This is a genomic window from Methanoregula sp., from assembly GCF_050010295.1.
Classification (GTDB): domain Archaea; phylum Halobacteriota; class Methanomicrobia; order Methanomicrobiales; family Methanospirillaceae; genus Methanoregula.
The window spans coordinates 57672-114948 of sequence record NZ_JBEKLH010000007.1; the positions used below are offsets into that span (position 1 = coordinate 57672).

A 57277-nucleotide genomic window follows, 5' to 3' on the forward strand; every position below is an offset into this window, starting at 1 on the left:
TCATTCTGAACATTCGCTCTTCCTCAAATCTGTAGTAAATTTTTTTACTACAATTTGTTTTACTAGGGTATTACCCAAGACTTAAAAAATGTATTCATCAAAGTAGTTAAATTTTTAACAACTCGGTGATTATTATTGATTATATGGAGAGCGTTCCCGCAGCCCTCATAAAATCGCTCAACGATCTCGGGTTGTCCAACTATGAAGCAAGCGTGTACGCCGCATTGGTCCTGTACGACAACGCAGAAGCAAAAGATCTTGTCGAATATCTCTCCATCTCAAAGCCAAGCGTGTACGAGGCGCTGAATCACCTGGCGGAAATGGGACTGGCCGTAAAAAAAGTCTCAAAACCGGCACGGTACAGCGCGGTTTCACCTCAGATGGCCATTGACCTGCTCATGGGCAACCATAAGAAGGCAGCCGATCTGGCACTGGCGGCACTGGAAAAACTGGAAAAGGAGAAGGTGCAAACCGAAAAAGAGGAGGCCCTCTGGACCATTTATGGCGATAAGAGCATCGAATATAAGATCCGTGACCTTTTCGGGAAGGCAAAAAGCCATATCCGATGCATGATCGGAGAGCGGTACCTTCCGTTCATTGAAAACATACGGATAAAGGATATTTCCCTGCAGCTTATCGTGATATCTGATGCACCGGGTCTTGAGAAAAAACTGCGAGTGCAGTTCCCGGGAAAGAACGTGGATATCCATGTGCTCTCCTCGGAAAAATTTGCTGTCCCTCCACCCTTTGCCCCCCCGGAATTTGAGGAGATCCATAAACTGATGAGAGTCGAAAATACACTCGAATTGATCGTTGATGACGAGGAACTCCTTATGATCCCGCCGTTTTTCTCCAGCACGGTTTCGGTCCTCAATACCCGGAACAAGGGAGCGATTCTCCAGATGAAACTCTTCACCCAGTTCAACTGGAAGCGACTCATTGAAGGGGAGGATTTTCCCTTTTCTCCACATCCTCACAGGAAAAAGCGAGCGTGATCAATTGGTAAGACAGAGTGCAGCGGGGCGCCGGGCTCCGCAGAGGAGCGGGAAAAAATGACCGTGTACATTCGAGTCAGCTGTTCTTGTGCATCTTCGGGGCTTTCATATTTTCTTTCAAAAATAGTTCCTGACTACTCAGTCTGTTTTATGAGACCTCAAAGCAGCGAATTCTCTTTGTTCCATAGTGAAACCACGACAATGCATCAGAACCAAGCGACCCGGAAAAGTCTCGTGATGCCATGAGACGGGAAAGCGTCCAATATTTTACCGAGAAGGAAGAAGAGTTCGTTAATCTCTTAATCGAGATTGGGGTGCAGAAAAAAGTTGCAAAAGTGCTGGTGTTTCTTGCGGGTGCCCCAGAAGTTACATCACGGGAAATTGAGCGCGGAACCGACATGCGTCAGTCCGAAGCAAGCATGGCCGTGAAGTACCTGATAAACCAGGGTTGGATCCCACGTCGTAAGAGTCTCTTCGAAAACAAGGGGTGGCCAATGATAATCTACAAGCTGGCAAAGTCCATAACCCTAATCGTGGACTGCATCGAGAAAGAAAAGAAAAACGAGCCAATAATCAGCTCGTCATTGTCAGGAAACTACGGGAACACCTTCAATAATACTCTCTAACAATCTATGTTTTCCGGTTTAATTTTCACCCCTTTCCTTTATCATCGTCGCTCTTGTAGGCTTCGAGAGCATCATCAATGAGTCCAAGGATTGAAACCTGGATTACCACGAATGGTTCTGATAAGTTGATGGTTGGTAAGGTATTTTTAATAAGGTGAAAAATCGGTCATCAACGCTAACAATCAGAACCCACTATAATAAAGCCTTAATAGAGGTCAAGGATTTCATAATATTTATTCATTATTTGGAGATGGTGATATTGAACAAGGATTCAAATTTATCAACCAATTCTTCAGCCGAGGAGTTCGTAATATTTATTTGATTATTTAGAGATAGTAATGTTGAACAAGGATTCCACGTATTCTTTGGCCAATTATTGCAGAAGGCATTTATTGTTTGATTAAATGCCGAACCCACAGAACTATCGCATCCAGCAACAAGAACGAATATTATAATCAAAATAATGATAATAATTTTTTTCATGAACTGGTTTTTCTTTTATTACGATATATATATACATATTCTAAAAAGAGTTCTGGTGCATCTTCGAGACTCTTAAATATTGGTCGGAATCGACTACGAGAGAATAATTTTTACTGAGTCCCGTTAACGCACCAGAACCACAATTACAAATATTTAATAAATTTAGTCTAATATTTCGATGCGGACAAAAGATCGGCGTAACCAAAAAGCGTCCACAGCAGACAGGTGAACCAGTTGGCAGATTACGACAGGATGGTGCACGACGCATTTGAGTATGCAAAAGAAGGTGTATATGAACGAACGGACCGGTGGATCAGACTAATCCTCGGAACGATTCTCCTTGGAATACCTCTCTCCGGCTACATCATCCGGATCTACCGGGGGCGACGGCCGGCATCATCATTGTTACACGGGAAAAAACGCACCAGATTAGCCGTTCAACCAAACTCAAATTCAAAAAAAGAAAAAAGATCCGTTGCTTACGAAATATTTTCGATACTGTACCCCTTGAGGGACAGGAGTTCCTTCACCCGGTCCCGGTGGTTTCCCTGCAGTTCGATGGAGTTCCCCTTGACGGTACCCCCGCAGGCGAGTTTTCCTTTCATGTATTTGGAAAGGTCTTCAAGATCGATATCAGTCGGATCGAGTCCCTCGATAACCGTAACCTCTTTCCCGTAACGGCGTTTGTTCACTTTGACATTGATCCGCTGCTGTTCTTTTGCAACCTCCTCACAGATGCATAACTCTTTTGGAAGTCCACACGTCGGGCAAATCCCACCAATCATTACCTGTATTTTACGTTTCTCTTTATTTATTACTTGGCATTGCCGAAGGAAATCCGGCGTGTCATGACATGGTAGCCGGGAGCTTCAACGTTTTGTTCTATGTCCCGGTATCTCTCCAGACCCCTTATGGGCATCTGTTTTTATGATCCATGCATACACTATACGGACGGTATGTCGCTGTTTGTGGTGGGCACAGCATCCCATGTCGGCAAGAGTGTCACAGTCGCTGCCATCTGCCGCTGCCTGATCCGGCGCGGTATTACCGTGGCCCCGTTCAAGTCCCAGAACATGAGCCTTAACTCCTATGTCACTCCGGAGGGGGGTGAGATCGGCATGGCCCAGGCGATGCAGGCGTTCGCAGCGAAGCTTGCCCCACATACCGACATGAACCCGGTCCTCCTCAAACCCAAGGGGGACTGCGTCTCGCAGGTCGTCCTGAACGGGCGGCCCTACAAGGACGTTCCTATTACAGAGTATTACCGGGAGACCCCGGAACTTCTCGCACAGGCACTGGAATCGTATCAACGGCTGGAGTCGGCGTACGGCTACGTGGTCGTGGAAGGAGCCGGGGGGGCAGCGGAACTGAACCTGTACGACCGGGACATCGCCAATACCCTGCTCGCACGGGAACTCCGGATCCCCATGGTCCTCGTCGCCGATATCGAGCGGGGGGGGGTGTTCGCACAGGTGTGGGGCACGCTGATGCTCCTTCCCGACGAGATCCGCCCGCTGGTGAGGGGGATCATCATCAACAAGTTCCGGGGGGACCCGGACATTTTTGCCCCCGGTGTCCGGATGATCGAGGAACTCTGCGGAATCCCGGTACTGGGAGTCGTGCCCTATGTCCCGCTCCCGCTGCCGAGCGAGGACTCCCTATCGATCGGCGACAAGAGAGCCGGAAGCAGCGGTGTGCGGATAGGGGTCATCCGACTCCCCCGGATCTCCAATTTCACGGACTTCGAGCTCCTCGAGCAGCATGCCTCCGTAGACTACGTGCCGCCCGGCGCCCCTCTCGATGGTTTTGACTGCGTCATCATTCCCGGTACCAAAAATACCATCGAGGACCTGCAGGTCCTGATCGATACGGGCACTGACCGCGAACTGCTGGAGGCCCGAGGACGCGGTGTGCCCATCATCGGAATCTGCGGGGGATACCAGATGCTGGGAACTTCCCTCATTGATGCCGGGTTCGAATCCGCTGCCGGGACCTATGCCGGGCTGGGGCTGCTGGACTGTGTCACGCACTTCGCGTCGTACGAGAAGAATACGACCCAGGTGACACGGAAAGCGTCGGACGTGCCCCCCATCCTTTCCGGTATGGGGACTGTGACCGGGTACGAGATCCACATGGGAGTGACCGCGCCGGGGAGCTGCGGCGAGGCGCTGTGCGGCGACGGCCGGGTGAGCAGCGACGGTCTCGTCTTCGGGACCTACATGCACGGGCTCTTCCTCAACCCCTCAGCGGCAAATGCCCTGCTCTCCTATCTGCATGACAAGAAGGGGCTCCTGTTCGAGCCGATCCCCCCGACGGTTGCCGACCCGTATGACATGCTCGCCGACGTCTTTGAGGAGCACGTGGATATGGATGCGATTGTTGCGCTGGTGAAAAACCAGGACACGGCCCCGGGGTGACAATCAGCTGATAATACTCGTAATACTGTGGAACCCCTCGCCCTGCCGGTCGGCGCATTTCACGGCCCGGGCCTTTGCCAGGTCGACTCTTTCGGTGACCCGGCATTTCGTACAATAAGCGAGCGATGGCGACTTCACAAATCTTCCCCCGATCTCAAACTCCCTGCAGTGGATGCAGAAACTGCAGTTCCCGACCGGCTCTCTCTTGTCCGGAAGGCACTGGACCCGCCCGTCGGTTACCGGCAGGATACGGTTCTCTTCGTCGCCCATGATCGCATCGGTCCTGATGGAATGGTATTTCTCTCGTGATCATATAAAACCAAGGAATGGGCAAAAAACATTAGTCTTAAAACAATTCAGCACGAACCCAGTACGTACCATGAAGGTGTGTATCATGTGCGGGGGGGAAGGGACGCGTCTCCGTCCCCTCACGTTCGAACGGCCGAAACCGTGTATCCCCATCGTCAACCGCCCCTCGATCCAACACCTTGTCGTACACCTGACGAATATGGGCTTCCGCGAGGTCGTGCTCACGCTCGGGTACATGGGGGAAGCCATCGAGGAGGCGCTCGGCGACGGCTCCCTCTTCGGCGCCGAGATCACGTACGTCCATGAGGAGAGCAAACTGGGTACCGCCGGCAGCGTCAAGAACGCCCAGAAATATCTCGACGGGCAGGATTTCCTCGTCGTCGGCGGTGACCACGTGACCGACCTGAATATGCTGGAATTCTATCGCGCCCACCAGAAGCTGAAGCCCACCGCCACCATCGGCCTGATCTCCATCGAGGACCCGGGCGAATACGGTATTGCCGAGATCGATGTCGGGTACGAGATAAAGCGGTTCAAGGAAAAACCTTCTCCCGGGGAGATCTTCTCGAACCTTGCCAGTACCGGGATGTACGTCTGCAGCCCGGAAATTTTCGACCATATTCCGGTCGGCACGAAATACGACTTTGCCCGCGACCTCTTCCCCAATCTGATGGAGGGGGGGCATTCCCTGAAAGGCTGGCTTGCCCGCGGCAACTGGACGGATGTCGGGAGCCCCTCCTCCCTCCGGCAGGCCGAGCGGTGGAAGCTGCAGGATATCGAGTTCACTGACATCATCGGGAATCTTTCCATGCATGGGGCTCAGATCCAGGGGCCGGTCCAGCTCGGGGACTCCATCACGCTGGGCAAGAACACCAAGGTCATCGGCCCGGTTGCAATCGGCCCGGGAACGACCATCGGGGACAACGTGCTGATCGGCCCGTACACGAGCATCGGGGAGAAGTGCATCATACGCAACAACGTGAAGATCTTCTCGTCATCGCTGTACAACCGGGTGATCATCGGGGGGAACAGCACAATCTCGGGGAGCATCATGGACAACGACACCCACATCGGCGAGCGGTGCAGCATAGAGAACGATACGGTCATCGGACCCCGTGTCGTCCTCCGAGACCGCGTGGTCGTCCACTCCAAGACCCGGCTCTGGCCAGAGGTTGTGATCACGGACGGGACCATCGTGAAAGAACATGTCCTGAACGAGAAGTTCGATGTGCGGTACGAAGGGTCGTGAGTTTTTTCTCTTGATGATGTGGATAGTTGCCCTTTTGCATCCGGGTCTGTTCTTCATCTCTTTAAACGTGACAGCCCTTCGCATACAACGAGTCGAAGCCTGATGGCTTCTCTGCTTCGTGGTTGGAGAGGTTTGTCAAAACTTCGACGAGGAGAATCGGAGAGGTTTCCGGTAAACCTCGACGAAGAGAAATGAGGCTTAAGGCCGAACTTCGAAGGAAGGCATCATCCGGCCTTCGACTTACTGACAAACCACTCAGCTCTCGAAGGTCAACATTCCCGAATCAGTCTCCCCAGACGCGACGACTGGTGCCGGTCGGGTTTACATCCGCCAGGGGGAGAATCCTCATGGGAAGTGCCAGATTGTTATGTAAAAAACCGGTGAGAAATTGGAAAAAGTGATACGATCAATAGACATCCTCAACGAAGATCCTGTATTCCCAGTTCTGCGGGATGTTGTTATATTTATGGATAATTACCTCGTACGGAGACTGCCCGTACGGGGCTATACTGACCTGGCTGTCCCCGTTTGCCAGTTGCACTCTGCCCGACTCGTCATAAATTTCGGCAGCTATATCGGCGGTCACCGGGGTCCCGGTATTGGACTTCACCGTCCCGTAAAATTCCGGAGCTCCATAGGATGTCAAGCCCGCTGTCGTATCGATAATCTCCACGACCGGGTGCGCTGCTGCTGGAGCAGTATAGGTATTTGATGATGCTGGAACAGTGGAGCCGGGCACTACGAAATAAATGACCACAAAAGCAATCACGATGACCGAGATCAGCAGAATGATTTCTGTAGTTTTCTTCATGAATCCATGATTATATCATTGTATTTTAATAGTTTGCATCTCGCACTTCAGTCTCTTATTAAAATACATTCATTAAAAATATTTTCTCTCTTTATTCACATCGTATTATTGCGTATCATCAGAAATCCCGGACTGCGAACCGGTTGTGTAACGACCTTTGAGTGGAGAAGATTCTCGTCAGGAAATCATGGACTACGAACAGGTTGTATTGTGATGAGTGGTGAACTGGATCTTTAGACCAGTTTCACCAACGAACAGGACGTCAGTCCTCCGAGTGTGGAACGGTTTCTCAAACCTGTTACACGCACGAACAGGACATCAGTCCTGTGAGCAAGAAAAGGGCTTTATGCCCGTTTGAGCAACGAGGAGAATCCGTGTCCTCCGAGTGGAAAAAGAGTCATCAGACTCTTTTCACCAACGAACAGGACATCAGTCCTGTGAGTGGGAAAACGGGCGTTAAGCCCGTTTGACCAGGCGGTGGGTGATCGCTACGAGCGGGTGGCGGGCGTAATCGAGCACCTGGATGTCGTCCAGCGTCTTCAGGTTCATGGCAGTTGCTGTCCGCTCCATACCAAGCTCAATGTCCTCTTTTATCTCGATGATATACGCGTCGAGAGCCGTGATCCCGAGCCTTTTTGCGGCAACGGCCCGGTGGTGGCCGTCGACAAGAATAATTCTTCCCGGCCGCTTTACGACGATGATTGGTTCGGCGAGCCCTTTCTTGATCTCGTAGATCCTCCCTTCGAGTTCGTCTTCGTAGATCTTCGACTGGGTCGGGAGGAGGTCCTTGACCGGCACCGTCCCCCGATCAAGTGTGGGATCGACCCCGTACAGCTTCTTGAGGGTGGTGATGAAATTGAACACCTTTTCCGGGGATACGTGCTCGATCTGGGAGCGGATGACATCGGAGTTGGAGATGATACCAATCAGGCGGTTCTTCTCGTCGACAACCGGCAGTTTCTGGATGCCGCTCCGGAATATGACCCGTGCCGCATCATTGATGTCCATCTCCGGGTCGGCAACGATGAGGTTGGCGGACATAACCTGGCCGACCGGAGTTTCCGGCTGGACGAACAAAAGGTCACGGGCCGATACGTAGCCGACCACGACATCCCCGTCCATTACCGGGAAGCCGTCGTGATGGGTCTTCTGGATCTTTTCGATGACGTCTTTTACGGAACCGTGAAAACCGATACTGACGACATCGTAGGTCATATAATCCCTGACCTTTTTCTTGTCCATCCGTATAGTCTTTGGCGCAGGATACTAAAAAACATCGGTAGAACCCGGAAACATGCGGAATAGTTTATGACCGTGCGGTTCCGATGTAGTAAGGAGGAATATTTCGTATGGGAGAAAAGAAGAAGAAAGAGGCATCAGCCAAGATGTGGACCAAGGTAATCGCTGTCATTGCAGGAGTTCTCTTTGTCGTCCTTATGGTGGTATCTGCCATGGGGACCAGCTGGATCTCCAGTTTCGCGACGGTTAAACCCGGGGATTCCGTGGTTGTCGATTATACCATCTATGATGCGAACGGGAACCCGTTGATCACCACGGACCTTTCGCAGTACCAGCAGGCAATGACAAGCGGCACGGGGTTGATCTTTGCAAAGCAGATAACCCTTGCTGCCAACCAGTCGTGGCCTGGATATGTCTACCCCGTCCAGATATATACAAAACAGAGCGGGTGGAACGAAAAGTTTGCCATATTCTCATCCGAGTACAATGCGATCAGTTCGGGGGTCGTCGGCATGAAAGCCAATGAAAAGAAGCGGATCTCTTTCCCGGGTAACGGCACGCTGACCCAGTTCTTCCCGGAAGCGTCGCTCCAGCATAACCATGTCAACCTCAGTGATCTCTCGGTCGGTGAACCCCTCGCCATGGCAGTATCGGACACCCCTCAACTGGCGGTTGCCAATGTCTCGGCCGCCTATGTCCGCATAGGGCAGGTAGCCCAGATAATACCGACGGGTGACAAGATGGGTGTCTCGGTGGACTTCGGGTATCCCGGTGCCGATATCACGGTAACGACAATCAACAGTCACTGATCCGACCCATACTCTTTTTATCGCCCCTGTCAATTCATCTTCATGGCACTGCGTGTACTCTGTTTTTTCCAGCCGGGATGTATGGGGTGTATGGAACAGTCCCCGATCAATGCCGAAGCAGGAAAAGCTCTCGGCATCACGATCGAGGAGATCGATGCGGTCAGGAACCCCCGGTACATCAAGGAATACCAGCTGAAGGCGACACCGACCATCGTGGTTATTCAGGACGGCACGGTAAAGGAGCGGTTCGAAGGAGTGGTGCACGCAGAGAAGCTCGAAGAGGTCCTCAAAAAATATCTATAGCCGGTAGCCGTAGATGCGCCTGACCCGGTGGGCGACGGTCTTCCACCCCTCCTTTCTCATCAGGGGACCGTCGCGGAGCTTGAGGTGGGAGATCTTGAACCGTTTGCCGGAGACGACATACATCTCCCCGACAACAAACGGCTGTTCCCCGTCGCATTCCATATAGACCGGAATCGTCTTCCGGCCGTCGTGGATCGAAATTTTCACGACAACCTGCTCGATCGCCCGGGTCCAGAGCGTTGTGATCTCAGGTGCTTTCGCCCGTTTCACCCGTTTGTCCCCGCACTCGATCGCCGTGACCTCAACTCCAAACGCGTCGTCGCCGCACTCAGCCACAAGGTGGTCGTCAACGTTGCACTCGTCTTCCTCAGCAAACTCGATCCCGCAGACGCGGGATGTTCCCTCTTTCGAGACAATGGCCTTGATCAAAAGGGCCGGTGGTTCGCGCTCTTTTTGTACTCTCTGGTGGTGGCCGCAGACCGTGCAGCGAACGAGCAGGTCGCGTGATTCGGAGACGACCTCGTGCTCGGTCTCATCATTGCAGTCCGGGCAGTTGACGGTGATAAACATTGAATATGCATGGCAACCCTCACATAATAAAGCATGGAGGCGCAGGAGACCGTTCACTGCCGGGGGCACCCGCTCGTCCTCGGCACCCACTTAACGACGTTTGAGGTGACCCGTGAGGAACACCTGACAGAGAATGGCAACTGCCTCATCGGGGTTGCTGCCGACAAGGGGTGTGCCGGGCTGTCGGCGGTTTTTAAGGAAGTGCTGGCCCACGACGACGCGGTTCTGGTGACGCGGCTCGAGTGCGGCGGGAGCATGGCAGTGGTGAAGTCATGCGGCTCTTCGCGGTTCGCGCTCGACCACCCGGCCGACATGGTCTGGCGCCGGAGCCCGTTCGTCTGCGGGCGCACGATCGGGATCCTCTCGGACTGCGTAGCGGCAACACTCCCGGAAGCCCTGATCAGGAGCCTTGCCGCCGGAAAAGAGATGGTTATTACCCTGACGGTCACGCGTCCCGGCTGAGGGTCGTGATCTTCACTTCCGCCTCGTTCAGCATGTCCTCGCACTGTTTCACCAGCGCCGCCCCCTGCTCGTAGAGCCGTATGCTCTCGTCAAGGCTTGTTGTCCCGTCATCGATCTTCTCGATGATCTTCCTGAGCTGCTCGATCTTTGTCTCATATGTTTCTCTCATGGTCTACACGCTCCACGATCACCTGGCTGTTACCGTCGTAAAACCTGACCTTCATGCGGTCACCCTCATCCACCTTGTCCACGCCCCGTACGACCATCCCGTCCTTCTCCGCCACGCAGTACCCCCGGGAGAGGACCGCAAGGGGGCTCCGGCCGAGGAGGGCTGTCTTCAGTTCTGCCAGGACCAGGCGTTCGCGCTCGATCCTCGTGCCGGATGCCCTGCCGAGGCGGTCGGCCAGGTCAGCAGTTGCAGTCTTCCGCTCCTCGAGTTTCCGGGCAAACCGGAGGGGGCGGAGCCTGTCCCGGAGTTCTGCGACCTCCTCCTGTGCCCGCGCCAGCCGGGCCTGGAGCGCCGACCCCATCCGGCACCTGAGCTCCCGTACCCGGGCGATGAGGACATTCCGGTCGGGGACGACCAGTTCGGCAGCAGCAGACGGGGTGGGAGCCCGGATATCGGCCGCGAGATCCGCCAGCGTCACGTCCACTTCGTGCCCGATTGCGCTGACGACCGGCACCGGGCTTGCCGCGATCGCCCGCACGACATCGGGGTGGTTGAAAGGGAAGAGGTCCTCGAAACTCCCCCCGCCCCGGGCAACGATGATGATGTCGACACCCCCGGCAAGGCGCCGGATCGCACGGGCGATCTCCCGGTGGGCCTCCTCCCCCTGCACGGCCGTAGGCGAGATGACGATCCCGAGCGGGTACCGCCGTTCAATGACGGTCCTGATATCGTGGATGACGGCACCGGTCTCGGATGTTACCACGCCGATGACCGAAGGGAACTCCGGGAGGCCCCGTTTCCTTTCGGGGGCAAAACAGCCTTCTGCTGCGAGTTCGCGTTTCCACTGCTCCACGAGGAGGTATTTCTCGCCGGCACCAGCTTTCTTCATCACCCTTACCTGCAGCTGGTAGGCCCCGTGGGGGGCGTAGAGCCGGACCGTGCCGGCAACGATCACGTCCATCCCCTCGGCAGGGCTGAACGCGAGCCGTTCCGCATCGGAGCGCCACATCACGCATTTTATCACGGCGGCAGTATTCCCCCCGCCTTTTTCCGAGAGCGAGAAGTAGCGGTGCCCCCTCCCGTGGTGGGTGTAGTTGGTCACCTCGCCCCGGACCCACACGTCCTGCAGGCGGGGGTCTTCGAGAAGCCCTTCTATGATAGCCGAGAGTTCCGATACTCTCAGCGGGGCAGTTGTTTCCCCAACCGGTTCTTCCGGGGTGCTGAACCAGTCCATCAACAACTATTAGGCTAAAACGGCATATCAAATAGTACTACCATGGTGTCGTTCTCCGTCGCAAGTATGTTCTTCCACGAATACACCTGCAGCGAAATCTTCTCGTTCGTCTCCCGCTCCGGGCTTGACGGGCTCGAGTTCTGGCTGGAGACCCCGCATTTCTGGCTCCGCGACATGCCAGCCGGCGAGGTGGTGGCATGCCGGAACGAGCACCCGGAACTGAGGACATTTACCGTGCATGCTCCTATCCTTGACCTGAACCCCTGCTCCATCAATCCTGATGTAGCCGAGGTGTCGGTGGAGTACGCTGTCCGGTCCCTGGAGATTGCAGAAAAGATGGGGGCCGGGGTTGTCACCTTCCACCCCGGGCGGCGGACGGCCAAGCGCCCCCCGGGCGATGCAGACTTCGCGAGGTTCGACCACTACATATCGGTCCTCCGCGATGCCGCGACCAGAAATTCGTTCAGGGTGTGCATGGAGAACATGGAACCGATCGTCAACTCGCTCCTCTGCACGCCGGAACGGGTGCGGGCCCTTCTCGATGAAGAGCCGTGGCTGTTCTTCACGCTTGACGTGTCGCATGCTCTTGCAAAATCCGCGGATGAACCGATCCGGTATATCGAGCTCTGCCACGACCGGCTGATCAATGTCCACCTCAGCAGGGCCGAGGGAAAAACCCTGCACCTGCCCCTTGCCCGGAGTCCCGTCACGGCAAAAGTGATGGAAGCACTCCGCGAGAACGGCTTTACCGGCAGCCTCACGCTCGAGATCGAGGACCTGAACTTCGGCAGGCCCTTGTCAGCCGAAGAGAAGGTCGCGGTGCTCGCGCAGGATTGCGCCTTTATGCACGAATGCATGGATTAATCGCTGGTTTTATAAAATTCGCCCCCGAATATGATTAATAATCCTCCTGAACCTATGCGTGCACCCGCACGATGTGAAATACAATGATCCTGGACGCTCTCGAAATCCCTCTCTTTATTATCTGTATCCTTCTCTCCGCGTTTTTTTCCAGTTCGGAAGTCGCACTCATCGGGATCACCCGGGCAAAGGTGCGGACACTGGTCAATGACCGGAAGCCGGGATCGCAGGCTGTTGCAGCACTGAAAGAATCGCCTGAACATCTCCTGATAACCATCCTCATCGGCAACACGATCGTCAACATCACGGCTGCCGCGATTGCAACGGCAATCGCGATCCAGGCATTCGGTAATATCGGGGTCGGTATCGCCACCGGTTTTGTCGTCATCGTCCTCCTGGTCTTTGGCGAGATCGGGCCCAAGATCTATGCTGCACGTGCCTCGGACTCGTTTGCCCTCACCGTCGCCCCCGTCATCCTCTTCCTCTCCCGCATCTTCTCCCCGGTCATCTGGCTCGTGGAACGGGTCAGCCCGACGCTCGGGATCGGCAAGGAAGTCTCCGAACCCGCGGTCACGGAAGAGGAGATCAAGGAATGGATCGATGTCGGCAAAGAGGAAGGCACGATCGAGCAGGGAGAGCAGGACATGCTCTACTCGGTGCTCGAGTTCGGCGACACCACCGCCCGCGAGATCATGACGCCGCGGGTGGATGTCATCCTCATGGAAGACACCGTGACGTTCGAGGAAGCGATCCGGATCTTCAACGAGACGGGATTTTCAAGGATCCCGGTATATCACGACCGCATCGACAACATCACCGGTATCCTGAACGTCAAGGACGTCTTCTCGGCGATGGTCTCCCGCCGCACCACGTCGACCATAAAAGAGATCATGTTCGATCCCATGTTCGTGCCCGAGACCATGAAGATCGATGACCTCCTGAAAGAGCTTCAGGTCCACCGGGTGCTGATGGCGATCGTAATCGACGAGTACAGCAGCTTTGTCGGGATCGTGACAGTCGAAGACATTCTCGAAGAGCTCGTTGGCGACATCATGGACGAGCACGACAAGGAGGAGCCCGAGGTGCAGGAACTCGCTCCCGGCGTCCACGTCGTCGACGCCCAGATGTGGGTCGAGGACATCAACGAGCGGATGGATCTCAAGCTGCCGACAGACGAGGCTTACGAGACTATCGGGGGCCTCATCATCGACCGGCTCGGCCACCTGCCCCAGCACCCGGGAGAGAAAGTGGAGATCGGGCCTGCCGGCGTGACGCTCGTGGTCATGCAGATGCACGGGCGGCGCATCGTGAAGGTGAAGATCGTTGCCCGGCCTGCTGACGGGAGTGGCAGCGAACAGCCCTGAATTGCGGGAGATGATTGGGATGAAAAAACGTATTGCCGTGCTTGCTTCGGGGCGGGGTTCGAATTTCCAGGCGGTGCTCGATGCCATCCGGGCCGGAACGGTGCCGGCGGCCTGCGTGGCGCTCATCACCGATAACCCGGAGGCGTACGCGATTGAGCGGGCGGAGAAGGCGCAGGTCCCGGTGCTGATCATCGACTATACCTCATTTCCCGACAGGGCCGGTTACGAACAGGCGCTCCTTGCCGCCATGCAGGAGTGCAGTGCCGAGCTCTTCGTGCTCGCCGGCTACATGCGGATCCTTGGCTCCGGGATTGTACGTGCGTTTCCCGACAGGATCATGAACATCCATCCTGCTCTCCTGCCGAGTTTCCCCGGGCTGCATGCCCAGCGGCAGGCAGTGCTCCACGGCGTCAAGGTTGCCGGCTGCACGGTCCATTTCGTGGACGAGTGTCTCGATGGCGGGCCGATCATCCTCCAGGCGTGTGTCCCGGTCATGGAGGACGATGACGAGGACACCCTTGCCGACCGCATCCTCGAACGGGAGCACGAGTGCTACCCCGAGGCAATACGGCTCTTCTGCGAAGACCGGCTGGTGATTGAAGGGCGGAGAGTACGCATCTGCTGAATACACTGACGCTGCTACCAGGGCACGCCCGGAAATTCCATAGCGGCCTTTTTTATCCGGGACGGTGATAGTATAGCACAACCGGGAGCAGGTACCAGGTCATGAAAGAGAGATCCAGAAACCCCGCCACCAAGAAGATTGCACGGGAACGCATCGCGGTGCTGTTTGAACAGGCACGGCTGGCATTTTCCGGGCACCCCGAGCTCAGCAACCGCTATGTCGAGCTCGCCCGGAAGATCTCCATGCGCCAGCGGGTCCGGATCGACCGCGAGTTCCGCCGCCAGTTCTGCCATCACTGCTATGCCTTTCTCGTGCCGGGCCGGAACATGCGGGTCCGGGTGCACCGGGGCAATGTCGTGGTGACCTGCCGCTCCTGCAACAGGAAGATGAGATACCGTGTGGTGAGACCTCATGCCGGAACAACCTGATACCTCCATGCAGAACCTTAAGCCGACCGTCTGGATCGGCAAACAGGGCTGCACCCCGACCATGATCGAAGAGATTGTGGCCCAGCTCAAGAAACGGAAGATGATAAAAGTGAAATGGCTCCAGAACACGGACGTCGACCCGGAGGCTGTCGCTTCCCAGGCAAAAGCCCGGCTTGTCGAGGTGCGGGGAAGGACAATGATAGTCGCGGAGAAAGGCAAGGCAGCACCGGGCACTACCGGGAAGGCCACGGGAACTGCAAAGCCCCGGGAAACCGGAATGATAAAACGAGCGAAGAAGTGAGATATCTTGAATTGGCTAATTATTTTGATGGGGGCTGATGCCCCCATACCCCCAAATTGTGATAACGGCTCGTGGGGATGGACAAGCATCCCCACTCGCAACGGATGAGAGTATGGGGAATAATCCCCGGTGGAGACGTTCCCTAACGGTTTGATTCGTGGCAAATTGGGTAATCTGCCCCGCCGTGCCGCGGAGCGGCCCTGAGGCGGGGAGCCCTCGTTTTATTTTTTAAATAAATACACAGTTTTAAGGCTTATACTGTGTTTTTTTGAGTTTACGTCTGATGGCGCGCATAAATCGGCAGCGGTCTAGTTGATCCTGCCGATCTGGTCCGGCGATCCCGTTACAGGGATCTGGCTTTATTCTAAATTTACTTAGTTATCTTGTTTGAATTATGTTTCGGTTTGTCCTATACAAACCGAAATAATGCATGAAATCATGCTTTACAGGAAAATCGCTGCATTCTGAGGAAATTCGTCCCAGATCGATCCGGTTCCCGGCGCCGGTTTTTCCCGGAAAAAACCCCGGATCTCTCTCCGACGTAAATTTCGAATTAAAGGAAATCCTAGCGGATAATCCGCTAGGACTGCTTTTAATTGCTATTAAAGGAAAATGCAAAATTCAAAATTTGAATGGTTTCTTTCTTCTTAAACCACCGGAAAAATCCGGCCAGGAAACCGGATCCGGTAGATGATAGTTGTGGCGTTTGATTAGTCTTCCAGCGAGTTGATATGGTTCTGTTGCGTTGGCGGTTGACTGGAGAATTTTTTTTAAGGTGAAATCTTAGTCACCAACCGTAAAACGCAACCGAACCTACCAACCGCAGACGTAAAAGAACCGTAAATAGAAAAATTAAAATATTGGTATGAAATATATACGGGGGGATGAAGAGTACGGCTGACAAAAAAAAAGGAAAAGTTGAAAATAAGAGTGAGACATCAAAAAAAATTAAAAAACCTTCTTATTTAGGCGCACCGTCAAAATCTCAAAGAAATAAAGTCGCCGGAAAAATCTTTACTACTACTGATCGTAACGCTCCGGATCGTACTGCTCCGGATTGCACTGTGCCGGATTGTACTAAACCGGATTGCACTGTGCCGGATTGTACTAAACCGGATTGCACTGTGCCGGATTGTACTAAACCGGATTGCACTGTGCCGGATTGTACTAAACCGGATTGCACTCCTCCGAGTGAATACGGCACCGATTGGGGCAACCGATTTAATTCGATGGAGCAACAGATTTCCGAATTAGAATTTAGGATAACCGCAAAGTTCGGTGATTTGGAAAAAATACTTAACGAGATCTCCAAAAATACACGAACCCGTAGAAAATAAAATTTTTTTTATAGGAAAAGTCTCCTTAAATTTTAATGATTAATTGTGAATATAATTAAAAGATATGGATGGTTATCAGATGAAAAAAGGTGATAATGGCGGATCTATAGTAAATTCGATAAAAATGGGAGCAAATCCTAATAACACTATTTTTTATGAAAAAAAAATAGTAAATAACAGTATCTTACAAAGATCACAATTCACTCATTTATTCGAAAGAGATCAGGTTTTCTGTTTTTTCCACACATTAACTCAACAAATGATCTTTGGGGATAAGATCGTAAACGATCTTTTTACAACTTTTTCAAAAGCGACACCTGTTCAAAATGTAATCGAGAATTATTCTAAAAAATATTCAACAGAATCAATTACCCAGATTATACTGGATCTTTTAAAAAATGGGTTAATTTTCGAAGACACGGCTAAAGATGTTAAACTATATAAAAATCTATATCTAAAAGCATTAAACCAATATCAAATTCAGCACATGTATTTACTGCCAACGAATGCCTGTAATTTCCGGTGTAAATATTGTTTTATTGAAGATGAAGATCGATATCAAACCCCGATTTTTATGGACATGATAACCGCAGAAAATGCAATTATATCATTTGCCCAGCTCTGTCAAAAATCACAGAAAAATAACATTACTTTTTACGGCGGAGAGCCATTACTAAATCCCAAAGTAACGTTTTTCTCGTTACGTCTTATTCGTCAACTAGAGAATGAAGGAAAATTTGCCAACAAGGTTCAGGTTTCATTACTCACGAATGGCAGTCTAGTCGATCAAGAGGCTATAAGCGTTTTTAAAGAGACTAAACCATCTATCAGCGTTTCAATCGATGGCCCTCAGATCCTACATGATTCAGCACGCATTGATGAATGGGGTGACGGAACTTATCATGCAGCTATAAGGGGATATAGGCGTCTTCAGGATGCTGGATTAAAACCTGGTATCTCTTGCACGCTCAATGCGTTCACGATTAAACATATTGATGAAATTGTCGATTTCATAATTGATGAAATCAAGCCACAGGGGTTAGGTTTTAATATCCTTCTTCCTCAGATAAAAGGTCTTACCCCCTGTTCCGATCTCGATTATGAATTTGCATCTCTTCAACTTATCAAAGCGTTCAAACGTCTTCGAGAAGCCGGTATATATGAAGATCGTGTGATGCGTCGAGTCCGTCCCTACATATCCCAATATTTTCATTTCAAAGATTGCATGGGAGTAGGAGGACAGATTGTTATCTCACCATCAGGAAGATTTGGTCCCTGTCAAGCGCTTCTAGGAATCGACGATCAAAAGTATTTCCCGCATTATATCAATCATTTTGCTAGTGAATATCAACAACTTACGTCCGAAATTATTTATAAGGACCCACTTTTTTTTGAATGGTGCCATCGTTTTCCCTTAAATATGAGTGAGTGTATAAATTGTCAAGCAATTTCAGTTTGTGGGGGAGGATGTCCGTATGCATCTATGGTTACAGATGGATCCATATGGGAAATTGACAAACGGGTTTGTTTTCAGGCAAAAAATATATTAGAGTGGATGATATGGGATACTTACGAGCATATGAATAGTGAAGTGAAGAATATTTATGGATATGAATTATAATATATCGAATTATGTTTACTAAAAGATTGTTGTAAGTGTTCTGACAAGTTGTCGGTTGATACGGTATTTTTTATGAGAACGAAAATCAGAGATCAACCGTAAACTTATCAGAACCCGCTTGGACAATTTTTAATCTGAATAAAAGGGGATTATCAAACAGGAGAGGGGACATCTCGAGGAAAGCCAAAGATCTTTTAATTCTGATTAAAAATAGTCCTAGTGGACTATCCGCTAGGACAAGCTTGGAAGGTTTGATTATTGCACTTTATTCATTAAATTTATTGATTAAAAACCAGGAATAGATAGTATCAAAAAAAGACTAAATCATCGTCAGATTCCTATTTTGTCTCTGTCTCACCGTATTTCTAAATTGTAGAAAAACACGGATTTTATTGATCAAAACAATACGATCAACAGGATGTCTGTTTCCGTTAATTGCTATTAAAGGAAAATGAAACATGCAAAATTTTGATGGGGCTCTTATCTTCTATACCGCCGGAAAAATCTGGCCCGGAAAACGTATCCAAACGAGAAGACAAATTCATGTCCCTTCATTAAAAATGCCTGGGAAATATTCCAGAATCCGGTTCCGTTCTGAATCTGCGATACCGGCATTTTTGGTTTGAATTGAACGCTCCACAATGAATTCTATGGCTGAATCCTTGCTGATAATCTGGCAGATGTTAGATTCACCCTTTTTTATGGACCAATCAAAGAGATAGAAGTATATTATTCCACTTGGTGCCCTGTGCACGAGGAGATCAGTTCCCCGAGAGATCGAAAAACCGCTCTCCGATGAATTCCGTGGGGATAGATAAAGGGCAGTATCAGATTTGGAGTTTAATGCCAAATGCCTCCATTCTAAAGCATTCAAAGATTTATTCGACATCTTGGTTTTCTCTGATAGGTTTTGATAGATTTGCGGTTGGGGACCGATTTTTCATCCCATTAAAATTCCACAGTCAACTTATCTCAACCAGTTCTGGAAACTTCACCTATGAGTGGGACTAAAGAATTACTTAGGTGGTTCACCAAATTTCTTTCAGATTCGGTGATAGATAATACTTTGGTATTACTTTTGTCCCACCAATCTAGTTATTCATAAAAGCGCATTTTTCTTATTAATGGGCGAAATACGAGGAAAGCCAAAAGAACAGATAAGTTATAAAATACCCTCTGATATTTTATCAAAAATCGATAGACTCGTTGAATTAAAGGAATTTAACAACCGTTCCGACGTTCTAACAACGGGCATGCGATTTTATTTTGATAACCGGGACACGCCTTCACAAAAAGACCAGTTAAAAGAGTGGCTACTCTCTGATGACGGAGAAGCCTGGATAAAAGATCTCATTCGAAAAGTTAAAGATGAAGATTAATTTTATCGGTGCTGTTGCATTTACGGTCGGTGACTAATACTCCCATCTCGTTGATTCTATCAAATCAACCGCCAATGCAACGGAACAGAAATAACATTCGTTGCATATTATGAATACTATAAAAACACTTCGGATTCCTAGATCCCTGATCCATTAAAATAATAGAATTCCGATTTTCCCGTATCATGGCATTGTTTAAGTGAGACACCTGCCGTCTATGCCTGGTATCGTGGACTTGGCCCTCCAATCACCTTCTATACGCTGTTACTCGGATAAAATTTCATTCAAAATCTCACTGTTGAATTCCTGTATTTATTATTGTGAAATCTCCCAATACTGAGGGAAAAATAAAGCATTCCTGAACACAAATATCCATTTCTCCAATCTCATTTTTTGAATAACGAGATGTTAAACAGATTACTCGTTGATTTGATGACCCAACCCATGGAACCGATTGGGTTTTTTTAGATAGAATAAAGGGACCGTCGATTAAGATATCCGTGGCAGATAATATTCGCTGGATTTGGGGATTTGAAGAATCATAAATTTCGTCGTACTCAAATCCCGTATAGACCATTGTTGACAGACCCAGTTCGTGAACCATCTCCATTAATTCCGCCAGTCCTGCAGGTTGTTCCAAGGGCTCACCTCCACTGATGGTAACGCCTTCAATTTGATCTTTCCTCGCCGCGATCTGACCTATCAATGTGGAAACAGGAAGAATATACCGCCGGATATGGGATTGTAATTCTAAATTCTGGCAACCTTCGCAATGGCGGGAACAGCCTTGGACCCAGATAACATCCCGTAATCCCGGACCGTTTGCGCGGGACCCTTTGACGATATGTGCAATATTGAGTAATGGGCCTGATGATAGTATTTTTACTGGTTTTTTCTGAATAACACCACCGCTTTGTTCCCTGGCATCATGTTACCGGAAATCAGTGACTCGGTCCTGAAAATTTCATCTCCTCGCGGATTTTCCGATACTTTTCCGGCAACATATCGAGGAAGGTGACTTCCCGTACCGCCAGCAGGATCATTTTTTCATAGTCATCACGGTTTGCCGGCGGCCGGTACACATCAAATCCTACTTTAATGTCTACAAGGGTCATAGTTGGTGACAGATTGCCCGGGTTATTGACAATCTTCCTGAATGTTGACTCTTTAACAAGGGCTTCAATTTCCGCACCAGTAAATCCTTCCGACCACTCCATAATTTTTTCCCAGTCGTTTTCAGACAAATCTACTTCAACGTGACGGCGACGGAACTGAATCGCAAAGATCTGTTTTCGGGCTTCTGGTTCTGGAAGGAAGAAGGGGATTACCAGATCAAATCGTCCTGCACGTTTTAACGCGGAATCAATTAAATCAGGTCTGTTGCTTGCCCCGATCCATAATACCTCACCTTCGAGTTCAGGATCTGACATAAACTGGAGCAGTTTTGAGAAAATCCGTTTTCCCACCCCGCTATCCCCTGATTCCCCACGGCTCCCTTCGCTTTGATCAATTTCATCAATGAAGACTACTACCGGTCGTAACGATCGAATAAGACTCAGTACGCGGGAAAGGTTCCGTTCCGACTGGCCGACCCACATATCCCGCAGGTCGCCAAGTTCTGCAAAATTAATACCGCAGGCAGATGCAAAAGATCTCGCAACAAGTGTTTTTCCTGTACCGGGTGGCCCGAGAAAGAGCAATCCCTTCGGAATTACATGACGAATGGGGGTTGAACCTGCTTTTGTATCCATCATCTGACTGATCATGAGGAGCCGGTCGGTGATTTTCTTTAATCCGCCAACCTGTTTGAATGCATTACTGCGGGATTCTGAATTTGATTCCGGTTCGGTGACGACAAGCAATCCGGAACTTTCCTGTATAAGGATTTCACGTTTCTGGTCTTTGATAAAATCTCCTGTTAATGTCCTGTCGTCGAGAATATTCACATGAAGAATCAGGTTTTCCAGACCGACATAATTCAGTCCTGATGTCCGGTCAGCGAGTCGCATAAGTTGTGTGGATACTTCATTGCCGAATTCAGATTCAGAAAACCGGGGCCTTATTGTATGATCTAGGCGGATTTTTAACATAGGTGTGACACGGGATCCACTGAATACCGATGTTAAGAATTTTAATCGATCCGCTGCACTGTCTGGCCGGGGTATCTCAATTGATTCTACCTGGCTCCCCCGGGTACGAAGTTCACTATTCAGTGCATCCGACGATTCGGCCAAAAGGATAACTAGGTTCTTACTCTGATACATCCATGGCGCCTGGGCCCACCGGAGTATTGCATCAGTAAGGACATTTCTCTCAACATCCCTGCTCTCCGGTGGAAGAACCATATGGAGGTTTTCAAAAATGATACAAATCCCCCCATTATAATTCCTCCGGAGGAGTCTTTCCATTCCCTGGAAATCTTCTCTCAGGGTCTCAAGAAGGTTGGGTTTCGGATCCAAACACACGCTGTTTTCAGTGAGAGGATTATTTGCAGTATCATCATCCTGGATTGTATTTGAACAGGCCGATTTTACTGAAAACCTGTTGGAAAGGCTGTACCGGATTACCCAGTCTTTTCTGGTGACTGCGCTCTTCTCCAGGCGATCTATTACGGGCATATATCCTTCATCAGGATCAAAACAATAATCGTTAATATTTCCGGTGACGGTGAAAACGCGGGAAACCCGTGCAGATTCCAGTTCAAGAAGTTTCTGGAGCCATGTTGGATCTTCTTTTAAAAACCCGTGTTCGATCCAGAGCTTCTGGAGTTGCTTGTCGCTATGGGAAAAAAAACTGTCAATCCATTTTGGTACTTTTGAATTACGTTCACCATGACCTGAACGCATCCAGTGGGGATATCGCCCGTCCGGAAAATTTCTCTCGAATAATGAAGGTTCAGAAATATTCAGACGACTGTCTAGTGATATGAGAAAATTTTGCGCACAATCGGGTAAATTAGTAATATTCGTTTTAAACTCATCAGAGGTCATTTGACGTTTCCTCCGATCTTTTTGCGCTGGCTGGCTTGTGAGCCGGGTTTTTCCCGTTCTTTCCCGTGAGGAACGTGGGGTCGGATTATCTCCCGTTTTTCTTTTGTGAACCCATGTTCCTTCATATCGAGATCGTAGATGTCAACAATATCAAAGCACTTGTCTTCGGAGATCGAACTCATTTCAAGCTCTTCCTGCCACGAATTCCCTTCAGAATCCTGGGGTTTTACGGTTAATACCAGATTATTTTTGGGGTCATCGATCTTTTCGAATACTACTTTCATGTCCCCTTCAGTAAAGGTCTCCTTGATCTGATATCCCTGCTTTTCCAAAGATACAATGCTTGCAAAAGCGTACTCCGCTTGCTGTGTTTGCAAGAGATCGATCTCATCCTGAAGGCGCTTTTGTTCCTCCTGCTTTTTCGAAACCTCTTTCAAATCATTTGAGAGTCTTTGATTGTTCATTCCATCAAAGACCGATTTCATGGTATTTTGTAATGCATGAATGCGGGCCTGGGTTGCGGCATGAATATCATCCGTGTAACCCGGGACCCGACTGCGATAGGTCACTTTAATTCCACTCATTTCAATCCACTCTTCTCAAGTCGTTTGCGGAAAAATTCAAGGGTTTCCTGGTATTCCGGATTAAACTTTTCTTCGACAACCCGTTCAACAGTGCATTCTAGGTATCGCTTTGCTTCATCTTCCAGCCTTTTTTTATCTGACCAGAACTCTGCTCTCTGTCGTGCTATATTATCGGATATTGAATTCTGACGTTCTCTCCGGGTCTGGAGCAGATCTAAGTTCTTTTTCTCTTCATTGAGGCTCTGCTGGAGTTTTTGGGATGCAATATGAGAGTCTTCAATATCCTTTTTTATCGTTGCTCTTTGTGCAGCAAGTTCAACAATACGATCCCGGTGCTTTTTTGTCTGATTCCGGAGGCTTTGCATGGTGTGATTTGCCTCATCAATTGCTTTTTGGATGCGGTTTCGAAGATCTCTCTGGCGGTACTCGATTGAATCTATCCGCAGTATGCCCTGTTGGATTTCATGGATTGCAGTTTCTGTATTATTAACGGGAGGTAGATACGAATGTACCCGGTCGACTCTCACCCGGTTCATGACCATCCTGATATCTGATGATACATGGTTGACCCGCGTTTCCCAGGTCTTCATTTCTGAAGCATAGGTCTGGAATTCCTTATTCAGGATATCCATTGTGTATTCGCGTTCTTTTAGTTCTGACTCGTAGTCTTTTACCATTTTTTCCCGGTCAGGGGCATCACTGGCTGGCGGAGACGGGTGATTTTTCTGGATCTCCTGGATCTCTGCAGTGATTTTTTTCATGGTGTCCTGTGGTGTTTTCAGGGCCTCTTCCAAGTGATTATTCTGAGATAGAATTTCAGAATAGAGAGTTGCATACATCTGGTCCGCATCATCACGGTTGGTATATTGTCTCAGGGATCCCTGGAGTTCAGGTTCAAAGGATCTGGCGGCATTAAAGATTGCATCAAGACCGATTTTCTGGATAATTTTTTGTTCTTCCTCTGACATCAGCGACGTATTCATTTCACTATAGGAGATTTCACGATCTAGGAAGTAGCGGTTGGTAGTATATTCCATGTGCCGGTAAGCGCACTCTTCAATGCATATCTTAAAATTAACTTCCCTGAGCTGGTTTTCCCCCTTAATGATGTCTTCCTTGATCTCCGTGAGGAGATGATAAAGGGTTTTTATCAAACGGCCGGTTTCAATGTAGCGGACATTCTCTGAATATCCCGAACGGAACAGGGACTCCCGTGACGATTTCTGTAATTCATTGTCTGCCCCGTCCATGAAGGAGACAAGTTCGGTTGCAGCATCGGAATGCCCAAATTTTTCGAGGGCTTTCACGCCATAATCGGCCTTCCCGCCCCTCGTGCGCGTGGTCCGGATAACGGACTTCACGCTATCAAGAGCCTGGATATAGTGGAGACTGGCAAGAGTTTCCAGCCCAACGGTCAGGAGGGGGTCATCAGTATTAAGGGAATTAAAAATTTTCTGGAGTTCTTCATTCAGATTGTTTGGACGGGATGCAATGAAAAGGTAAAGTGCTGAATTCCGGATGTCCTGCGGTACACCTGGACGATACATCAGGGAAATTATGGTCTTTCGGATCCTCTCATCGGCTGAAAACACATCATCCGTGTAGATTAACCGGCTGGTTTTTTCGTCCGTTGTCCTGTTTTTGTTAAGACTGGTGAGTATTTTTCCGAGCAGTTCAAGTGCCGGGTGGAAAACAGCCTTGGGAAGATCCGGTGTTTTCAGGAGATTACAGAGGGATTCGATATATTCACGGGTATTTCCCATGTGGCTTAACGCATGTAAAAATTCCGGGATCGTATCCTGGTAGCGAACTGAACCGGTATTCTTTTTGATATTGTCAAAGAGGGAGCCGGTAAGGAAGATCTGCATACCGATCTGGTTCTGGACATCCGGGGGGAGCGATGCGGTTCCGCTCCGATAGTGCTGCAGTATCTCAAGGAACCGGGGGAAATCAAAGAGGTCCTGCCCACCGAATTTCTGACCCCAGTGGTCAAGGTTCTTGAGCGCTGCCTTAATTGAGGTAAAATCATGACTCCCTGATATTGCTGCAAGGTGATACGCGATGATCTCAAAATCGGTTTCACCCAGAGGCCGGGTGTGTATTGATTCAAGAGTCCCGGCAAGGTCAAGGGGGTTTATCTCTTTTGAGAGGAGGACTTTCCGGATCCGCGTGTCATTGATGCGTTTTAAGGTGGTTGCGGATCGGAATGCAGTCTCCCTGCATGCCTCCTCATGAAAATTAGGGAGCGCCTTGTACAGGGCAGGGGAACTTTTTCCACGGATACCCCTACGGATTTCCTGGCTTAACCGGAGAAAAACATGGGGCATCTCGTGCCGGTACTGGCGGACCATCCGTTCCATCAAGAGAAAGAGTTCACAATCCTCGGGCGCATGGTCACGCCGGGTAAAAAATGAGAGGATGAGCTGGTCCAGCCATTCGTACCGGTCCTCTGTCGTTTTTATATTCTGTATTTTTTCTGTAATTGCTTTAACAGAACGACTGCGGATTGATCCGGAGGGGCTCTGGAGGGTGAGAAGCAGCACCTGGCAGGATCCGATATCTGAGGACAGGTCGTGGTAAAGGGTGTCAAATGCCGCATTTTTCTCCTGCTCTGAAGTATCCGGCGCCATAATTGCACTTACGGAATGTGAAATTGTAAGGGCAGGAATTGAGGAGCTTATCGTCATTTCTCATCGCCATTCCGAAGTTTCGATCTGCTTTGTGCCTGATCGCCTTCTTTTTCTTTCCGGAGTTTTGCAGTCTCCTTTTCAGGAAGCACGGTTGACGGGATACCGGTAGTCGCAGATTTCAGTTTTTCCTCTGAGAATACCTCTTCTGTAAGAACAAACCCACTCTTTTCGCTCTCTTTCTTCCACCATTCTTCTTCGTAATAAGGCACCGTGAGTTCCAGGTTCCCCACGGGGATGTCGTTTTTGTCCCTGACCTGGGCAAAAATTTCACCTGCGCGTGATTCACGGTGGGAGGGAAGTACTTCTGAAAGTGAAGGAGTGACCGCAAGGTGCCCGGTTACGAGATTGGGATCGTTTACATCTGGCAGGCGGGCTGCCTCTGTGGCCAGGAACACTTCCCGTTCTTTCAGTACGCGTTCATGTTCCTCACGGTTTGTCCGCAGGACCTGGCCGCTCTCATCGACAGCACGGTCTATATCCGTCCAGGTTTGTTTTATGCTCTCCTGGGCAGATTCGATTCCTTCCCGAAGGGTCTGGCACTCGCCGAGTAATCCGTTTGAATCCCTTTCCATCTGCTGGAGTTGGGAAAGGACGCCTCGTGCCCGTGTGCTGAGGTCCCGTCTCATAGTTTTTTCCTCCGTTTGATATCCGTGGCCATGCTGTCGATAGTCATGCCATACTGTTCCTTAAACGGCAGGGATTTGAGTGTGTTCCGGATAGTCCAGTCAATTCTCCAGTATTGGGCATCCTCGGTTTCCTGATTCCTCCTTAAGGTGTTACTGTTTGCTACCGCTGCTTCATCAGCAACAAATGTCTCGTGGAGAACACGGATGGCAGTCTTATCAAATTTTTGTTTTCCCACGTTTATACGGTTTTCAATAGCACTGATTTCCTGTTTTGCCAGTGGTATCATCTTCGCGATCTTATTACAACGGGTGTATGTTTGTGTTAATTGACGACTGAGAGACGTCTGCTGCTCCGCAAGCTCCCGGCGGCGGGATGACAGGCTGTTTTGTTCGTTCTGTGTCTTCTCAGATAATTTTTCAAAGGCCTGCTGGATAGAAATGATTCGTGCCTCGCAAGCCCGGAACTGCTGCTGCAGATCTGCCAGTTGCCTGCGTAAACCATTGAGACGTATAGTAAGCCCGGCGATCTGGCCCTCGACCGCTGCCAGTTGGGTCCCGAGAGAGTGATACTCGGATTCTGCCCGGGATAGGCGCCATCGGTAATTACTTAATTGACTCTCCGCACTCGCTCTCCTGCTCCGTGCTGCACTCGCTTCAGCCTCTGCACTCTGGGCCTCCTGGTTACATCTCCAGACTTCGTTCTGGTAACTCCGGTATGCCGATTCGTATGCATCTCGGTCGCTTTGTGTATTTCCGCTTTGGTATGGGGGGCTGAGGGATCGAGCACGGGACGCTGCATACGATGCTCTGTTCTCGGCGCTCCGGATCTGGCTGTCACAGGAAGCAATCTCCGACTCACATTCTCGTATCCCCCGCTCACATTCATCCATTTCTCTCTCTACCCGTAATATCTGGCCGAGTAATTGATTTGCAATAACAATCTGAGCATTTATAAGAGTAATAAATGCCCGGATTTCACGTTCAAGCGGGGCAATCCTTTCACTGATTTCACGGAGAATCCGGAATTCAACTGCAAGCTTTAACGCAGTTTCGGAACCTTTTGCCCTCAGCCAGATATCAGAGTGCAATAACTGACTCAAAATGCTTACGGATATTGCCCGACTGTTCAGGAAGTCGGCATTCATGTCATGGATATCTGAATATAATGCTTTGAGGTCTTCAGACAAGTCTGATAACCTCCTTATCGCCCGCTCCTGTTCTGCTGACAGATCCAGGAGATGCAACCTGTCTCCCTCACGTTCAATTTCTGCAGAATATCCAGTATTCTGAAGAGCTTCCGTCGCCTGTTGTGCAATATTTTTGTCTGAATTATCAAACGATGCCGGAAGGAGAATATTCACAATTTCGCGGTGGCCGAGACTGGTAAGGACCCCGATAATGTCAGGCCGTATGACTGCTCCCTGAGGAGACTCCCATATATTCCTGATGATATCCGTATAATCCAGTACTTTTATTTCTGATGTGGCGTCCAGTTTTGCCTGGAGTAACGGGGCATCAGAGATGTCATCATACCTCCCCTCGCGAAGAAGTTCCAGTAGATCAGGTGGCCTTGACCGGAGTAGTGAATGAAAAGCATGCCTGCGGACAAGCGGGGGCACATCCCTACGATACGCCAACGTGTGTAATGTGGAACGGATCTCACGATCGGGGAGAAGCTCACGCTCAACCTGGAATATCCGGCGATAATGATCTGTTGTTCTTCGGATGCTGGTGCAGGGATACTCGACGTGGCAGGTAAGCATCCCTGAAAGGAAATCTACAGCCGCAAGCCGGGTTTCTTCTTTTAAATGATATTTCCGGATAAACGTACAGACTACGGGCGCAAGATCGCGGGAACCGGGGACTTGGTGGAATGTCCGGAAAATCGTCTCAATGATTCCCGGGTAATACTCCTCATCTTCAAAAAGGACGAGAAGATCGAAAAGTTCCTGGGGGAAAAGGTACGTGATAATCAACTGGTTTCGTAATGCAGGGTCAATGTCAGGAAAAACCTCGTTTTCCAGATTGCGGAATTGGATCAGGATTTCCAGAAGCTCGTTATTCTCGCGGTGAAGCGGGAACTCTCCGACCCATCTCTGGAGATTTTGTAACACATGGTTGATAATGTCAGTATTGTAACTGTGTTTCACTGGATGCAGGTGAGCAACCAGCTCTTCCAGTGTCAGGTCCTCAAGTCTGCGACCATGAAATATCTCAAGGGTGGAAAGGATTGTTGAAGTGGGGATGGAAAGACTAACAAGGTTCTTTTTCAGCCTCCTGTCCCGGAGCCTCCCGATTACCGGTTTGAAATCATCATGTGATCGATGTGGAATATCTTCAAGAAATCTCTGTATCGTCTGTGCAGCTTGATCAGGCAGTTGTAACTGTAATCGTTTGTACGATTCCTGGATAAACCGTATATAGTGGTGTGGCCACTCGTGCCGCCCTTCAAAAATTACCTGTGCAAGGGCCAGAAATGCATCGGAGAAATTTTCGCACTCCCTCTCTAGGGCAAATAATTTTCCCAGCGCTTTTGTGAGGTATATCTCCTTTTTTTTGGAGTTCGCCCCGGTTACAAGCGTTGTAAAGGATGCTCTTGCGTGGGCTGCAATACACGGAGACCCCTCCATCATGGCAACGATAATAATGTCCGGCAGGGAGGGATCGTCCGGGTAATCCGAGATAATCCTGTCAAGGTTCTGGATACGAACGGAATCATCACTCGTGCAGTCGTACAGCACTTTACTTACATCACCAAATGTAATTCCCATACAACATTCATCAGTGTTTGAGCACAGCCACTGCAACAATTCCAATCGCAATAACAACCAGCAGACCCAGCTGGGCATAATACAGCGTTCTTGTGGGAAGGACGTTCTGGAGCCGTTCTTCGAATTGGAGGATACCGTTTAACATCTCCTTGTTTGCCTCTTTTGTTTCATGGCTCGACTGGTGCAATGCTTCAGAGAGTTCATTCTGTATGTGGGTCTGGTGCCTGGTCTGCTCTTCTATATTCTGCATTATCTGGTTCACGTGAGTCCGGGTATTTTCAGTTATCTCGGTCATTGGTCTCCCGATATCCTGAAGAGTTGACGCGAATTCTGTCTGCTTGCGCTGGGTCTCCTGAAGTGTTGCCGTGAGGTCATTTAATCTCGCAAGAATGGAAGGCAATGTTGACTGGAGCTCGTCGTGGAGTTTTCTTTCATTTTCAATGACCCGGTCCAGGCCCTTCAGAGTTGTTGTCGACTCCTGGTAAAATCCACTGATTTCATTGAGCTTTGTCCTGAATTCCTGGTTGCTCTGCTGTGACGATAATGACTGGGCAACAGTCCACTGGTTGAGATTCTCTGTTGCATCCTGGTACGTTTTCTCAACCAGTTCATGATGTTGCGACCACCGGGCCAGAAGGGATTCCATTCCTTTGACATTTGCTTTATTTGTCTCTTCAATTTGAGCGATATTTGAAGATATTGTCCGAAGAGGTTCGGCAGCATCCTCGAGATTCTTACCCCAGGTTTTCAGCCCTTCGAAATCCTGAATTGTATTAAGTGCCGTGGCCAATTCGCGGACAGAAACATTAAGGTCCGAAAGGATGTTCTGGTAGTTCTGCCCTATCTCCTCAAGCACCCGCTGCGATGCTTCCATCTTCTGGTTCTGCCTGTCAGCAGTCTGAAGATAGGCTGATGTTATTTTGTCAATGTGGTTTCCAACACTCTCCGCATTTGTTCCTAATGCTGACGCGTTCTGGCTGGCACTGTCAACAAACGCAGTCGAGACTCTGGAAAGCTGTTTCTCCAGCCTGAAAGAAAGGTAGACTAACAGTACAATTATTGCCACAATTCCAATACCAAAGACAATTGTCGCTTCTTCTGCCATGATTATACGCCCACTCCCATTGATCGATATTCACGTTCGAGATCTTCCAATAGCTGGCGGGACCCAAGCCCAAGAGTCATTTCCCGTAACCGTTTCCGATAGTCCTGTGTGTTTACTTTTCTCTCTTCAAGTTTCATAATGAGTGATTCAACTTCAAGTGCAACACGTAATTCCATTTCCTCTGACAATTCCTCAATAAGGGGTGAAAAATTCCGATCGCTTTTTAACACTGCTTTTCTGATCTTATCAACGATATCAACATTGAGCAGGATCAGGATCTGGTCTGTTGAGATCGGGGAACTGATCAAATCACGTGAGAGAGATAGTATATCATCCGCGTTCCTGTCAGACGGGCGCTGGGTTTCCGCTGGATGAACAAAATTCATAATTTTTGCAAGGTCTACAAAGAATTTTTTCCACCGGAACCCTAGGGATCCTTTCAAATCAGTTATCCTCTCAAGTTCTGCCCATTCATATTGTGTGCAGAGTGCTTCCGAATACGCCAGCAGGACTCGTTCAAATAACGGGTTTTGCTTGGTGAAAATATCCTTGTTTTTCCGGGTGATTTCAATAACCTGGGTCGGAGATGAGGTATTTGCCAGGACCTGATATGACAGGGTTGGAATCCGGAGTTGTGGATCTTTTAAGTCAGTTAGTTTTTTTACAAACCTGTCGGCACTGTTCTCATCATAACAGACAAGCCGGTTCTCGATTATCCGGAAAATAATTTCGCTGTTTTTTGGATTTTGCTCCAGAAGTTTCTGCCAGTACGAATAAGCATCTTCCCAAGCACGGGAAAATTCAAAAATTTCTGCCTTTAACCGCCACCATTCAGGATTTTCTGGCAGTTCAAAGTCCTTACAACGTTCTGCAACATCCCTGATAATTTCGGAACAACCAATTTTTTGTGCTGCGATAACAAGATACGGGAAAAACGACGGAATTTCACCCTTTTCGAGAATTTTTGAACGGTATTTCCTGTACAACTGGATGCCGGCATAATATCCCGACATACCTTGTTTGAAAAATTCTTCGAGAAGAATAATGTCTAAAGAGAATTGTTGTTCTTCGGATAGATTTCCGTTCGCCGTTTCTAGGAAACGCAGAGTTGACCCGAACGTTTCATCATAGAGACCCTGTTCTCGTGCAATTGCGCAGATGTTGATAAATTCATCAGCATCTTGTCCATCCCAAGTCGAAAGCAATGCCTCTTTTATCAGAATTTCTGATTCTTCTTTTAATCCATGTTCCCGTAATTCACGGATTGACTCATAGCGAAATAACGTGGTTTTATCCGCTGATGATATGCCCTGTTTTAAAAATTCTGATGACCGGGTTATGCCTCCCATGTCAAGAGAAAGCCGGGCGAGAAAAATATAGGACCGGTAATCATCTGCCAGTGGATTAAAGTGGAAAAGAACTTCAGCGGGAATAGAACTTGTTTCCGGCCAGCGTTTCAGTCCCTCGATAAAGAGACTGTTCCAGAACGGGTGGGAATTACAATAATTTATATCCGACTCCATGAGGGTGATTATGGATTTCTGCGAATTCTGAGATATCAGCCAGATAATTATTCGGATTTCAGGATCTTCCGCATTTTTTATTTTTTGAAAGTGAAGATTTTCATAGAATAAATTGAATCTTAAGGTGAGATATGCAGTATACTTTAGACCATCTTTATATGCAATTCCCGACTCACAGGAAGTTAAAAATGAAAAAACTAGTTTCTTGATGTTTTCTCTATCATTATCTGAAATTTCACAGCCTTCTTCTTCGTTTAGTACATAAATCCGAAGGTTATTCAATTGATTAAGATAAGAATTCATTTTATCACTAGTAAGAAAATCCATTTTTTTTCATCTCATATTTTAATCTCAATGAAAATGTTATGTTCCATTTTTTCTACTGACGTAAGAAGAAATCATATTAATAATAATATAAAGTGTTTTCTAAATCGTTTCGGTTCGTAAAAATTCTGATATATAATTGTCATATACTCACGATAACAAAGTTAAGGTACTGATCTCCCAACCCTGTTACACTTAAGATGGGGAAGAGTGAAAAAATGTCAACAAGCTTATATCAGATTTGTTAAAATTTGTCTCTCCGGATTATTACGGATTTCCAGAATTCCACGTTTTCATTTAATTTTTCATGAATACCATACCTAACCAAATTGCTCATTTTTCTTCAGAAGGAGTCATATATTAAGATTACCGGGTCAAAGTAGGACTTGCTGAGATCATGGATTCATTTTTGAGGAGATCCACCTCCTATGACTAATATTTTTTGACGAGGGCACTCAAGTTTCACGAATATTATCGTCCAATTGCTTTCAATAGTATCGCACCGATCCATACGACAAAGTTAATTATTCCACATACATCTGACACTTTTCCTACGAGCGCCCAATGGTCAGTTTCTTTTTTGTATTCTTGATTGTTAGGACCTCTAATTGGATATTTATAGTAGCCGAGACCGGTTAAAACTAAAATTTGAACGATCAATAACGCAAATCCACCGTTTAAGAGTTCTTTAATATGGTACAGAAATCCGATTAAGCTTAAACTCACTACGAAAAAGAGAAGGGTAATCGAAATCTTCAATGCGAAATAATTCTTCGAACTAAGATTTGTTATTATTTCGATTATCCGGAGATATCCGTAAGATAAAATTGCGGCAAAAATCCCCGAAACGAAGAGGTAAATTATTGATGAGAAAATATCCGCAGTTCCCGGTAGTAAAAATCCGGCCATTAAAAAGGTAAGAACTAAAAACGTCAAAATTACGTTATAGCCGATTAATTTGTCTTCCTCTTTTTCACTTTGAGCATACTTCGAAATTTCTTTCAATGCTCCATCAGCTAAATCAATCAGAGAATTCTCATTTTGTGATGATGAACTTGATTTTTTAGCCATTTGTAACAAGAAAGCTAAAGGCAAATAAAATAGTATCTATAAACTTTTACGAGAGGATATGAGTAGAATTGCCAATTCTTATCCGTATTCTCGCTTTGAAGTGCTATGTTCTATTTTTCGGCTCTCCGCAGGTCACAGTCAGTAATGAGGTAGATGCATCGGTCACCTTCTCCTCGCTTCCCATCAAAAAAAACACGTTATTAATTCGACTTCTTCTTCAGTCTCTCGATCAGAGCTTTGATGAAGAGTTTCGCACCTTCAACGTGCATATTGATACCATGATCATTCTGTAGAAGGAAGGTCATACCAGTGGCCCCCATTTCTCATCCGGAGAAGATAATACCCTAAAAGCGGCCTGAGATCTTATTTCAGAAATAAGGTCCGCAATTTTGGAATTTTCAACAGATTTATCGGATTTTGTTTTTCGTAACTTGCGTTCAAATTCAAAAAGGGGTGCTCTTTGCGCTTCTATTGCAGCCGCAAGAAGAGGTTCATGATATCTTCCAGAGACTTGTGTTAACCGCTCTAAATTCTGAGCATCAAACATTAATTGATCAACAACCGCCGGATCTTTCAGAATCCCTAAAAGAACGAGTGCACCATGATGTATATTTGGGCTGACGATCTTATCCCGACAGAATCTGAAAAGGACTTTTTTTAAACTCTCTTTTAACAAATCAATATCGGATGGATTGACATTGAGAGTACTCATATAATAATAAAAAATCCAGAGTGTTTTTTCAACAATTTTGACGTTTTTTGACTTTAATGCAGAGATTACTTGATTGAGTTGGTTAGAGTTTAAATGATATTCCCCTCGATACCGATCAATTTCATCCAATGTTGCGATGATATCTCCTTCATCTTTTAATTCAAGCAATGGCAATATACTATCGATGAATTCTCGACGTTCATCTGCCTTTTTTAAAACTAAATATACTGCGTTTTCATCCGGATCTTCAATTCCATAATCTGCAAATTGATCATTTTTAATTGCAAGAATAAGTCCACGTTTTCTCAAATGCGCGATTTGTCTATTGATTGTCGGTATTGTATAGCCTCTTTCATCAGGATGTAATTCAGTCAACTTCTTAATAAGTGCCCGTCTCCTCACCATCCCTGAAGATTCAAGCATGTTGATTATTTCTGTATCAATGTTCATATCAAATTACCAATAATGACTATCATTTCCAAATGAATATGGTATCATTTAATATATCAATTTTTGTATTATTGAAAATATCAACTTAAAGACCCTAGTATTTTTTGGTGAATAAGAAAATGCACAAATCCTTTCTGAATTGTCATAATCTTCTCACGGAGATTGAAAACGAAACTGTAAGAGAACGCAGAGAAGAACGGATTCTCCCAAGCGGAGGTAATCGGGTTCGCCCTGATACGGTTGGTTGAGACCGGCAAATGACTCGTAAAATCTTTTCGAAAGATTACCGGACATATACCCAATGGCTTACGGCAGTATCGAGAACCACGAAATACGCAAGGCAGATCATCAGGAATCATAAAAGATTCACCAACCTTTCCCTCAAGGAACTCAAACACCTGAACATTGCGGATATTGATCAAAGTGGCTTTGCGTGGCATTCCATATTTGTGCAGGTGAAAAATGATTGATCACTGGGGGAAGGCAATAAAAATGATAGGGGCCGCGATCGGGATGGTTTTAGCATGTCTTGCAGTCAATAATTTTTTACCTGTTGCATGGTCTACTGAAGTCAGGTTGTTATACGTTTTTATTTTAGTGATTTTCTTTGCCTTGATTGCCTTGATCGTCGTTGTTAATGGCCTGATAAGCGAGATTAAAGCATTAGAGAAGAAAGAAAATAAAGAGAATTAAATCCATCTCTTCCCTTACTCTGGGCCTTTATCGAAGCCAGACCGCTGCGGCTGCTTCGGGATCTCCTTATCGCACTTCCCCACCTACGAGGACTCCTGCTGGCATCGTCACACCCGTGGGAATCTTGGTGGGGTAGGTCTGGTCCTTTCTCCCTGAGAGAGTGGTGTAGTTGGAAGGGATGGCGATTTGCTGGGTTTACAATCAGCATGATGCCATTCGCTGAATGTACGTATCAATTCTGGGTATGTTTCTGACTTCCAGTTAGAATCCTTCGACGAAAAGAATATGGTTTTTCCACAAACCGGACATGGAACGTTGAATCTCCTTTCTCCCGCTAATTCTTTTTTCTGCGCTTCGAGCACGGTTATCTTTTTTACCAGTTTTGAAGTTTCTTCATACGGGGCAAGTTTGTTGAGGATAAAATCGGACATCCACTTCGAAAGGGGCTTGCCGGTTTCCTTTATGATCGAATCTAGTTTTTCCTTTTCATCTTTTTTCAGTCGAAAGGTTACTGAGGGATTGTTCTTCAGATACCGTTCCTGTGATGGAAATATCTTTTTTGTCATAATCGGGCTCCCGAACTCCAAACTCGGATCTGCAAATTACATTCTATAGCGCAATCTACAGTAGCAATCGATACTGTAATCGTACGACAATCTGTAGAAGAATCGACATATTGCAATCTATATTCGGACATTGCGATTTTGCGCAGCCTCCTTGTGAGTGAGGCAATGACCGTAGACACGCCTCGTATTGCCCTTGTTGTCCATACCTCTCCCATACGTGAGATCATAATGGCAGGGCACGGATCTTCACGATCAAATACGGTCATGACCCGACCAATCTGATAATCCTGGGATTTCAGGAGTCTAATATTTATACCGGTCATTTTCCTGCACTCCATGAAAAAAAAGGTGGAACATTCATGGCCCTCCGCTGATTTGGTCGTTCTGCTTTGCACGGGGTGAAGGACGCATCCCGGACAGTTTACAGGAGGCTTTGCTTCCACTCCCGCGCCGGGACATCTGGGTTCGTCCGACCGCAGGATCTTGCTTCGTGGTCTTCACCGGGGGAGACTGGGGATCTACAGGCTGAGGTTGCGGGGTCGCAGCGATGGGCAGGAAGAGCACACTGCCTTCATGCTCGATTCGCTTGACGCGCAGGGTCTCACCGTTGCTCCGGTTCCAGACCTCAACACCATCGCTGGCAGGAGTTCCTGAACCCACCTCACTAGACTTACCAGGGAGTGTATCATCCGAAGGCATGGACACGGAACTGTCAGCTTTTGGCACGACCGGCCCGGGGACTTGTGTGCACCGCCACTCACCGGGGTGACCAGGATCCTGCCTGCACGTCAGATGAAGATCTCCATCGTTGTTCTCCTGCAGTACTATCCTCTCCTGATGAACCGGAGAGGTTGACCCCGCTGGGGTCTTGGGCACATCTTGCTCGCCCGACGTGGATTCTTTAGTGTTTCCGCTCATAACATAACTCCATAAGATTGGTATTCCAGATTGGTACACGATGATGCCACGCCGAGAGCGTGGCACGTGAACTGCGATGCTCGCCGGGCCGCTCACATCGTAATCACCCCCTGAAAAGCGAAGATTGCAGGAACGGGTTCGTTCGTGAGAAGGAGAGGCATACCCGGGAAAATGGTATCGGCCGTCATCTCCGTTGCCTCCGATCGGGTTTAGCCGGGGTTGTTTTCCCCTGTGGAACCTCGGCAATTCGAATTTTCCCAAGGCTTACCAGTTCAAGCGCAACTTTTTTTAGTACCGGAGGTAAAGAGTCAATTGTATCCCGGTCTGTAACGTGAACAGGGGGATGCTTCGCTTCTGACATGCATAAATAATATTTCACTGCTGCGACATTGCGATTTTATCATCAGCATACCCCCTTGGGTTTGAACTAATTTGAAATCCCGACGGCAAAGGATCTGGAGAATCAAAGAGTTCATATTTCAGTCGCGCGAACTCCTCACTGAAATGGGCCGCATTCAAAAAAGAGAACGGGGGGAACACTATCCACCCGGATTCATTAAACTAAAAATCATCGAATATGTTTACAACAATGTAAACGGAGTTAAAACACCGGTTCTCAAGGAGCATCTTAAGATAAAATATCGTGTCGGGGAGACGAAAGGAGTACTAGGACATCTCAAATCTCTCGAAGAAAAACATTACATCAAAGGTACGCACGAACCAGGCCTCGACACCATTTGGTTTCCACCAGATACATTGGATCACCTCCCTGCTTTATTGACGGATCGGGAAGTATGGGGGGCCTTACGAGTAGATAAGAAACCTGTTGCAGACGTTATAGATTGGCTGCAAGACAATTGCGATAGTGTCGTAAAATTGTACAACACCCAATTTTTCAATAAAACTGTAAAACCCCAGTTAGTCCAGAACCTCTACTCATCTCCGCCACTATTAGATGAGTTCAATGCGATCCTCGGTACTGACCTAAAGAGTGTCCCGAGATCAGAAACTGATGAAAGGGCATTGCGGGAACTCTATAACCGAGCGCTATCAGAATCACCAACGGTTATGTACCATATGTACATCCCAAGCCTGCTCATTCGGGCCGGGCTCTATGCCATACAGATAAACTCCAAGATGTACGTTCAGATCGCTGAGACTGCTCTTCAGGATAATCAGAATCAATATCCGTTCGTACGCCATCAATTGAGCGAAGTTCGGAAGCAATTGCAATCCTGGAAGGATACCGATCACGTACCGGGAGATATGTTCAAAAGTATTGAGGCATTTGGTCTTGCATCCGTATACGTGGGAATGTCTATCGATCATATTCAGTTGCCTCATATTGGTGAAAAGATCGATTCAATTCTCTGGGATCCTGCAACTAATGTAACGTTGGGAAAATATCTTAAAAATCCATTTTTCTCGGTTGAACACATGAAATTTTTAATAATACTGGCAGCAGTCTGGGGCGCGTTCTCAGCCAAAAAGTGATATTCTTTCGGACCTATCAAAGTTAGTCGGTATTTCCGTCTGAGGAAACAACCTTTTTAAGAATCTGAAGGAGATCGGGATATTGATCGATATATTCCAGGAGCTTGGTGCGGCGCGTTTCCTTTTCTTTCAGCGATTCTATCTCATCCTGCATTTTTGTTATCTGTGCCGCAAGTTTCTCATTCATTGCCCGGAGTCCTTCGATACTCTCGCCCTGTAATTGGAGTTTTCCGGTCAGCTCTGTTGCCGTTTCTCGGAACTCCGGAGGTATGCCGATCGTCACGACATGCTGAACTGCGAGGTAAGCCTTTCCAGCTGATTCTTCATCGATACGGCGGTAAGAGCTATCGAGATAACCTTCGTGTCCGCAAAGGTGCTCGGCAAGCGTCTTTTGGCCTGCCATGCTTAATTGACTGATGAAATATTTTCTGAAGGAATGAATCCGGTACTGGTTGCGGCCGGTCTGCTCATCCGCAGAGTATAAGCCGGCCTGACGTAATGCATTCTCCCACATCGCGTTTACGGCGTTATCACTGACAGGGAAAAGAAGGTCGCTATCGGGGTCTTTCTTCGCACTTTTACCCGCGCGAACAAGCCCGGCATTTCGTCCTGAGGATCCTTTGATGTATGCATCCCGCTTTTCGAGCCATGCTTGAACACATCGGGCCGCCTCACTCGATATAAAACTGAAACGGATTTGTTTATTCTTAGTGTTCCGTAGGATGAGTTTTACCGGGTTACTTTCAAAGTCTACATCCGAGAGTTTAAGGGACAGAATTTCATTTAGCCGGGCTCCTGAACTTGCGAGAGTAAGGACGATTGCTCGTCCTTTTATATCTAGTTCCTTAAGGGCCGAATCGATCACCTTTGCTGTCATAACCTTGTCAACAGTACCGGCCCCGCCTTTCATCTCCCGCTTTAAATCCCGGACTGTCTTTCCCTTGAATTTTGCACCATTGTCCTCAAGGATCCGCCGGCCGAACGTCATTATCTGACGTGCTGAAAGGAGACTCGCGCTCTCTTCCTTCAAGCAATTTGCGAACTTCGTCATGTCCTCGTCGTGGTTGCGATCCATATCTTTGAGGTATTGGTTGAACAGGGTTTCATAGTCATAGACTGCCCGACTACCATCATTGTTTTTTTTCGGGAGTCCGTTCATACATCGGAGAAATGACTCGATAGCATTCTTGTAACCATTACCTGTGCTCTTGTTACTGTACGATGCAACAAAAGCAGCAATCTTCCCAGCATTGCTTTTTTGGGTTTCTGCTTTCTTTGCCATAGTATAGCGTCAGCGTCATGAGAATATAAATCCTACGCAAAATAACACAGTATACTCTAACTTTTTTTAAAGAAATATCTTTGATTGTGTTGAGTTCATCGGAATCGAATCAGGATGATCAACATTTTTCCCCGATCCGTCGATCTTTCTGTCCTTGGAAATATATAAGAACCTTCCTCACAAATAACATAAGACTGTTATTTCATTATTCAACAGTGAGGTAGTAGATGACAACAGTATACGATGTCCCCGCTGACCACATCATCCGGAGGGTTGCCGAGGAGCTCAAGAAGCGGAAGGAGATCACTCCACCCGCCTGGGCCGCCTTTGCAAAGACCGGGGTGCACAAAGAGATGCCCCCGGAAGACCCCGACTGGTGGTTCATCCGGGTAGCAGCAGTGTTGAGGCGCATCTATGTCGACGGCCCGCTGGGTGTCGAGAGGATGCGAAGCTTTTACGGCGGTAACAAGAACCGCGGCTCCAGGCCCAACGCGTTCCGCAAGGGCAGCGGGTCGATCCTGCGCAAGTCCGTCCAGCAGCTGGAGGCAGCAGGGCTCCTTGTCCACGACAAGACCGGCCGGAAAGTCTCGCCTGCCGGTATGGCCTTCCTCGATGCCATGGCACAGGAAGTGAAGATGACTCCGCCACCGCCCGTCCCGAAACGTGCCAAACCGGTTGCCGAGGAGCCCAGGAAGGCCGACGGCAAGAAGGAAGGCAAGAAGAAGGGCGGCGAGAAGGCGGCCGAAGGCGCCGAGGGTGCCAAGGCCGAGAAGAAGCCGGCAGCCAAGAAAGCCGAGAAGAAAGCCGACAAGGCAGAAGCCCCCAAGTGAGGTAGCAGTATGGGAGACGACGAGCTTAACGAACTCCGCAAACGCAGGATGGCGCAGCTGCAGCAGCAGGCTGGCGATCAGCAGTCAATGCAGGAAGAGCTCGAACGCCAGAAGCGCCAGAAGTCCCAGATCCAGATGATACTCATGCAGATCCTCGAGCCGGATGCACGGGAACGCCTGAATACCATCAAACTCACCAAGCCGGATTTCGCCGGCGCGGTCGAGCAGCAGCTTATCGCGCTCGCACAGAGCGGACGGCTGCAGAAGAAGATCACCGATGCACAGTTCAAGGAGCTGCTCAGGCAGCTCGCGCCCGCCAAACGGGATTACTCCATAACACGGAAATAATGAAAGCCGGAGTGCTGTACAGCGGCGGAAAGGACAGTTCCCTTGCATCCATCATGCTGGGTACGTATTATGAGGTCGAACTCAACACGTTCGTGTTCGACCCGTCCCGCCGGATCCCGGAGGTCGGGGCTGCGGCAGAAGCGCTGGGGTTTCCCCACAGGAAACGAGTATTTGAGAAAGGATTGCTGAACGAAATGGTGGACCTGGTCGTGGAGAAGGGGTATCCGAACGATGCCATCAACCGCGTGCACCAGGCCGCCGTGGAAACGCTTGCGGGCGAGTATGACGTGGTCGGGGATGGCACACGGTTTGATGACCGGGTCCCGATGCTCACCCGCGATGCGGTCCAGAGCCTCGGCAGCAGGACAGGGTGTTCGTACGTGCGGCCCCTGCTCGGCTATGTCAGGGCGGAAGTCGACCGGCTTGCAGACCGGTTTCTTGTCGTAGAGTACGGGGAAACGGGGACGATCCGGAACGGCGATTACGAAGCAGAGATCAGGGAGGCATTCCAGGCCCGCGGGCTGGACTATGCTCCCCTGTTCCCGAAGCACCACGAACAATCGCTCGTGGTGGGCAGGAAAGGATAATTACCAAGGTGAAGAAGATGAGCAAACTAAGCAAAGGCAGGAAAATCCGGCTTGCAAAGGCGTGCGACCAGAACCGGCGCGTGCCCCAGTGGGTTATGGTCAGGACCAAGCGTTCGGTGGTTGCGCACCCGAAAAGGCGCAACTGGCGCAAGAGCACGCTGAAGGTGTGAGCTATGGCAGAGAAGATGGAAGAGCATATCTATATCATCCCCCTGCGTGAGGCACGGCGTATGCCCCGCTGGAAGCGGTCCAACGGTGCTATCAAGGACATCAGGAAGTACCTCGCCAAGCACATGAAGAGCGAGGACGTCAAGATCGACCAGGGCATCAACGAGAAGGTCTGGGCACGGGGCAGCCAGAAGCCGCCGTCCAAGATCCGGGTCCGGGCCATGAAGATGGAGGACGGGCAGGTTCAGGCAGAACTTGCACCGGAATCGTAAGATGGAAAGGACGATCACGTTTGGAGGCGATCCGAACATCGGGGTGTTTGCCCGGGTGCTCGGGGACATCGCCATCATCCCCCCGGAGTCAACGGATGATTTCAGGGCGGCAGTGAAGGCGGCTCTCAACGTGGAGCTGGTCGAGACGACCATCCAGGGAAGCACCATCATCGGCTCGCTCGTTGCCGGGAACAGCCGGGGCCTCGTCGTCTCGGGGCTGGCGACCGAAGACGAGGTCGATATCCTTGCGGAGCACCGCGAGGTCCTGCTGCTCCACGAGTCGATGAATGCCGCGGGCAACGTGATCATGGCGAACGACAGCTTTGCCGCAGTCCACCCGGACATGCCCACGGACATGATGCACGCGATCGGCGAGTTCCTCGGGGTCGAAGTGATCACGCTCGTGCTCGGCGGTGTCAAGACCGTGGGGATGGCCGGAGTCGCGACCAACAAGGGTGTGATCGTGCACCCGCGGGCAACCGACCAGCAGATCGCCCGGCTCGAGCAGGTAGCAAAAGTCCCGGTCGGGACGGGCTCGATCAACATGGGCAGCGGGCTCGTGGGTACCGGGCTTCTCGTCAACGAGTCAGGCTATATCGCCGGAAACGCGACGAGCGGGTTTGAACTGGGCAGGATTGAGGATGTATTTGGATTTTTGGAGTGAGTAAATTGGCAGATCAGAAGTTTGAAGTGAAAGGAACCTTCAGGATGGGCGAGGACTGGATGCCGTACACGAAAGTGATCGAGGCACCCAACGAGAACCAGGCGAAGGAACGCACCTTTGCTGTCATCGGCAGCAAGCACAACCTGAAGCGGCGCTATATCAAGATCGATGCAGTGAAGGCCGTTTAAGGTTGGAACATTTTTCTTTTATTCTCTTTTGAGCGCCGTTGTCGCTAAATGACTTCTTCAGCCATCGGTGGTTTTTCTAGCATAAAAATTCGTTTGATCAAGGTACCCGTGAAATAGAGGATACTGGAAATTGAGTGGGTAAGTAAAATTGAGAAGAAGAATACAGTTTGACTTGCATGTGTCAATTCTGCTATATTTGAAGAATGCGGTGTTAATCCGATAATAATGTGATAAACACTGCTCAGTATCCAAATTACGATTACTGTATATCCAAAAATTGTTAGAACGAGTCCTCCGTTGGATGAACCAATTATATTTCGAATCGCCGTATTAAACCATGCACCGCAAATCAAAACAAAATACAAAAATATTGCGAGAGCCATCCAAAGAACCCAATCAGAATAATTTGAATATAGATATGTGATCAAACTGAAGAAAAACATTAGAAAAAGGATTAGGAACATTACGATGAAAAAAGTTTGAAATGTTGTAAAAAAAGTTTCATCTTTTTGCCTGATTAATGAAAAAAAAGTGATCATGGAATCATAGAAAATTATTGTAATTAATAATCCCATGAGGGAAATAAGAAATAAAATTCCGAATACTAAATTTTCATCATTTGTCGGTTTATTCAGGCTAAAAAGGAAGCCTGCTAGCGCGCCAAATATTGCTATCATTGTAAAAATCGTTTTGTTTCGCTCAAAAAAATCATAAATGATACTCATTTTATGATTTACTGGTGAAACTGGTCCTTGCGACATTGATGTATAATGATATAAATTAAAGTCCGATATAAAAACTCTGTAAAAATGTTGTTTGGATTTGGTGCCGTGAGGATTTATCTGGGATCTTGGCGCTCCATTTCATTCGGTACGCATATCTTACCATTACGATGAAACGCCGCCGCCCCCGACGGGGCGCCCCCGCGGCGGATCAATTACCAAAACTAATACTTAAAAAATCTTTTTGCCCCGCCGTGCCTCGGAGAGGCCCTGAGGCGGGGAACACTCGTTTAATTTTCTTTTTGGTTATATCCACGTTTTTCAGATAAGTGGATGCTTCAGGGAAAAAACAGTAGTTTTTTCCGCAGTCGAAGTGGCTATCCCAAAAAAATCTACTGAGATTAAAAGTTGTAGTGGAATTGCATGGGGACACAATAATTCCGGGCTAATGGCATGACTCCAATATCCTGGGAATAATTCTGCGATACATTTCCGCTGCCCTGATTTAGCGGCGACCCGACCTCCCGGTCTTCATCGCACGTCCGGGGTGATCACCCAGGATCCGACCATTCCACCCCCCTTAAATCGCACCTGAACCATGATCCAAGACCCGATCCTCCATCCTATTAGGTTCTGTTAGCGCAGTTTTCGTGCTACGACGTAAAATTCGCCAAACGGGGGATGAATAGAGCGATTTAAAATCATATGAGCAGGTATTTTTGTGAATTCCGCAGTTTTTCGGTTGCCCGAAAGAAATTGCCTCCGGGAAAAACACCTGAAATGACCTTCGTTTTCAAAAAGGAGGCTGATTTATGATGTGGAGTTCTTTGTCAGGAGAGGTACTCCCGGAGATATCATTCTCCGACGGAGGAATCTTCACCCGGTGCCGGGCCAGGTGGATCGGGGGATGTATTCCCGGGTTCCGGAGCGGCCGGAACATCCGGCCGGGCGACGGGTCCCTCCGTCTTCGGCCGCGGCACCGGTGATTTTGCCGGGAGCGGCTGCCCGTCCCTGCCGAGCTCGATGAGCGTTGTGTCGCAGACACGGAAGAACCGGTAGGCGTACTCGGGCGAGCAGAACCAGAGCTCGCGGGAGATCTCCTGAGAAGACGGGAACAACCGGAGGCCGGCGATCTCTTCTGCTGCGTGCCGTTCCAGCCACTGCACGGTGCAGCGGAGGTACCGCATCCGCTTGATCTTGACCGGGGCGTGGCACTCGGGGATCGTGATGGTGAAGTCGCAGATCATTCCCGGCCCGCGCTCGTAATGCTGGACGTGTCCGCGCTTTTTTGCGATCGCGTCTGCTTCAGCAAGTGCCCGGAGCGGGTGGCGGCTCATAAGGATCCTCCGGATAATTTTCCCGGGACTTCCCGGCGTAGTTTCACCGGTCCACCCGGATGATTCCGCGAAATACCGGATGCTCCCACCGCTGGTTTTTCTCCCGGCCGGCCGTATTTTCTCGTGACATTGTAGTTCCTGTCGATGGCAATCTCTCCTGAGTTGTTTATCGCTGGATCACAACCGTTTTTGGCCGGTCGGACCAAATGCTTCCGGAGAAATTATTCGCCAAATTATATATACTTTGTAATATGGTCTGAATCCGTGAAGAACATCACCAGACATCCGGCCTGAACCAAGGTCCCGGTCGGTTATGACTGCCCCGCCGTACTTCATCCATTCCGAGATTCTGCAGGTCGAAGAACTTGATGGTCCTTCTCAAATCGATCCTCGCTGTTGGGGCGATTGACTCCTCGGAGAGGCCCTGCGGTGGGGAAGCCTCACTGATATTGGGGGAAATCTGGCGTTGCCCAAGGCAAGGGCAGGTTCGAGAAGATGCGAGAGCATCTTCGCCGTGCCATGGTGGCAGGCAATTCGAAGAACGCTGATGCGTTCTTCTCGTGTCTCCATGACTTTGTCATGTCAACATCCCCAAGAGTGACTGCTTGTTTCTCTGAGAATTTCAACAGAGCCATCTTTTCCCTTCATTGACCGGAGAATGGACCGGGCATTGCCAACCGGGGGCAGAATGAACAGTACCGCCTTTTTTATCTGGTCGTGTACCAGATACCTCATCATGAAGGAAGAGACCCGCTGGAAGTTGATCACGGGTATCGGTCTGGTTACGCTGACCCTCCTGCTGATGACGGTTCACTACCTCGTATTCCAGGATTCACGCTACCTGTTCACGTACTTACTCGCGGATCTGGCTTTCATCCCCATCGAAGTCCTGATCGTCACGCTCATCATCGACCAGTTGCTGGAGTCCCGGGAGCGGCAGCAGCGAATGGAGAAGATGAACATGGTGATCGGGATATTCTTTTCCCGGATCGGGACCCAGTTGCTTGCCACGCTCTCCCGGGCCGATCCGTACCCCGGGCCCCTGCAGGCACAGATGGTGGCAGGCACTGACTGGACCGCGGAGCGGTTCCGTGAAGCACACGAGGGCCTGACGAGCTGGGAATGCAGAATCGACACTGCACGCGTCGACCGCGAAGCGCTGCGGGCGCTCCTCCTGCAGAATGAGGACTTTCTCCTTCGCATTGTGGAGAACCCGATGGTCTTCGAGCACGAGTCCTTCACGGACCTGATCCTCGCGATCACCCATCTCGATGAGGAGTTAAAGGCCCGGGCCGATCTCCTGCACCTGCCCCCGGCTGATATTGCCCACCTCAAAGCCGATATGGAGCGGGGATATTCGCGGCTGGTGCCCGAGTGGCTGAAGTACATGGAGTACCTGCGGAACCATTACCCGTACCTGTTCAGCCTCGCGATGCGGACGAACCCGTTCGACGAGAAGGCCACCGTTGTGATAAGTGACTGATCGGCTTCCTGCGGGAAGCTGGCCGAAAACCTCCGGGGATTCAGTGGAAGCAGGGGCAGGATGTGAAGTAGCGGGATGGCTGGCGGCCCCCTTGTGGCGTTGGTACCCCAGGGTTAGCCATGGACAGGTGCCACGGGGCTCTCAGGTGTCACGCTTCCGGGGCCTGCCCTCAGCGGAAAAACCGTTTGATCTTACTTTGCGTTTCGGAACCGGAAATTCCCCCGGGGCACCACGATCTCGAACCGTGCACCCGTGCCCGGGAACCCGGTCTCCGCGATACTCATGCCGGTGATTGCGAGGATCTCCCGCACGAGAAAGAGGCCAAAGCCGGTGTTCCTGCCAAAACCTTTGGAAAAGATCTTCTGCTTGTCCTGCACCCGGACCCCTTCCCCGTCATCTTCGGCCACGAGGACAAGGTCATCCCCGCTCTCCTCGTACCGGAACCGGATGGTGCTGACCGCTCCCCCGTGCCGAAAGGCATTGTCGATCAGGTTGTACACGACCTTGACAAACAGGGGGTCGGCAAAGACCTCGAGCTCCCCGCACTCGTTGACAAACTTCACATCCCCCGTTCCCAGCCCGGACGCTGCCCGGGAGACGATGTCAGCGACGCACTGCCAGCAGGGGCTGTGCACGCCGAGTTCCTGGTAGTCCTTGGTGAACTCGATCTGGTCGCCCAGCATCCCGGCGATCTCATCGATCTTCCGGAGGAAGTCCTGTACCGCAGCCGGGTCTTTTGCCCGCCGTGCGAGCTCGATGTACCCGATGAGGACGGTCAGCTGGTTGAGGATGTCGTGCCGCGTCACCGACGAGAGCAGGTTCAGCTTGGCGCCGGCCTTCCGGAGTGCGTCGTCAGACGCTATCCGGTCGGTCACGTTGCGGAGGATCGAGATCATCCCGACCGGTTCCCCGTCGGCGCCGGTCAGCACTGACGAGCTGATCTCGGCATGGAACCGGGTCCCGTCTTTTCTCTGCAGCAGGAAGAGTGAGGATGGTGATGTCGGTGATTTACTCCGGATGAACTGGAGGAAACGTTCTTTTACCTCTTCGCGCATCTCCGGGACAATCCAGTCAAAGAGGGGAGTGCCGAGGGCGTCCTTCTCCGAGGCGAGGCCGAACAGGCTGATGGCGGCCGGAGATGTGTAACTGAGGATCCCGTCGGTGTTGGTGAGCGTGATGGCATCCGGGGAGGTCTCAAAGATGGTCCGGTGGAGCATCTCGGACTGGCGAAGTGCCTCCTTGGACCGGGCTGCTGCGACCGCCTGGCGGATCTTGTGGGCGAGCTCGGTGAACTGGGCCGTCGCGTCGCCGCCCTTCTGCACGTAAAACGTGGCCCCGTTGTTGATCGCCTGGATAACGATCTCTTCCCTGCCCTTGCCGGTGAAGAGGATGAACGGGACCTCGGGGTCCTGCTGCCGGATGATCTTCAAGAATTCTATGCCATCCATCTGCGGCATCATGTAATCGGAGAGGATAGCGTCGAACCTGCCGGACGAGAGGATATCGAGTGCCTCTGCCCCGGAAGTGGTCGTCCTGACAGAAAAACCGCTGGCCTTTCCCAGGAACAGCTGGGTGATTTCCAGCAGCGATCGCTCGTCGTCAACGTAGAGGACGGATATGGAATCGTGATCCGGCATTCGTGATACTACATCTCATCGTCTGGCATGATAATTATTGGCGATTCGGCACATGGTCCTGATGGGAGATACCCAACGGCAGTTCAGTGACCGGAATCCGGATACGGGCTTGGTAATCAGGCCCCCAGCCCGGGAATGCCGTTCCCCCCTATCAACCCCCTGCTTTGAAGACCAGCCACTCGTTCTTCCCGGCCCGTTTGAACCTGACGAGCACGTAGTGGCCCGACAGCCTTTTCCCGTGGAGGGTGACCTCGATCTTGTCGTCATGCCAGGCCCGGGTATCGTAGGTGCCGTTGTCCCAGATGGTGACCTCGCCGGCCCCGTACTCCCCGGCCGGGATCGTCCCTTCGAACCTCGCGTATTCCAGCGGATGGTCCTCGACTGCCACCGCGAGGTGCTTTGCTCCCGGGGCCTCCGGCACGCCTTTGGGCACAGCCCAGCTCCTGAGCACGCCGTCCCGCTCCAGTCTCAGGTCATAGTGCAGTTTGTGCGAGTGGTGTTCCTGGATGACGAAGGATCTCCCCTCACCGCTCATGGTCGTCGCTCCCTCCGGTTCCGTTGTCCGTGAAAAATTCCGTCTTTCATAATAGTTCCTCATTGCCTGTTCCTGCGCCGGCCCTGTCTTCCGGTCCTCATGAATCAGTTTTCTTTGGGAACGGATCCCGCCGTCACTTCCCGCTCCGGCAGTGGAATGGAGCGCCGGTTCGTACGCTCCCGGCCCGCTTCTGGCCTCCGTTTCCCGGAACTGGTCCAGAGTGCAGTCTTCTGCCCGCTTGTCCGGGCGGAGGCGGATGAACCGGGCGATCCGCAGTTTCCCGTCCCGGGTCACTGCCTGGAATGCCACCTCGCAGACAAGGACCGGCTCCAGCCAGGCCACCTCCCCGGCTGGCCCGCCCTCCTCCAGTTGCGGGACCGGGGTACGGTACCGGGAGAAGACCGCCATGAGGTCCGCGAGGTCCCGCTCCCGGAACCCGGTCCCGACTTTGCCGACGGAGATGAGCCTCCGGGTATGCAGCGGGCCGGGCACTATCCGTGGGGTGAGTTCGGGGCCCCTTTTCTCCGGGGAAGGGTCTCCATCCACCCCGCTCCCATACAGGCCGAGGAGGAGGGCACCGAATGCCGTCCTACGCCGGCCCCGCCCTGAAGTATACCCGGCGATGACGGAGTCGCAGGTCCTCTGCGCCCTGACTTTCAGCCAGGAGCCGCTCCGCACGCCGGACTCGTAAGGACTGTCCCTCCGTTTTGCCATGACCCCCTCGAGCCCCCGGGCGATCGCGGCCCGGAAATACTCCTCTCCTCTTCCCGTGACGGGAACGGAGAGCGCAACATGGGCCCCTTCGCTGACGGAACCTTCAAGGATCTTCCTCCGCTCGGAGAGCGGGAGGGAAGTCAGGTCCTTTCCATCCTTTTCAAGGATGTCGAAGACGATGTAGGTTACAGGGGCCTCCCCGTCCCCGGGAGGCAGCATCCGGGCTGCCTGGACCCTCGGGAGGAGGGCCTGGATGTCAGGCTTCCCGCCGTTCATCGCTACGATCTCCCCGTCAAGTACGGTTCCCGGGGCAAGGGCGGCAAGCCCTCCAAGTTCCGGGAACTGTCCTGCCAGTTCCCTGTCGTTCCGGCTCATGAGCGAGAGGGTGTCGTTCACGTAGGCGATCGCCCGGATCCCGTCCCACTTGATCTCAAAGAGCCACCCGTCATCGCTGAACGGGCCCGCAGCGGATTCCGGGAGCATGGGATGGTATCGTTTCATGGGGGACCAGGATTCAGGCAGTTCATTTCCCTGAGAGGGTGGCAAGCGTCTCCTGCAGGGCCTGCATCAGCTCTTTTGCCTCCTCAGGGCGGCGGGGCTCTTCGTACACGAGCTTCTCCCCGGCGAGTTTCTTCTCGATCAGCGCCATGACGGCTTCCCGGTACCGGTCATGAAAGTCGGCGAGGGAAAAATCCCCGGAGAGTTCCGAGATGATCCGCTTTGCAAGGGCAAGTTCAGTCTCCTTCGGCGCCGGGAGGGCGGCCATCACGTCGAATGCCCGGGGCGGGGTGACTTCGTCGGCATACCGGAGGGTGGTCAGTACGAGCCCCCCGCTATAGGCATGGACCACGACGGGGTACTCCTTCGTCCTGAGCGTGATGGTCCCGACCGCCGCCCGCCCGAGGTCCTGGAGGGCGGTGACGAGGAGGGCATACGCCTCCTCGCTCCGGTCCGGCAGGAGCACGTAACTGGTCTCGAAGTACATCGGGTCGAGGGAGAGGTAGAACACGAATTTCTCGATCCGGATCTTCCGGTCGGATTCGGGCATCACCGCTTTCAGCTCATCGGGTGTAAAGACGAGGAACTCCCCTTTCCTGACCTCGTACCCCTTCACCGTCTCAGCCCAGGGGACCACCCGACCGTCTTTTGTGCATACCCGGTCGTACCGGAGCGGCTGCCCGTCGCTGCGGTGGAGCAGCCGGAAGGAGAAGGACCGGTCCCTCGTCATCGTGCGGAGGCTGACCGGTACATTGATGAGGCCGATGGATATGGTGCCGCTCCAGAACGACCGCCCGGCCCTGCCAGTCAGGGAATCTTCCGCCCGCGGCTCCGGCGGGACGGAGGCGACGGACTTTTTTGTTCTTCCGGTCTGCCGGCCCACCGTACCATCTGCCATCAGCGGTACTGTACTGGCAACCCCGCTCTTATCCCCGGGCCGGTCTTTCCGTGACCGGCTGCCGGGCTTATCTCCCGATTGCCTGCCTGTCTTCAAAAATTCCCCTCCATGGATCCTCTTTCCTGAACATCATTGTCCTGATATTAAAATCTTCGGGACGGGTCCCCTTTCGGATCTCGTCCCATTCGAGCGGTGCGGATACGCTCGCACCCGGGGTCGCCCGGAGCGAGTAGGGGGCTGCCATGGTTTTCCCGCGGGCATTCTGGAGGTAGTCGATGAAGATGGTCCCGGGGTCCCGGGAACGGGGGAACTCGGAGACCACGTACGGGATGTCCCGCGCGATCCGCTTCCCGGTACTGTGGGCAAACCCCCGGACTTCATCGAACCTGTGGCCGGGGGAAAGGGGCACCACGATATGGAGCCCTTTTTTCCCGGAGGTCTTCACGTACGGATGGATCCCTTCATCCTCCAGATGTTCCCGGACCACGCGGGCTACGGAAAGGACATCGTCAAAAATAAGCGGCGGTTCCGGGTCGATGTCGAAGAGCAGGAAGTCGGGGGAATCATAGGCAGCCTGTGTCGAGAGGGCGATGTGAAGTTCAAGGGAGGCAAGGTTGGCAAGCCAGATGAGCGTATCGAGGTTGTTGCAGACCACGAAATGCACATCACGGCCCGCGGTCTCCGACCAGCGGGTAAAGGTGTCCACGTAGTCCGGGGCCCCCCGGGGGGCATCTTTCTCGTAGAAATTTACCCCTCCCACTCCTTCCGGGAACCGGTGCATGGTGAGCGGGCGGTCCTGCAGGAACGGGAGCATCCGCGGGGCCATCCGTATGTAGTAGGTGATGACCTCTTCCTTGGTGATCCTGGCCGCAGGGAACATTATTTTGCCAAGGTTGGTCATGTGGACACGAGTGAGAGTACCGGCTGACAACCCTCCTTTGTCCCTCTCCGGTTTCCCTGTCATTGGGAGTAGTGGATGTTACCGGGTAAAAAAAATACCTTGACAGGATCTTCGCATGTGCCGGATTTCCGGCGCAAAAAAAAATTACTTGTTGATATGCACCACTTTAGCGGGCGGGAACCCGTTAAAGTACGTGGACGAAGCGTGGGAATAGGCCCCGATGTTCTCGGAATAGACGAGATCGCCGATATCGAGGTCCGGCAGTTCCGCCGAGAGTGTTATCGTATCGAAGGCATCGCAGGTAGGGCCGAAGACCGCCGAGATCTGCGTCTCGCCATCCCTGAACGGCAGCACCGGGTAATTGATGTGGTCGAAGACCTGCCCTGAATACGTATGGTACACCCCGTCGTTGATATAATAACAGTGCTTCCCGTCGCGGAACGCCTTCCCGACCACCTTTGAGACGAGCGTGCAGGTGTTGGCTACGAGGAACCGTCCCGGCTCCGCGAGGATCTGCATGTCTTTTGGGAAGAGGCGTTTGATCTCGGTGTTCAGTTTCCTGGCGAGCGTCCGGATGGAGCGGATCCCGGGGTGGTACTTCACCGGGAAACCGCCGCCGATATCGAGGATCCGGATCTTCCGCCCGGTCCGGGTCTCCACTTCGCTGATGATATTTGCCGAGAGCTGGAGGGCCTGCATGTAGTTCTCGAAGTTGGTACACTGGCTGCCCACGTGGAAACTCAACCCCTCTACTTCGAGACCCATGTCGAACGCCGAGACGATCAGGTCGACCGCCTCGCCCGGGTGGGCGCCGAACTTGGAGGAGAGCTCGACCATGGAGCCGGTATTCGGCACGCGGATCCTGAGTACGAGGCCGGCGTGCGGGGCATGCTCGCTGATCTTCCGGAGCTCGTAGATGTTGTCGAAGGTGACGAGAGGCCTGTACTGGTCGAGGGCCTCGAGGGTCTCGATCGGCTTGATGGTATTGGCATAGATGATCTTGTCCCAGATCCAGTCCAGGCGCTCCTTCTTGGGCATGGTCTTGATGTTCTCGTACACGATCATGAACTCGGGCATGGACGCCACGTCGAAACTGCACCCCATGTCGTAGAGGGTCCTGACGATCTCGGGATTGGAATTGGCCTTGACGGCAAAATAGACCTGGACATCGGGCATGTGTTCCCGGAATTCCCGGTAGTTTTCCCGGATTTTCTCGTGATCGATAACAAAGATGGGTGTCCCGTGCTCGCGGGCAAGGACCTGAAGGAGTTCCAGCCGGACCTTCCCGATATGGTGGACGGGAGTCTCCTCAGTCCCTTTCTTCTTCCGCCTCTTTTTCGTGTCGACCGCTGTTTTTGTCATTATATGATTGATTTACTGTACGAATAAGAAGTTTTTGAATTGCCAGATATCCTCCCGGTCGTAATCGTTCTCCGGGTTCTCCTTGAAGTAGACCACGCGGTTCTTCAGGGGCGTCCAGTCGGACGGCCCGGACCAGAACTCGCCGAGATACGGCTTCGCGATCTCGAGGACGAACTCGTGCGGCAGGTCGTCGGGGAGGCAGAACCCTTCCCGGGGGTGCTCGATCATCCACATCACCGCGCTCACTACGCCGAGCGCCACTTGGATGGTAGTGGCGTTCTGGCCGGGCGCGAGTTTCTTGGCCTCGTCGATCGGAAGGATGCTGCCTGTCCACCACGAGTTGTAGGGGTGCCCCATCAGGAGCGCCCCGAGGATGTCGGCACCCGAGACGATCTCCCGGTCGCTCATGATCCGCAGTTTGGGCTGCAGCTCGTAGTTCCTTGCGCGCAGCTCCTGGATGGATGCAATCGTGGCATCGCAGGGCATGTAGGCGTAATGAACCGTCGGGCGGTAGATCGCCTTGCCATCTTTCCAGACCGTCCAGCGGTCGGAGATGCCGAACGCCTCGCCATGCCGGATGACCATACCGACAATCTCCTGGTAGGGGATCCAGGACCGTACCCAGGTGTTGATCCCCATCCGGGGCAGGAGGATCCCGTTCTTCGGGCCTACGGGGGGGATGATCGCCCGGGCGGGGAGTTCCTTCTCATGGGTTCCCCACCCGATCTCTGCGGGAGCGGTGCCCTCTTCCCGGAGCCCTTCGATGCACCAGGTACCGACGAATTCGTCCACTTTCTTGGGGGAGCGGGAGATCTGGGTGTCGTGCTCCGAGCAGTGGATGACTTTGACCCCGGTCTCCATGGCAAGCGAGGCAAAGTCCTGATTTTTGATAAGGGTGAGGATCCGGTCCGGGTCCGGCGCGATCCCGTCGGCGACCATCCGCCCGGCAATATCGACAAGGCCGTGCTTGGCAAAGTGGGAGATCAGGCCCGGGTTGGCACCGTGGTCGACCACGCAGGTGGTGGCGTCCTTCCAGTCCCGGGTCAGCTCCATCAGTTTCATCTGCCGGAAATAGAGCGTCTTCTCGTACGGGGTCGCCGTGAACTTCTCCGCATCGGGGTCCCAGGCCTCGACCGATGTATTGACGTACAGGACGTTGTTCTCGTGGCACCACTGGACGATCTCGCAGCAGTCGATGTTCCACGCGAGGTCGATCAGGAGCCCGCCGGGCGCAAGGTACTCGGAGAGGATCTCGCCCAGGTTCTTCGGGCTGACTCTCTTCTTGAAGAACTGAAGGCCCCGCGTGGTCCAGGCCTTGAGGTCCGCCGACTTGTCCTTGAAGTCGACGATGGTGATATTCTCCAGGGGGATGTTCACGTGCCGGAGCAGGATGGGGAACATGCACTTGGAGACCGCCCCATACCCGATGATCAAAACCTTGTTCCTGAATTCCATCTCATATTCCCCACTGCGTATTGGTTTACCGCAGGATCTGTTGAGTAATTTTGTCTGTGGAGTATTATAAACGTGGGAGCCGGCAGGGCCGGGCGAAGATGAGAGCCGGGCCCCCTGCGGAAAAAACGGCGTCTGTCCACCTGGTTCCCGATTGCAGTGCAGGAGGCCCGGAGCGATAGATACATGTACATACCCCCCAAACCACTCAGAATACCAGTACGACAGGTGAACAGGTGAAGATGGATCTCTGCGCGAGAGCCGGTTCGTGGTGGAAGGCGCTGGACTCGGTGAAACCCTACGCGCTTGCAATCCTCATCCTTGCCGGGCTCGGGTTCGAGCTGGTGATCCACTACCTCCTGAAAATCTCCATCGTCTATACCCATTTTTACTACCTCATCATTGTTGTCGCAGGGCTCTGGTACGGCCGGAAGGCGATCTGGGTGGCACTGTTCTTCGGTGTCCTTCATATTGCGGTCTCGTGGGTCCTGGCCGGATCCGTCACCCCCGACGCGATCCTCCGGGCCCTGATGCTGATCCTGGTCGCATTTATCGTCGGATCGGTCGTGGAAATGATGAACTGTTACCGGGATGAGCTCGAGGTCAAGATGTGCAGCCTTGCAGAGGTGAACGAACGGCTGAAATTTTCCGAGCAGGCGTTTGCGAATGCCAACCGGAAACTGCGGCTCCTCTCCGGTGTCACCCGCCACGACATCAAGAACCAGCTCCAGGCGGTCGAGAGGTTCCTCGAACTCTCGAAGGTGAAGGTCACCGACCCGGATATCCTGCGCTATATCGAAAAGGAAGAGGCAGCGGCCCAGACCATCCGGCGGCAGATCGAGTTTACCAGGAATTACGAGGAGATCGGCGTCCGGGCACCCGAGTGGCAGGACCTGTCCACAGTACTAAAACCGCTGTCATCGTTGCTACCCGAAGGACGGGTGGGCCTGCACATCGACCTGCCCGGGCTTGAAGTGTTTGCCGATCCCCTGCTGGTGAAAGTATTCGAGAACCTTGTCGACAACTCCCTCCGCCATGGTGAACGGGTCCGGCACATCGCGATCACCTCTCTCCAGTACGGTCCTGGGGATCTCGCGCTTGTCTACGAAGACGACGGGATTGGTGTCCATGAAGAGGAGAAGCAGAAGATCTTCGAGAGAGGGTTCGGGAAAAATACCGGGCTCGGGCTCTTCCTCTCAGATGAGATCCTCACCATCTCAGGGTTTTCGATACAAGAGTCGGGCACGTATGGCAAGGGGGCCAGGTTCGAGATCTCCGTGCCGAAAGGAAAATACCGGTTTACCGGAAAAGACCTGCGGAAAACTTCCTGATCCCTGCGGGGGACCGCTTTGGAGAAGCTCCTCCTCCCCCTCACACTTCCATCATGATGTATTTATGGTGATGGAACATACATATCAGGAGTCAGGACTATCCAGGCAGGCATTGATTTTTGGGAGTGGCGGATTTTGGCAGACAAGATGCAACCAATGGACCAGCGCGAATTGCTGACGCTCCAGAACTATCTTCAGGAATACGGGCAGCAAGCAGAGATTTTTGTCAACCAGCTGCAGCTGCTGGAAAACGGGAGGATGGAGGCGCTTGCGGCTATTGAGTCTCTCGAAGCCATGCTCGCTTCTGAGAACAGCACCGTCCTCCTCCAGATCGGCGGAGGGGCGAGCGTCCGGGCAAAAGTCCTTGAACCGGATAAAGTCCTCATTGCGATCGGCGCTGAAGTGGTTGTCGAGCGGACGAACAGGGACGCTGTCGAGTTCCTGAAAGAACGGATCATGGAGATGGAAGCCTCCGCAAAGAAGGTTGCCGACGCTCTTGACCGGCTGCGGTCCCAGATGAATGAGATCAATAAAAGGATCGAGTCGGGCTACCAGCAGGCAGCGGCAGAGCAGTACGGGGAATAACGGGGTTGCCGAAGAACATGTTCGCGGGTCTTCGCGAGAAGCTGCAGGCTGCACGGGACCGGCTCGGGAGCAGCCTCCAGGCCGCTGCCGCATCCCAGGAGCCGGAGGGTCAGGCAGCGCAGCAGGCTGCTGCCCCGGGTCCTGTGCAGGAGGATCGGCCTGATGAGGGCAGGCCCGCCCCTGCTTCCGCATCCACGGGCTTCGTGGACAAGGTCAGGGTCCTCATCCGGGACCGCGAGCTGATCGTCTCCGAGAGGGACGTGGCAGACGCCCTTTCCGAGCTCGAGATGACCCTGCTTGAGAGCGACGTGGCCCTGCCGGCCACCGATGCAATCATCGCCGGAGTCCGGAAGAACCTGGTCGGGAAACACCGGAAGATCGGCGAATCGGTCGACGCTCTCGTGCTCGGCGCCCTCAAATCGGCCCTGCTCGAGGTACTGGGCAGCGGGTTCGACCTCGGCGGCTACATCAGAACCCACGACCGCCCGGTCAAGATCCTCTTCACCGGTGTGAACGGGACCGGAAAGACCACGACGGTAGCCAAGATCGGGGCATATCTCAAGGGGCAGGGGTTCACGGTGGTCATCGGTGCCGGGGACACGTACCGTGCCGGCGCCATCGAACAGATCGGCGTGCATGCCGGACGCCTCGGGATCAAGGTCATCCAGCACCAGGAAGGCGCCGACCCTTCCGCGGTCCTCTTCGATACCGTGCAGTACGCCTCCTCCCACAAGATCGATGTCGTGCTGGCCGATACTGCCGGGAGGTTTCATACCAAGGCAAACCTGATGAACCAGCTGGACAAGATCAAGCGCGTCATGAAGCCCGATCTCATAGTATACGTGGACGAGGCGGTGGCGGGGAACGATGCCGTGACCCGGGCGTCCGAGTTTAACAGGACCATCGGGGCGGATGCTGTTGTCCTCACCAAGGCCGACATGGACTCCCGCGGCGGTGCGGCGATCTCCATCGCCCATACGATCGGAAAACCGCTCATGTTCATCGGCACCGGGCAGGCATACACCGATATCATCCCGTTCGAGCCGGCAAAAGTCGTTGACGAACTGCTGGAGGGCGGTGCCTGATGCTCGACGGTCTCTCTTCGTCTCTCAAGGACGCGCTCAAGAAACTCGCGGGCAGGACCGTGGTCGACCGTGCGGCAGTCGACGAGCTGGTAAAAGACCTCCAGCGGGCACTGATCTCCGCCGATGTCAACGTCAGGCTCGTCATGGAGCTCTCGAAGGCGATCCGGACGCGGTCTCTCGAGGAGGAACCCCCCAAGGGCATGAACGTGCGGGAGCACGTGCTCCGCATCGTGTACCAGGAACTCGTCCGGCTCGTCTGGGCGTCTACCGATGTAAGGCTCGAACCCCA

The 57277-nt window shown here is 51.2% G+C and carries 59 protein-coding genes (2 of these 59 only partly in view); 29 read left to right on the top strand and 30 right to left on the bottom strand.

What is annotated here, in order from left to right:
- Nucleotides 1-13: the 5' portion of a COG1361 S-layer family protein gene (locus tag ABSB80_RS09675; RefSeq protein ID WP_428370415.1), read on the bottom strand. 1256 nt of this gene lie to the left of the window's left edge; the window shows 13 of its 1269 coding nt (coding positions 1-13); its start codon is at nt 11-13; its stop codon lies off the left edge, out of view.
- A gap of 130 nt (nt 14-143) precedes the next feature.
- Between ABSB80_RS09675 and ABSB80_RS09680 the strand changes: the two genes are divergently transcribed.
- Together ABSB80_RS09680 and mreA are read left to right on the top strand one after the other, a co-directional pair.
- A complete protein-coding gene (locus ABSB80_RS09680) occupies nt 144-995 on the top strand; it encodes a TrmB family transcriptional regulator (RefSeq protein WP_428370416.1) in 852 nt (283 codons plus the stop codon).
- A 242-nt stretch (nt 996-1237) separates the two neighbouring features.
- On the top strand, nt 1238-1621 hold the full coding sequence (mreA, locus tag ABSB80_RS09685) for an MreA family transcriptional regulator (RefSeq protein ID WP_428370417.1): 384 nt from the start codon (nt 1238-1240) through the stop codon (nt 1619-1621).
- Nucleotides 1622-2583: 962 nt separating this feature from the next.
- On the opposite strand, the gene yciH is transcribed toward mreA, so the two are convergent.
- Nucleotides 2584-2889, bottom strand: a complete 306-nt coding sequence (gene yciH / locus ABSB80_RS09690; protein ID WP_428370418.1) for a stress response translation initiation inhibitor YciH — start codon at nt 2887-2889, stop codon at nt 2584-2586.
- A gap of 171 nt (nt 2890-3060) precedes the next feature.
- On the opposite strand from yciH, the gene ABSB80_RS09695 reads away from it, so the two are divergent.
- Entirely contained in the window at nt 3061-4521 is a 1461-nt protein-coding gene (locus ABSB80_RS09695; RefSeq protein ID WP_428370419.1) for a cobyric acid synthase, read from the top strand.
- Nucleotides 4522-4524: 3 nt separating this feature from the next.
- On the opposite strand, the gene ABSB80_RS09700 is transcribed toward ABSB80_RS09695, so the two are convergent.
- Nucleotides 4525-4791 (bottom strand): hypothetical protein, encoded by a 267-nt coding sequence (locus ABSB80_RS09700; protein ID WP_428370420.1) that lies wholly within the window; start codon nt 4789-4791, stop codon nt 4525-4527.
- A gap of 109 nt (nt 4792-4900) precedes the next feature.
- On the opposite strand from ABSB80_RS09700, the gene ABSB80_RS09705 reads away from it, so the two are divergent.
- Nucleotides 4901-6079: a nucleotidyltransferase family protein gene (locus ABSB80_RS09705; RefSeq protein WP_428370421.1), complete on the top strand. Its 1179-nt coding sequence runs from the start codon at nt 4901-4903 to the stop codon at nt 6077-6079.
- A 406-nt stretch (nt 6080-6485) separates the two neighbouring features.
- Here ABSB80_RS09705 and ABSB80_RS09710 read toward each other — a convergent pair whose 3' ends face one another.
- On the bottom strand, nt 6486-6890 hold the full coding sequence (locus ABSB80_RS09710; protein ID WP_428370422.1) for a hypothetical protein: 405 nt from the start codon (nt 6888-6890) through the stop codon (nt 6486-6488).
- A gap of 456 nt (nt 6891-7346) precedes the next feature.
- Nucleotides 7347-8132, bottom strand: coding sequence for a CBS domain-containing ParB/RepB/Spo0J family partition protein (locus tag ABSB80_RS09715; RefSeq protein WP_428370423.1), 786 nt, complete (start codon nt 8130-8132; stop codon nt 7347-7349).
- 107 nt (nt 8133-8239) lie between these two features.
- Between ABSB80_RS09715 and ABSB80_RS09720 the strand changes: the two genes are divergently transcribed.
- Nucleotides 8240-8938 (top strand): hypothetical protein, encoded by a 699-nt coding sequence (locus tag ABSB80_RS09720; protein ID WP_428370424.1) that lies wholly within the window; start codon nt 8240-8242, stop codon nt 8936-8938.
- 42 nt (nt 8939-8980) lie between these two features.
- On the top strand, nt 8981-9241 hold the full coding sequence (locus ABSB80_RS09725; protein WP_428370425.1) for a thioredoxin family protein: 261 nt from the start codon (nt 8981-8983) through the stop codon (nt 9239-9241).
- On the opposite strand, the gene ABSB80_RS09730 is transcribed toward ABSB80_RS09725, so the two are convergent.
- Nucleotides 9236-9811 carry an HVO_0476 family zinc finger protein gene (locus ABSB80_RS09730; protein ID WP_428370426.1) on the bottom strand — a complete coding sequence of 192 codons (576 nt, stop codon included), beginning with the start codon at nt 9809-9811 and terminating at the stop codon, nt 9236-9238. The two genes, ABSB80_RS09725 and ABSB80_RS09730, sit on opposite strands and share 6 nt — an antisense overlap.
- 33 nt (nt 9812-9844) lie before the next feature.
- Here ABSB80_RS09730 and ABSB80_RS09735 point away from each other — a divergent pair, with 33 nt between their 5' ends.
- Complete coding sequence (locus tag ABSB80_RS09735; RefSeq protein ID WP_428370427.1) at nt 9845-10273, top strand: DUF371 domain-containing protein; 429 nt, start codon at nt 9845-9847, stop codon at nt 10271-10273.
- On the opposite strand, the gene xseB is transcribed toward ABSB80_RS09735, so the two are convergent.
- Entirely contained in the window at nt 10257-10442 is a 186-nt protein-coding gene (gene xseB / locus ABSB80_RS09740; protein ID WP_428370428.1) for an exodeoxyribonuclease VII small subunit, read from the bottom strand. The two genes, ABSB80_RS09735 and xseB, sit on opposite strands and share 17 nt — an antisense overlap.
- Entirely contained in the window at nt 10426-11676 is a 1251-nt protein-coding gene (gene xseA / locus ABSB80_RS09745) for an exodeoxyribonuclease VII large subunit (RefSeq protein ID WP_428370429.1), read from the bottom strand. The genes xseB and xseA overlap by 17 nt, the downstream gene beginning before the upstream one ends.
- A gap of 42 nt (nt 11677-11718) precedes the next feature.
- Here xseA and ABSB80_RS09750 point away from each other — a divergent pair, with 42 nt between their 5' ends.
- The 7 genes from ABSB80_RS09750 to ABSB80_RS09780 all read left to right on the top strand — a co-directional run bounded on the left by ABSB80_RS09750 (nt 11719) and on the right by ABSB80_RS09780 (nt 18213).
- Nucleotides 11719-12540, top strand: a complete 822-nt coding sequence (locus ABSB80_RS09750) for a sugar phosphate isomerase/epimerase family protein (protein ID WP_428370430.1) — start codon at nt 11719-11721, stop codon at nt 12538-12540.
- 83 nt (nt 12541-12623) lie between these two features.
- On the top strand, nt 12624-13901 hold the full coding sequence (locus tag ABSB80_RS09755; protein ID WP_428370431.1) for a hemolysin family protein: 1278 nt from the start codon (nt 12624-12626) through the stop codon (nt 13899-13901).
- A 19-nt stretch (nt 13902-13920) separates the two neighbouring features.
- Nucleotides 13921-14526, top strand: coding sequence for a phosphoribosylglycinamide formyltransferase (gene purN, locus ABSB80_RS09760; protein ID WP_428370432.1), 606 nt, complete (start codon nt 13921-13923; stop codon nt 14524-14526).
- A gap of 101 nt (nt 14527-14627) precedes the next feature.
- Nucleotides 14628-14954 carry a ribonuclease P protein component 4 gene (locus ABSB80_RS09765; RefSeq protein WP_428370433.1) on the top strand — a complete coding sequence of 109 codons (327 nt, stop codon included), beginning with the start codon at nt 14628-14630 and terminating at the stop codon, nt 14952-14954.
- Nucleotides 14938-15255: a YhbY family RNA-binding protein gene (locus ABSB80_RS09770; protein ID WP_428370434.1), complete on the top strand. Its 318-nt coding sequence runs from the start codon at nt 14938-14940 to the stop codon at nt 15253-15255. The genes ABSB80_RS09765 and ABSB80_RS09770 overlap by 17 nt, the downstream gene beginning before the upstream one ends.
- Before the next feature lie 884 nt (nt 15256-16139).
- Nucleotides 16140-16592: a hypothetical protein gene (locus ABSB80_RS09775; RefSeq protein ID WP_428370435.1), complete on the top strand. Its 453-nt coding sequence runs from the start codon at nt 16140-16142 to the stop codon at nt 16590-16592.
- A 64-nt stretch (nt 16593-16656) separates the two neighbouring features.
- On the top strand, nt 16657-18213 hold the full coding sequence (locus ABSB80_RS09780; RefSeq protein ID WP_428370436.1) for a radical SAM protein: 1557 nt from the start codon (nt 16657-16659) through the stop codon (nt 18211-18213).
- A gap of 541 nt (nt 18214-18754) precedes the next feature.
- Here the strand turns inward: ABSB80_RS09780 and ABSB80_RS09785 are convergent.
- Nucleotides 18755-19063 (bottom strand): hypothetical protein, encoded by a 309-nt coding sequence (locus ABSB80_RS09785; protein WP_428370437.1) that lies wholly within the window; start codon nt 19061-19063, stop codon nt 18755-18757.
- A 274-nt stretch (nt 19064-19337) separates the two neighbouring features.
- On the opposite strand from ABSB80_RS09785, the gene ABSB80_RS09790 reads away from it, so the two are divergent.
- A complete protein-coding gene (locus tag ABSB80_RS09790; RefSeq protein WP_428370438.1) occupies nt 19338-19592 on the top strand; it encodes a ribbon-helix-helix domain-containing protein in 255 nt (84 codons plus the stop codon).
- Nucleotides 19593-19884: 292 nt separating this feature from the next.
- Here ABSB80_RS09790 and ABSB80_RS09795 read toward each other — a convergent pair whose 3' ends face one another.
- The 10 genes from ABSB80_RS09795 to ABSB80_RS09840 all read right to left on the bottom strand — a co-directional run bounded on the left by ABSB80_RS09795 (nt 19885) and on the right by ABSB80_RS09840 (nt 34411).
- Nucleotides 19885-20493, bottom strand: coding sequence for a 4Fe-4S single cluster domain-containing protein (locus ABSB80_RS09795; RefSeq protein ID WP_428370515.1), 609 nt, complete (start codon nt 20491-20493; stop codon nt 19885-19887).
- 40 nt (nt 20494-20533) lie between these two features.
- The gene (locus ABSB80_RS09800) at nt 20534-22582 is read right to left on the bottom strand and encodes an ATP-binding protein (RefSeq protein WP_428370439.1); all 2049 of its coding nucleotides are present in this window, start codon (nt 22580-22582) and stop codon (nt 20534-20536) included.
- The gene (locus ABSB80_RS09805) at nt 22579-23166 is read right to left on the bottom strand and encodes a hypothetical protein (RefSeq protein ID WP_428370440.1); all 588 of its coding nucleotides are present in this window, start codon (nt 23164-23166) and stop codon (nt 22579-22581) included. Before ABSB80_RS09805 ends, ABSB80_RS09800 begins: the two co-directional genes overlap by 4 nt.
- Entirely contained in the window at nt 23163-24758 is a 1596-nt protein-coding gene (locus tag ABSB80_RS09810) for a hypothetical protein (RefSeq protein ID WP_428370441.1), read from the bottom strand. The genes ABSB80_RS09805 and ABSB80_RS09810 overlap by 4 nt, the downstream gene beginning before the upstream one ends.
- Nucleotides 24759-25849: 1091 nt before the next feature.
- On the bottom strand, nt 25850-26482 hold the full coding sequence (locus tag ABSB80_RS09815; RefSeq protein ID WP_428370442.1) for a hypothetical protein: 633 nt from the start codon (nt 26480-26482) through the stop codon (nt 25850-25852).
- Nucleotides 26479-29253: a coiled-coil domain-containing protein gene (locus ABSB80_RS09820; protein WP_428370443.1), complete on the bottom strand. Its 2775-nt coding sequence runs from the start codon at nt 29251-29253 to the stop codon at nt 26479-26481. Before ABSB80_RS09820 ends, ABSB80_RS09815 begins: the two co-directional genes overlap by 4 nt.
- 10 nt (nt 29254-29263) lie before the next feature.
- The gene (locus ABSB80_RS09825) at nt 29264-30358 is read right to left on the bottom strand and encodes a kinetochore Spc7 family protein (RefSeq protein ID WP_428370444.1); all 1095 of its coding nucleotides are present in this window, start codon (nt 30356-30358) and stop codon (nt 29264-29266) included.
- A 2-nt stretch (nt 30359-30360) separates the two neighbouring features.
- Nucleotides 30361-32208, bottom strand: a complete 1848-nt coding sequence (locus tag ABSB80_RS09830) for a tetratricopeptide repeat protein (RefSeq protein WP_428370445.1) — start codon at nt 32206-32208, stop codon at nt 30361-30363.
- Nucleotides 32209-32676: 468 nt separating this feature from the next.
- Entirely contained in the window at nt 32677-33276 is a 600-nt protein-coding gene (locus ABSB80_RS09835; protein ID WP_428370446.1) for a hypothetical protein, read from the bottom strand.
- A gap of 301 nt (nt 33277-33577) precedes the next feature.
- Entirely contained in the window at nt 33578-34411 is an 834-nt protein-coding gene (locus ABSB80_RS09840; RefSeq protein WP_428370447.1) for a hypothetical protein, read from the bottom strand.
- Between the two features lie 489 nt (nt 34412-34900).
- On the opposite strand from ABSB80_RS09840, the gene ABSB80_RS09845 reads away from it, so the two are divergent.
- Nucleotides 34901-35131, top strand: a complete 231-nt coding sequence (locus tag ABSB80_RS09845) for a hypothetical protein (protein WP_428370448.1) — start codon at nt 34901-34903, stop codon at nt 35129-35131.
- Between the two features lie 107 nt (nt 35132-35238).
- On the opposite strand, the gene ABSB80_RS09850 is transcribed toward ABSB80_RS09845, so the two are convergent.
- Together ABSB80_RS09850 and ABSB80_RS09855 are read right to left on the bottom strand one after the other, a co-directional pair.
- Nucleotides 35239-35697 carry a hypothetical protein gene (locus tag ABSB80_RS09850; protein WP_428370449.1) on the bottom strand — a complete coding sequence of 153 codons (459 nt, stop codon included), beginning with the start codon at nt 35695-35697 and terminating at the stop codon, nt 35239-35241.
- Between the two features lie 357 nt (nt 35698-36054).
- Nucleotides 36055-36615, bottom strand: coding sequence for a hypothetical protein (locus ABSB80_RS09855; RefSeq protein WP_428370450.1), 561 nt, complete (start codon nt 36613-36615; stop codon nt 36055-36057).
- A 504-nt stretch (nt 36616-37119) separates the two neighbouring features.
- Here ABSB80_RS09855 and ABSB80_RS09860 point away from each other — a divergent pair.
- The gene (locus ABSB80_RS09860; RefSeq protein WP_428370451.1) at nt 37120-38109 is read left to right on the top strand and encodes a hypothetical protein; all 990 of its coding nucleotides are present in this window, start codon (nt 37120-37122) and stop codon (nt 38107-38109) included.
- A gap of 22 nt (nt 38110-38131) precedes the next feature.
- On the opposite strand, the gene ABSB80_RS09865 is transcribed toward ABSB80_RS09860, so the two are convergent.
- The gene (locus ABSB80_RS09865) at nt 38132-39391 is read right to left on the bottom strand and encodes a tyrosine-type recombinase/integrase (protein ID WP_428370452.1); all 1260 of its coding nucleotides are present in this window, start codon (nt 39389-39391) and stop codon (nt 38132-38134) included.
- Between the two features lie 227 nt (nt 39392-39618).
- Here ABSB80_RS09865 and ABSB80_RS09870 point away from each other — a divergent pair, with 227 nt between their 5' ends.
- From ABSB80_RS09870 to rpl18a, 7 genes are read left to right on the top strand one after another with little or no spacing between them, the layout of a single operon-like run.
- Nucleotides 39619-40221 carry a 30S ribosomal protein S19e gene (locus ABSB80_RS09870; RefSeq protein WP_428370453.1) on the top strand — a complete coding sequence of 201 codons (603 nt, stop codon included), beginning with the start codon at nt 39619-39621 and terminating at the stop codon, nt 40219-40221.
- A gap of 9 nt (nt 40222-40230) precedes the next feature.
- A complete protein-coding gene (locus tag ABSB80_RS09875; protein ID WP_428370454.1) occupies nt 40231-40569 on the top strand; it encodes a DNA-binding protein in 339 nt (112 codons plus the stop codon).
- On the top strand, nt 40569-41156 hold the full coding sequence (locus ABSB80_RS09880; protein ID WP_428370455.1) for a DUF7411 family protein: 588 nt from the start codon (nt 40569-40571) through the stop codon (nt 41154-41156). Before ABSB80_RS09875 ends, ABSB80_RS09880 begins: the two co-directional genes overlap by 1 nt.
- Nucleotides 41157-41173: 17 nt before the next feature.
- On the top strand, nt 41174-41326 hold the full coding sequence (locus ABSB80_RS09885; RefSeq protein WP_321506882.1) for a 50S ribosomal protein L39e: 153 nt from the start codon (nt 41174-41176) through the stop codon (nt 41324-41326).
- 3 nt (nt 41327-41329) lie between these two features.
- Nucleotides 41330-41596, top strand: coding sequence for a 50S ribosomal protein L31e (locus ABSB80_RS09890; RefSeq protein ID WP_428370456.1), 267 nt, complete (start codon nt 41330-41332; stop codon nt 41594-41596).
- Between the two features lies 1 nt (nt 41597).
- Nucleotides 41598-42260 (top strand): translation initiation factor IF-6, encoded by a 663-nt coding sequence (locus tag ABSB80_RS09895; protein WP_428370457.1) that lies wholly within the window; start codon nt 41598-41600, stop codon nt 42258-42260.
- A 5-nt stretch (nt 42261-42265) separates the two neighbouring features.
- Nucleotides 42266-42448 (top strand): 50S ribosomal protein L18Ae, encoded by a 183-nt coding sequence (rpl18a, locus tag ABSB80_RS09900; RefSeq protein ID WP_428370458.1) that lies wholly within the window; start codon nt 42266-42268, stop codon nt 42446-42448.
- Between the two features lie 44 nt (nt 42449-42492).
- On the opposite strand, the gene ABSB80_RS09905 is transcribed toward rpl18a, so the two are convergent.
- Together ABSB80_RS09905 and ABSB80_RS09910 are read right to left on the bottom strand one after the other, a co-directional pair.
- Nucleotides 42493-43209 carry a hypothetical protein gene (locus ABSB80_RS09905; protein WP_428370459.1) on the bottom strand — a complete coding sequence of 239 codons (717 nt, stop codon included), beginning with the start codon at nt 43207-43209 and terminating at the stop codon, nt 42493-42495.
- Nucleotides 43210-44024: 815 nt separating this feature from the next.
- On the bottom strand, nt 44025-44507 hold the full coding sequence (locus ABSB80_RS09910; protein WP_428370460.1) for a hypothetical protein: 483 nt from the start codon (nt 44505-44507) through the stop codon (nt 44025-44027).
- A gap of 736 nt (nt 44508-45243) precedes the next feature.
- On the opposite strand from ABSB80_RS09910, the gene ABSB80_RS09915 reads away from it, so the two are divergent.
- Entirely contained in the window at nt 45244-45990 is a 747-nt protein-coding gene (locus ABSB80_RS09915) for a hypothetical protein (protein WP_428370461.1), read from the top strand.
- Between the two features lie 191 nt (nt 45991-46181).
- Here ABSB80_RS09915 and ABSB80_RS09920 read toward each other — a convergent pair whose 3' ends face one another.
- The 6 genes from ABSB80_RS09920 to ABSB80_RS09945 form a co-directional block, all read right to left on the bottom strand.
- Entirely contained in the window at nt 46182-47627 is a 1446-nt protein-coding gene (locus tag ABSB80_RS09920; RefSeq protein WP_428370462.1) for an ATP-binding response regulator, read from the bottom strand.
- Nucleotides 47628-47778: 151 nt separating this feature from the next.
- Nucleotides 47779-49377, bottom strand: coding sequence for a DNA polymerase ligase N-terminal domain-containing protein (locus ABSB80_RS09925; RefSeq protein ID WP_428370463.1), 1599 nt, complete (start codon nt 49375-49377; stop codon nt 47779-47781).
- A gap of 22 nt (nt 49378-49399) precedes the next feature.
- A complete protein-coding gene (ku, locus tag ABSB80_RS09930) occupies nt 49400-50368 on the bottom strand; it encodes a non-homologous end joining protein Ku (protein WP_428370464.1) in 969 nt (322 codons plus the stop codon).
- Nucleotides 50340-51236 carry a non-homologous end-joining DNA ligase gene (gene ligD, locus ABSB80_RS09935; protein ID WP_428370465.1) on the bottom strand — a complete coding sequence of 299 codons (897 nt, stop codon included), beginning with the start codon at nt 51234-51236 and terminating at the stop codon, nt 50340-50342. Before ligD ends, ku begins: the two co-directional genes overlap by 29 nt.
- Before the next feature lie 81 nt (nt 51237-51317).
- Nucleotides 51318-52535: a type III PLP-dependent enzyme gene (locus ABSB80_RS09940; protein ID WP_428370466.1), complete on the bottom strand. Its 1218-nt coding sequence runs from the start codon at nt 52533-52535 to the stop codon at nt 51318-51320.
- Nucleotides 52536-52547: 12 nt separating this feature from the next.
- On the bottom strand, nt 52548-53990 hold the full coding sequence (locus ABSB80_RS09945; protein ID WP_428370467.1) for a saccharopine dehydrogenase NADP-binding domain-containing protein: 1443 nt from the start codon (nt 53988-53990) through the stop codon (nt 52548-52550).
- Nucleotides 53991-54229: 239 nt separating this feature from the next.
- Here ABSB80_RS09945 and ABSB80_RS09950 point away from each other — a divergent pair, with 239 nt between their 5' ends.
- The 4 genes from ABSB80_RS09950 to ABSB80_RS09965 all read left to right on the top strand — a co-directional run.
- A complete protein-coding gene (locus ABSB80_RS09950; protein ID WP_428370516.1) occupies nt 54230-55318 on the top strand; it encodes a sensor histidine kinase in 1089 nt (362 codons plus the stop codon).
- A gap of 135 nt (nt 55319-55453) precedes the next feature.
- Nucleotides 55454-55903, top strand: a complete 450-nt coding sequence (gene pfdA / locus ABSB80_RS09955; protein WP_428370468.1) for a prefoldin subunit alpha — start codon at nt 55454-55456, stop codon at nt 55901-55903.
- A gap of 17 nt (nt 55904-55920) precedes the next feature.
- On the top strand, nt 55921-56988 hold the full coding sequence (ftsY, locus tag ABSB80_RS09960; RefSeq protein ID WP_428370517.1) for a signal recognition particle-docking protein FtsY: 1068 nt from the start codon (nt 55921-55923) through the stop codon (nt 56986-56988).
- On the top strand, nt 56988-57277 hold the beginning of the coding sequence (locus ABSB80_RS09965; RefSeq protein ID WP_428370469.1) for a signal recognition particle protein Srp54. The gene runs 1033 nt beyond the window's last position; the window shows 290 of its 1323 coding nt (coding positions 1-290); it begins with the start codon at nt 56988-56990; the stop codon falls past the right edge of the window. Before ftsY ends, ABSB80_RS09965 begins: the two co-directional genes overlap by 1 nt.

Coding starts and splice junctions, on each gene's coding strand:
- ABSB80_RS09680 (WP_428370416.1), top strand. CDS start 144: ATGGAGAGCGTTCCCGCAGCCCTCATAAAATCGCTCAACGATCTCGGG.
- mreA (WP_428370417.1), top strand. CDS start 1,238: ATGAGACGGGAAAGCGTCCAATATTTTACCGAGAAGGAAGAAGAGTTC.
- yciH (WP_428370418.1), bottom strand. CDS start 2,889: ATGATTGGTGGGATTTGCCCGACGTGTGGACTTCCAAAAGAGTTATGC.
- ABSB80_RS09695 (WP_428370419.1), top strand. CDS start 3,061: ATGTCGCTGTTTGTGGTGGGCACAGCATCCCATGTCGGCAAGAGTGTC.
- ABSB80_RS09700 (WP_428370420.1), bottom strand. CDS start 4,791: ATGGGCGACGAAGAGAACCGTATCCTGCCGGTAACCGACGGGCGGGTC.
- ABSB80_RS09705 (WP_428370421.1), top strand. CDS start 4,901: ATGAAGGTGTGTATCATGTGCGGGGGGGAAGGGACGCGTCTCCGTCCC.
- ABSB80_RS09710 (WP_428370422.1), bottom strand. CDS start 6,890: ATGAAGAAAACTACAGAAATCATTCTGCTGATCTCGGTCATCGTGATT.
- ABSB80_RS09715 (WP_428370423.1), bottom strand. CDS start 8,132: ATGGACAAGAAAAAGGTCAGGGATTATATGACCTACGATGTCGTCAGT.
- ABSB80_RS09720 (WP_428370424.1), top strand. CDS start 8,240: ATGGGAGAAAAGAAGAAGAAAGAGGCATCAGCCAAGATGTGGACCAAG.
- ABSB80_RS09725 (WP_428370425.1), top strand. CDS start 8,981: ATGGCACTGCGTGTACTCTGTTTTTTCCAGCCGGGATGTATGGGGTGT.
- ABSB80_RS09730 (WP_428370426.1), bottom strand. CDS start 9,811: ATGTTTATCACCGTCAACTGCCCGGACTGCAATGATGAGACCGAGCAC.
- ABSB80_RS09735 (WP_428370427.1), top strand. CDS start 9,845: ATGGAGGCGCAGGAGACCGTTCACTGCCGGGGGCACCCGCTCGTCCTC.
- xseB (WP_428370428.1), bottom strand. CDS start 10,442: ATGAGAGAAACATATGAGACAAAGATCGAGCAGCTCAGGAAGATCATC.
- xseA (WP_428370429.1), bottom strand. CDS start 11,676: ATGGACTGGTTCAGCACCCCGGAAGAACCGGTTGGGGAAACAACTGCC.
- ABSB80_RS09750 (WP_428370430.1), top strand. CDS start 11,719: ATGGTGTCGTTCTCCGTCGCAAGTATGTTCTTCCACGAATACACCTGC.
- ABSB80_RS09755 (WP_428370431.1), top strand. CDS start 12,624: ATGATCCTGGACGCTCTCGAAATCCCTCTCTTTATTATCTGTATCCTT.
- purN (WP_428370432.1), top strand. CDS start 13,921: ATGAAAAAACGTATTGCCGTGCTTGCTTCGGGGCGGGGTTCGAATTTC.
- ABSB80_RS09765 (WP_428370433.1), top strand. CDS start 14,628: ATGAAAGAGAGATCCAGAAACCCCGCCACCAAGAAGATTGCACGGGAA.
- ABSB80_RS09770 (WP_428370434.1), top strand. CDS start 14,938: ATGCCGGAACAACCTGATACCTCCATGCAGAACCTTAAGCCGACCGTC.
- ABSB80_RS09775 (WP_428370435.1), top strand. CDS start 16,140: ATGAAGAGTACGGCTGACAAAAAAAAAGGAAAAGTTGAAAATAAGAGT.
- ABSB80_RS09780 (WP_428370436.1), top strand. CDS start 16,657: ATGGATGGTTATCAGATGAAAAAAGGTGATAATGGCGGATCTATAGTA.
- ABSB80_RS09790 (WP_428370438.1), top strand. CDS start 19,338: ATGGGCGAAATACGAGGAAAGCCAAAAGAACAGATAAGTTATAAAATA.
- ABSB80_RS09800 (WP_428370439.1), bottom strand. CDS start 22,582: ATGACCTCTGATGAGTTTAAAACGAATATTACTAATTTACCCGATTGT.
- ABSB80_RS09805 (WP_428370440.1), bottom strand. CDS start 23,166: ATGAGTGGAATTAAAGTGACCTATCGCAGTCGGGTCCCGGGTTACACG.
- ABSB80_RS09815 (WP_428370442.1), bottom strand. CDS start 26,482: ATGAGACGGGACCTCAGCACACGGGCACGAGGCGTCCTTTCCCAACTC.
- ABSB80_RS09820 (WP_428370443.1), bottom strand. CDS start 29,253: ATGGGAATTACATTTGGTGATGTAAGTAAAGTGCTGTACGACTGCACG.
- ABSB80_RS09825 (WP_428370444.1), bottom strand. CDS start 30,358: ATGGCAGAAGAAGCGACAATTGTCTTTGGTATTGGAATTGTGGCAATA.
- ABSB80_RS09830 (WP_428370445.1), bottom strand. CDS start 32,208: ATGGATTTTCTTACTAGTGATAAAATGAATTCTTATCTTAATCAATTG.
- ABSB80_RS09835 (WP_428370446.1), bottom strand. CDS start 33,276: ATGGCTAAAAAATCAAGTTCATCATCACAAAATGAGAATTCTCTGATT.
- ABSB80_RS09840 (WP_428370447.1), bottom strand. CDS start 34,411: ATGCTTGAATCTTCAGGGATGGTGAGGAGACGGGCACTTATTAAGAAG.
- ABSB80_RS09845 (WP_428370448.1), top strand. CDS start 34,901: ATGATTGATCACTGGGGGAAGGCAATAAAAATGATAGGGGCCGCGATC.
- ABSB80_RS09850 (WP_428370449.1), bottom strand. CDS start 35,697: ATGACAAAAAAGATATTTCCATCACAGGAACGGTATCTGAAGAACAAT.
- ABSB80_RS09855 (WP_428370450.1), bottom strand. CDS start 36,615: ATGAGCGGAAACACTAAAGAATCCACGTCGGGCGAGCAAGATGTGCCC.
- ABSB80_RS09860 (WP_428370451.1), top strand. CDS start 37,120: ATGGGCCGCATTCAAAAAAGAGAACGGGGGGAACACTATCCACCCGGA.
- ABSB80_RS09865 (WP_428370452.1), bottom strand. CDS start 39,391: ATGGCAAAGAAAGCAGAAACCCAAAAAAGCAATGCTGGGAAGATTGCT.
- ABSB80_RS09870 (WP_428370453.1), top strand. CDS start 39,619: ATGACAACAGTATACGATGTCCCCGCTGACCACATCATCCGGAGGGTT.
- ABSB80_RS09875 (WP_428370454.1), top strand. CDS start 40,231: ATGGGAGACGACGAGCTTAACGAACTCCGCAAACGCAGGATGGCGCAG.
- ABSB80_RS09880 (WP_428370455.1), top strand. CDS start 40,569: ATGAAAGCCGGAGTGCTGTACAGCGGCGGAAAGGACAGTTCCCTTGCA.
- ABSB80_RS09885 (WP_321506882.1), top strand. CDS start 41,174: ATGAGCAAACTAAGCAAAGGCAGGAAAATCCGGCTTGCAAAGGCGTGC.
- ABSB80_RS09890 (WP_428370456.1), top strand. CDS start 41,330: ATGGCAGAGAAGATGGAAGAGCATATCTATATCATCCCCCTGCGTGAG.
- ABSB80_RS09895 (WP_428370457.1), top strand. CDS start 41,598: ATGGAAAGGACGATCACGTTTGGAGGCGATCCGAACATCGGGGTGTTT.
- ABSB80_RS09905 (WP_428370459.1), bottom strand. CDS start 43,209: ATGTCGCAAGGACCAGTTTCACCAGTAAATCATAAAATGAGTATCATT.
- ABSB80_RS09910 (WP_428370460.1), bottom strand. CDS start 44,507: ATGAGCCGCCACCCGCTCCGGGCACTTGCTGAAGCAGACGCGATCGCA.
- ABSB80_RS09915 (WP_428370461.1), top strand. CDS start 45,244: ATGAAGGAAGAGACCCGCTGGAAGTTGATCACGGGTATCGGTCTGGTT.
- ABSB80_RS09920 (WP_428370462.1), bottom strand. CDS start 47,627: ATGCCGGATCACGATTCCATATCCGTCCTCTACGTTGACGACGAGCGA.
- ABSB80_RS09925 (WP_428370463.1), bottom strand. CDS start 49,377: ATGAAACGATACCATCCCATGCTCCCGGAATCCGCTGCGGGCCCGTTC.
- ligD (WP_428370465.1), bottom strand. CDS start 51,236: ATGACAGGGAAACCGGAGAGGGACAAAGGAGGGTTGTCAGCCGGTACT.
- ABSB80_RS09940 (WP_428370466.1), bottom strand. CDS start 52,535: ATGACAAAAACAGCGGTCGACACGAAAAAGAGGCGGAAGAAGAAAGGG.
- ABSB80_RS09945 (WP_428370467.1), bottom strand. CDS start 53,990: ATGGAATTCAGGAACAAGGTTTTGATCATCGGGTATGGGGCGGTCTCC.
- ABSB80_RS09950 (WP_428370516.1), top strand. CDS start 54,230: ATGGATCTCTGCGCGAGAGCCGGTTCGTGGTGGAAGGCGCTGGACTCG.
- ftsY (WP_428370517.1), top strand. CDS start 55,921: ATGTTCGCGGGTCTTCGCGAGAAGCTGCAGGCTGCACGGGACCGGCTC.